The sequence below is a fragment of the Acinetobacter sp. NBRC 110496 genome (assembly GCF_000876115.1).
In the GTDB taxonomy this organism is placed as follows: Bacteria; Pseudomonadota; Gammaproteobacteria; order Pseudomonadales; family Moraxellaceae; genus Acinetobacter.
In genome coordinates this window covers 57,672-111,757 of sequence record NZ_BBTF01000008.1, presented here as the reverse complement: position 1 = coordinate 111,757, position 54,086 = coordinate 57,672, and the positions used below count along the sequence as shown (strand labels likewise).

Below are 54,086 nucleotides of genomic sequence, written 5' to 3'. Positions count from 1 at the left end.
TCTTAAGCTAACATCCTTGCATAAGAGTTATGTTATTGTCCTAGTAATATGTCGAATAATTGATAATGGGTTAGCGTGATTTTTTAGATACTGTTATCTGCTATTGCTTCTATCTATTTGTGCTTCTAATATTGAATAGCTTTGAAAAATATAGAAAAGCAAGATCAAACATCTAGAATTATTCGCGAATGGATATTGGATGATCCTGAAGGTGAGCTAATTAGATGAAATGATCGAATGCCTTAAGCAGCAAAATCTAAAATAATTCTATGTTGTTCGCATGTTTGCTAAATGAGGGCTAAGCGCTCCATTACAATAAATATTTGTACTTTTGCTAGTTTTTTGAACAGATAAGTCAGATGAAAGGCTTTTTCCTTGTATGCGTAAACATTGCTTTATGTTATAAATAATTTTATAGGCATGTTTTTTGCTTATTTAAATAAAAGGAAAGACTATGAAATTATCTGTTGGATTGAAAGTTGCGAACAGTTTATCGTTGACTCCTCAATTGCAACAGGCCATACGTCTTTTACAGCTTTCAAGTTTGGAACTTGAACAAGAAATTCAAATCCAATTAGACAGTAACCCATTGCTAGAAAAAATAGAAGACATGGGCACAACAGAAAGTCTTTCCTCACTAGAAACAAAAGAAACTGGGGACTTAACGACAGAACTTAATGCCGATCATCTTCCGAATGATTTACCCGTAGATACTGAATGGGATGATATTTATACTCATCAATCAACTGCTTTGGCCTCACCAGAATATGAAGAAAGAGAAGACAATCGCCAAGCACAAATGAGTCTGAAAGAGCATATCCTAGATCAAGTCAATCTCTTGCATTTTTCGACAGTTGATAAATTGATTGCATATTGCATTGTCGATTCCTTGGATGATAAAGGATTTTTGGATGCAGAATTAGAGGATATTCTGCTGGCTGTGTCTCGGCTCTTACAAGAAATGGAGAGCGACGAAGAGGTTGAAGAAGATGAAATTATTGTCGTTTTAAAGCATATTCAACGTTTAGATCCGATTGGTGTTGGATCAAGAAGCTTAGCTGAATGCCTGAAAATTCAACTTGAAACAGTGCATGAGAAAGTTCCTTATTTGGCAGAAGCTAAGAATTTATTGAAATATTATGAGTTATTGATTTCAAATGACCTGAATAAGTTATTAAAACAAACGGGTTTATCTAAAGAGCAATTGAAAAGTGCAGTTGATTTACTTAAAACATTAAAGCCATATCCTGGTCTAGAGTTTAATCAGCAAGATTCTGAGTATCAGGTTCCTGATGTTGTTGTTTCAAAGAAAGACTTGCATTGGCAGGTTCAACTCAATCCAGATATTCTGCCTAAATTGCGGATTAATTCGTTTTATTCTGGAATGATCCGTCGTGCAGATCAAAGCGATGATAACGTGTATTTGCGCAATCAAATGCTGGAAGCAAAGAACTTTATCAAGAGTATTGATGAACGCCATAAAACATTGTTAAAAGTGGCAACCTGTATTGTTGAGCATCAGCGTGCTTTTTTAGAGCAGGGACCTGAAGCGATGAAGCCTTTGGTGCTTCGTGATGTAGCAGAAGAAGTTGAGTTACACGAGTCGACTGTCTCACGAGTAACGACCAATAAATATATGCTGACGCCACGTGGTTTGTTTGAATTGAAATATTTCTTTTCAAGTCATGTTGGAACGACAACCGGTGGTGAAGCTTCATCGACTGCGATCCGCGCCATGATCAAGAAACTGGTTTCCAATGAAAATCCACGTAAGCCTTTGTCAGATAATGCAATTGCAGAAATGCTGAAGAATGAAGGCATTGAGGTGGCTCGACGCACTGTGGCGAAATATCGTGAATCGTTACATATTCCTTCATCATCTGAAAGAAAAGTCTTGATCTAAATTTTAAGGTGTGACTATTCTATTGGTTCATTATTACGGAATAATGAATTTTTTTATAGTCACTAGAGGAATCGCTGAAATGATTTAATGGATGTTAAACCACTGATATGCATTAAATTTGCTTGAGCGATTATCTTGTATCCTGAGAAAAAAGGTGAGGGATAGAATTATGCAAATAACGATTCGTGGACACCACTTAACTATTACACCAGCTATTGAAGAAAATATAAAAGAAAAGTTTAGTCAAATGACCAAGCATCTTGATCAGGTCAATAGCATGCAAATCAAACTGGCTAAAGATCATCAAATTGATAAACGTTCACACAAGGGAAGTGCAAACCATATTGCAGAAGCAATTATTCGTTTGCCGGGGGTAGAACTGTTTGCACAGGCGACAGCCGATGATATGTATACTTCGATTAGAAAATTGACAGATAAATTAAAACGTCAGCTTGCAAAACATCGAAAAATTCAATGTTCTTATCAGCATGAACTGGCACTTTTGAGTTAATTTTTCATTTTTAAAGAGGCTTTTAATCGAGCCTCTTTTTTTATTGATAAAAAAAGAAACTGCTTACTGAATTATGTGAAAGAGTTATAGTAAAATAACTCGTTTTACACCAATGGTTGTATAAGAGGTCTTGAAATGAATAGTGAGCAGCTCACGCAAATTTTAAAAGAAGCTTTCCCTGAAGCAGAAGTAGCAGTGAGCGGACAAGCTGGAAAATTTGACCTTCGTATTGTTGATGATCAGTTTGAAGGTAAACGTACCGTTGCTCGTCAACAAGCGGTTTATGCACCTCTAAATTCTTATATCGCGAGTGGCGCAGTTCACGCTGTTACCATTCGTGCAATGACAAAAGACGAATGGCGTAAAGCAAGCCTTTTCGGAGCTTAAATATTAATGGATAAGTTTTTAATTACGGGCGGTGTTAAGCTCGAGGGTGAAGTACGCATTTCTGGTGCAAAAAATGCAGCTCTACCTTTACTTGCAGCAATGATTTTGGCTGACTCTCCGATTACGCTGACCAATGTTCCAAATCTAAAAGATGTAAACACATTAGTGAAATTGATTGCTGGTCTTGGTGTGACGATAAGTTATGAAGGTGAAACGGTTTGTGCTGATGTTTCTACCTTAGATAATCAGTTTGCGCCTTATGAACTGGTGAAGACCATGCGTGCATCTATTTTGGTGCTTGGTCCATTATTGGCGCGTTATGGTAATGCCAAAGTTTCATTGCCAGGTGGTTGTGCGATTGGCTCACGTCCGGTGGATCAACACTTAAAAGCATTAGAAGCTTTGGGTGCACAGATTGAAGTTGAAAATGGTTATGTGCATGCTTCAGTAGATGGTCGTTTAAAGGGTGGCGAAGTTGTTTTTGATATGGTCACTGTTGGCGGTACTGAAAACATCCTGATGGCTGCGGCACTAGCGGATGGTGTAACCACGATTCGTAATGCAGCACGTGAACCAGAGATCACCGATCTTGCGCAAATGTTGATTAAAATGGGTGCCAAGATTGAAGGGATTGATACGGATACTCTGGTTGTTACTGGTGTTGAAAGCTTACATGGCTGTGAATATGCGGTGGTTGCCGATCGTATTGAAACAGGTTCATATTTAGCTGCCGCTGCTATTACTGGTGGACGAGTGAAGACCACGCATACGGACCCAGCATTGCTAGAAGCAGTCTTGGATAAGTTTGAAGAAATGGGTGCAGAAGTGACCCGTGGGGATGACTGGATTGAATTGGATATGCAAGGTAAGCGTCCAAAAGCAGTGAGCTTTAGAACATTGCCACATCCTGAATTTCCAACTGATATGCAAGCGCAAATCATGGCAGTCAATGCGATTGGTCGTGGTTTTGCAACAATTTCAGAAACAATCTTTGAAAATCGTTTTATGCATGTCCCAGAACTTTCACGTATGGGTGCAAATATTCAAGTGGAAGGTCATGATGCGGTCGTAACTGGCGTTGAAAAGCTTCAGGCAGCACCTGTGATGGCCACTGATTTACGTGCATCATTCTCATTGGTTCTCGCGGCATTAGTAGCAGAAGGTGAAACTCTGGTTGATCGTATCTACCATATTGACCGTGGCTATGAACAGATTGAAGAAAAATTGCAAAGTTTAGGTGCTCAGATTAAGCGAGTAAAAGGATGAATGACTTAAGAAACGATGATCCAAATTTTGACGTAATGGGCAATTTTGATCATGGTTTAACTTTAGCACTCAGTAAAGGTCGTATCTTAAAGGAAACATTACCCTTACTTGAAAATGCAGGTATCAACCTACTGGAAGATCCTGATAAATCACGTAAATTAATTTTTCCGACCACACATAAGAAAGTACGTATCTTGATTTTACGTGCTTCTGATGTGCCGACTTACGTCGAAAATGGTGCAGCAGATTTTGGTGTGGCAGGTAAAGATGTGTTGATGGAACATGGCGCACAACATGTTTATGAATTGCTTGACCTAAAAATTGCCAATTGTAAGTTGATGACAGCGGGTAAAGTTGGAATGGAGCGTCCGAAAGGTCGTTTAAAAATTGCAACCAAGTACGTGAATCTAACGCGCCAATACTATGCAAGCTTAGGCGAGCAAGTGGATGTGATTAAGCTTTATGGTTCAATGGAGCTTGCCCCTTTGGTTGGGTTAGGTGATTACATTGTCGATGTGGTCGATACAGGTAATACTTTACGTGCCAATGGTTTAGAGCCATTAGAAGAAATTTGCAAAGTTTCTTCACGCCTGATTGTGAATAAAGCCAGCTTTAAGCGTAAGCAAGCCGTGTTAAATCCGATTTTAACTCAGCTTGAAGAGGCTGTGAAATCACGTTCAGCATGATTTTGTATGATGATTAAAAAACCGTTCTTCTGAGCGGTTTTTTTATCGCTTGAGTTTATGGAGAGGTGGAAATACCAGCCTTTAAGATTTGGGTTTATATTGGAAGGGTTGATGGTTTGGAGACGAGTAATAACCATGAAAAATCCCTTACAACCTAAACAAGAATCTATTTTAAACTACAAGCACAATCTATTCCTTGCATCGAATGGTCGCCGCATATTGAATCGGTTGATGAAGTGATCACTCGTTCCGCTGAAACTATTGCTAAACGGGCGATTGCATGTCTGATCATGATTCAGATTGCGTGTGATTTAAATCATCAGCAATTTGATGAGGAAGCTAAAAACTTTATCGTTGATTTACTACATAAATTTGAAGTATTTGATCAACTTACCTCTAAAGAACGGAATATTTTAAATCAAGAGGCTTCTCAACAAGAGATTGTGAACATGATTTGGAAATATGAGGCTTACTGGGTGTTACTTTGGGCATTAGGCATTGTTAAAGAACTACATTATCCAGATACAATTGCCGATTGTGATTTTGCAGTGCAAGTGGTCTCTGTGTGTGGCTCATTTGATGAGTTTATGCAGCAAATTGAATTAAGAAGTATCGATGAAATTTTAGATCAGGCGGATCTGATCTATCGCTATGATTGTGCATGTGTAGATGCCCGCTTAAAACAACAGAACGCGCCTGAAAATTTAAATGCTTCGGTTGTTGTCGAGCGCCATGGCGCTTTAAATTGGCTGATACAACGCGATGGAGACTGGGATCATCCTGATTAAATACATAAAAATTAAAATATTTCAGCCTAAAAATGATTTTTCCTATTAAAGCAGTTAGAAATGCTGGTGTTATCTTGTCCACAAATTGGATGAAAAAGAGTAAACTTAGCGCTCTCTTATTCGCCTTGTGGGTAAATTGATGCGACGTTTATCGACTCAGGATCAGAACTTTAAACAGATTTTTGCTGAACTCTTAGCATTTGAAACTGTGAATGATCCTCAATTAGTACAAACTGTGGACCAGATCATTGCTGATGTTCGTCAGCATGGTGATAAACATGTACTTAAATTAACGCAGCAGTTCGATCGACATCCAGCGCATCAATTCTCTGATTTAGAACTGACCCAAGCCCAACTGAAAACTGCATTTGAAGGCTTAAGCACTGAAATTCGTGAAGCTTTGGAATTAGCTGCAAAACGCATTCGATCTTTCCACCAAGCACAAAAGCAAGAGGGCTGGACATATGTGGATGAACTCGGTAATACCTTAGGTCAGAAAGTTACACCGCTTGATCGCGTGGGGATTTATGTGCCTGGTGGCTTAGCGTCATATCCGTCATCGGTGTTAATGAATGCTTTGCCAGCACATGTAGCGGGTGTTCCTGAAATCATTATGGTGGTTCCAGCCCCGAATGGTGAATTGAATCCATTGGTGTTAGCTGCTGCCTATTTGGCAGGGGTAAGCCGTGTATTTACTATTGGTGGAGCACAAGCCGTTGCAGCATTGGCTTATGGAACAGAAACCATTCCTGCGGTCGATAAAATCACAGGACCAGGGAACCGCTTTGTAGCAGCTGCGAAGCGTTCTGTTTTTGGACAGGTCGGGATTGATATGATTGCAGGGCCTTCGGAAATTTTAGTCTATGCCGAAGGTGAAAATAATGCTGAATGGTTAGCCATGGATGTCTTGTCTCAAGCAGAGCATGACACCGTTGCGCAAGCCATTTTCATTACCCCAGATGAAACGCTGTTAAATGCAGTTGAAGCTGCAATTGAAAAGCATTTAAGTGAATTGCCAAAAGCAGAAATTGCCAAAACGTCGATTCAAAATCGTGGTGCCTTGGTATTGGTCAAAGATCGTGCAGAAGCAATTGAGCTGATTAACCAAGTGGCTCCAGAACATCTGGAACTTTGCCTTGATGAAGCTGAATTAATGAGCCAAGCGATTCGTCATGCGGGTGCAATCTTCATGGGACGTTATTCACCAGAAGCGATTGGGGACTATTGTGCAGGTCCAAACCATGTCTTGCCGACATCGGGTACTGCACGTTTTTCTTCACCGCTCGGTGTTTATGATTTCCAGAAGCGTTCAAGCCTGATTATGTGCTCTGAAGAGGGCGTGAAGAGCTTGGCAAAGGCAGCGGATGTTCTTGCGGTACAAGAAAATCTTGATGCTCATGCACGTTCAGCCCGTTATCGTTACCAATAACTGATTCAAAGATTGATAGGGGCTGGTTAGCCCCTTTTTTAGGATACATGAGAGTAGAACAATGACGTTTACAACAGAACAAATGCGTTTTTGGAGTCCGGAAGTTCGTGAATTAGAGCCTTATGTGCCGGGTGAGCAACCTAAAATTCAGAACTTGCTCAAACTGAATACCAACGAAAATCCATATCCACCATCGCCAAAAGTTGTGGCAGCGGTTGAAGCGGTTTTGGCTCATCAAGCAGATGCGCTACGTCTTTATCCAGATCCTGATGCAACGGCACTCAAGCAGGCGATCGCAGCACAGCAACAGGTGGATATCAGCCAAGTCTTTGTGGGCAATGGTTCTGATGAGGTGTTGGCACATATTTTTAAAGCCTTTTTTATTCAAAAAGAGCCGATTCTTTATCCAGATATTACTTATAGTTTTTATCCTGTTTATAGCCAGTTTTTTGCAATGCAAACCAAGCAGATTCCATTGAATGACAAGTTCGAAATTGATGTATCGGATTATGCACAGGAAAATGGTGGGATCATCATTACTAATCCGAATGCGCCAACCAGTATTGCATTAGGATTAGCGCAGATTGAGCAGGTGCTTAAAGCTAATCCTGATCGCGTGGTAGTGATTGATGAAGCCTACGTCGATTTTGGTGCAGAATCAGCAGTACAATTGGTCAATCGATACGAAAACTTGGTGGTTTGTCAAACGACATCGAAATCTCGTTCATTGGCTGGTTTACGGGTTGGTTTTGCGATTGCGCAAGCACATTTGATTGCTGCACTTGAAGCAGTGAAGAATAGTTTTAACTCTTACCCAATGGATCGTTTCGCGATTGCAGCAGCTGTCGCATCATTTGAGGACCAAGCTTATTTTGAAGCGCAATGTCAAAAAGTAATTGCGAGTCGAGAACAATTGGTAAGTAGTCTTGCAGATTTAGGCTTCAAGGTTTTGCCATCCAAAGCCAATTTTATCTTTGCGACGCATCCACAACATGATGCGGCACAACTTGCCCAACAACTGCGTGAACAGGGCATAATTGTTCGTTACTTCAACAAACCACGCATCAATCAATTCTTACGTATTACGATTGGCACCGATGAACAAAACCAACGTTTGGTGGATACACTGAAAACAAAAATTCTGTAAATCTGTATTGAGCCTTATTGTTCAGAACTCTGCCATGTATTGAGTAAATCAAGCATGGCAGAAATTTTATCAAAGCATTCTTGATATTCGGCTTCTGCATCAGAGGCGATGGTAATCCCACCACCAGCCCACATCGATAATTGATTTTGGTATTGCTGAATACTGCGAATCAAAATATTCCAACAACCCGTTCCATCAAAATTAAAATAACCCAAACTACCACAATAGGCACCACGTGGTGCGCCTTCAAGTTCTTCGATAATCTGCATCGCCCGGATTTTGGGTGCACCTGTAATCGAGCCACCCGGAAGTGCCGATAACAACATTTGCATCGGGTTAATCTCGGGTTTTAAAGTCGCGGTAATTTCACTGACCATGTGATGGACTTGATTAAAACTCTCAATTTCAAAGAGTTTGGTGGTATTGACCGATCCTGTTTCTGCATAGACACTCAAATCATTACGTAGAAGATCTACAATCATGACATTTTCAGCTTGGTCTTTTTTAGAATGGCTGAGTTTATCTTTGGAGATTTTGTCTTGCTCAGGATCAGCAAAACGGGGCATGGTTCCCTTAATTGGGCGTGTTTTTATTTTTCGATTCGTTTGAAACTCAATAAACAGTTCAGGCGAGCAGCTGAGTAATTCGAAATCATTTATTTTGAGATAACCTTCATAAGGTGCATGGGTCAGATCCCATAAATCTTGTGCACGGCTTAAAAGTGAGCCTTGTGTCTGAGCGACAAACTCTTGGGTTAAGTTAATTTGATAGCAATCTCCTGCCTTAATGTACTCTTGAACTTGATCAAATGCACTGCGATATTGTTGTTTGGTCCAGCGCGGCTGACATAGTTTATTTAAAGAAAGCAGGGGCAGTTGTTTGGAGGTGTTTATCAAATTAATAAGGTATTGGTAGATGCTTTTAGCCTGATTTTCATCACTGTAAAAATACCAAGCCTCATTTTCGTATTTTAGAAAGCTAGAATATTGACCTAAGAAAAAACTTGGCTGTGAATGCATATCAATGTTGACAAACTGGTCTGCGCTATAGTCATAACTAAAGAAACCAATATAGCCACCCTGAAATCCAGAAGTATTCCCAGAAGATGAGGTGTGGTGAAATTTAGAAAATTCTGAAAGGGACGTAGTTATTGAGGTGGTTTGATATTGATTGATCTGTGTTTGTTGAAATTGTTGAAGCCTAGCGTGCTGAAAAACTAAAAACTCTTTGGGTAAAAATGCAATAACAGGCATATTTTGGTCATGTAAGTAAACCAATCCGGTTAAATCATATAGTCGGGACAGAAGATCAAATGCAGAAGTGAGTTGCGTGTTAAGCTTTTGTTGAAAATAAGACATAAAAACGGAAATACTTGCATATACATTTGGAAAGAAGAATTGTACTACATTCAAAAAAATGTGACTGGCTTTTATCAAGTCATTCGGTGCAAAGTGAATGGTGTTTCAATAGAGTTAGGGTATTGTATTTATACTTGGATTAAAGTTGATGGGCTGTGGATTGAACCCGAGCGTAGTAACCCATTTTGTTAACAGTTTTGTGCTCAAGATCAGAACTGGATGACTGAAGTTATAAGACACATCATGTTTGTTGTTAATGTGGATCATGTATAAATTATCAATTTATACATGTGCTTATAGATTAAAAAAAGAAAATTGCCGAATTGAGCGTTTTATATGCCGTTTATCGGGTAGTAGTTAAAAAGCAATTAACAGGAGTTGAACATAAAATAACAAACGGGTAATTTAGTAATTGCTAAGCGAACTACTCAAGGATTGGAAGTTCTAGTTGTCATTTAATAATAAAACGACCGTGGACAGTTTAGAGTAGTGTAAGTCAAAAAATAAATGCTCTTGGGAGAGTGCTCAATGAAAATGTTTGCTAAACTAGCTTTAGTTTCTTCAATGGCGATTAGCGCAAATGCAATGGCTATGCAGTCAATGGATGATGCTGCACTAAGCGCTGCAACTGGTCAAGATGGTATTAACATTGGTCTAGGTGTTACATCTGTAACGATCGATAAATTATTAATTCATGATAATGATGGTTATGCGAACAACGGTGCAGCAGCAGGTACTATTGGTTCTGGTGGTACAGGTACAGCGGGTGCGATTGTTGTAAACAACGTGGCAATTACACCAAATATGGATGCATTATTGCCTTCTCATAATTTGGCTGATTTAAAAATTGATACAGATGCGGGCACTACAGCAACAGGTGGTGCGTTCCTTAATGTGGCAGCGAAAGTATCTGGTTTGAATATCAATGTTGGTAAAATTGAAGTGGCGGCTTCAGGCACAGCAGGTACAACTAATATTCAACGTGGTACGACTGGTACGGCAAATGAAATCTTATCTGGTTTGACTTTAAAAACCGGTACGATGGATGCAAATATTCAGTTAGGTGCTGCTCCTCAAGGTGCAATGATCATGTTGAATACGACCATGACTGGCGGTTTGGAAATTACTAACCTCGGTATCAAAGATAAATCAACAATTGGTCAAACTACTTTATCTGGTGTTGCAAGTACACTTGCTGGTGAAATCCACTTAGACAGCATTAAGGTTGCTGATAATGGTGGTACTGACATGACTGTTAAAGCGAATGTTAGTGTTGTTGGTGAAAGTACTGCTGGTGCTAAAGACGGATACTTAAGAATCGTTAGCCAATCTCCAGCAAATGGCTCAGATATTTATATCAAAGGTGTTCATTTAGGTAGTGCTAATGCAGGTTCAATTGGTGATGTAGAAATTCAAGGTTTGAAAACTACATATTCTGGTGGTAACGGTGCAGCAATTACGATTTCTGGTCACTAATCAGTTCTCAAACAAAAAAAGCGCTTTTGCGCTTTTTTTGTTTTTAATACCTTAGTTTTTTTCAAAAATACAGGAAAATATATCCAATAAAGACTGTATCGACCTAACTGCCACAGTTGTTATTTTATGCCTATAGTTCAATCATTTTTGCCTGAGAATATCATGCTTATCTCGTGTTTAAAAAGAGAGAAGAAAAGAATTCTTTGTTATAGAATTGTTTGCTTGAAACGTTAAACTGTTTAATCGTAGAGCTAATTATAAAAAAAATAACATTTCGTCAAAAAAAACCAAAAAAAAGATGTATTTTTTTAGAAAAAAAGGTATCTTCAATTTGCAGGGATGTAGTGTCAGTAGACACTGAAAATAAAATGAATAAGGCAAGTGTTGCCATTGTTAGAAAAAGAGACTTATGTTAGAGATCGCTTTAGGCTCGGCATTGATGTATTACTTTACAACGCAAGCCTTTGAAATAGAAAAAAAACCAGAGGGGACTGTGTATTACACAGAAACCTTGGACTCTCGTTATCCTTCTTTCACTCGTAATCACCGTGAATCGGTTGTCATTAAACCAGCAATAGAAGAGCAATTTCGTGGGATTGTACGCCAAGCCTATGATTATAGCTGTGGATCTGCTGCATTGACGACCTTATTAAATGGCTATGGTGGTTTGCGACTGACTGAACAACAAACCATGAGTGGTCTGCTGCAATATGGGGAATATCAACGAATTATTGAGCGCCGTAGTTTCTCCTTGTTAGATATGAAACGTTTTGTCTCAGCTTTAGGAATTAATAGTGGTGGATATCGGGGGGAGTTTTCTGATCTTATTTCATTAAAACAGCCAGCGATTGTTCCTATTACTTATGCTGGATTTAAACATTTTGTAGTATATAAAGCATATAAAGATGGAAGGGTTTATGTGGCTGATCCTGCCTTAGGCAATATCAGCTTTGATGAAACTCGATTTAAAGAAATATGGGATAACAATACTTTATTTATTGTAGATATTCCTCAGCAATACCAAAAGAGTTTATTGGCTTTACAAGATGCGGATATGCGTCATGTTGAGGATGCCACAGTAAACCGATATGCACTTGCTGAGATTCAATTTCCTACACAGAAATTTGAACGAATTGCGGATAAAGCTTCAACCATGCGTCGAGTGTTGGATTCTGATCCAAAATCTGCAACTTATAATCAGCCGATAACCACCTATATGCGCTTATATTACAAGCGGAAGTAAGTTTAGAAAAATCAGTAAAATTAATGTAATAGGATGTAAAAGTAAAATGAATGGTACATGGATGAATATGAGTGTGTTGGCCTTAAGTTTAAGTGCAATCACATCAACACTTTATGCAGCAGAGCAACAGCCCTCTGTGGATGCTCAAGTTGAGCAGTCTGAATCAGCAACAGAGGCTAAAAATACTGCTGCTGAAAACTCAACAGCTCAAGTGGGGGCAACGGCTGCTGTTACGGGGAATAGTCAAGCAGATCAGGCAGCGAATGCATTACAGAAAAAAGAAAGTGATGCAACCCAAGAAACAAATTTACAAGAAGTCTTTACCTCAAATGAACGTCAGTACTCGTTAATTAAAAAAGGTGTTTTTTCATCTTATTATGACTTGGATTATACCTATTATCGCGATAGCCGCCTTGATCTGGCAATGAATGATAGTAATAGTTCATTATCAAGATTACGGGTAGAAGAAGATGCCAACCATACCTTGACCAATACCTTTACGGTTCAATATGGTTTATTAGACAATGTTACTTTATCTGCATCATTGCCTTTTGTTGCAAAAAAAGACTTATTAAAAGATCAGACAACCGCAGGTCTTGGGGATATTAATTTTGGTGCGCGTTGGGAACCATTTCCATTAAAGCAAGGCCGCTTGCCATTGGTCTTATTTGGTAGCCTTTCGACCAAAACGGGGGATAGTCCTTACGATGTTGGAATGGATGAACTATCTACAGGTAAGGGATATTACTCAGTTGGTGCTGGGGCAAGTACACGTAAATATATTGACCCAGTTGTATTATTTGCTTCAGTTTCAACAAGTTATGGTTTTAAAGAGTCTGGTTTAAATCAACAGCGCGGTGCTAACATAAATACTGGTAGTCCTCGTATTCTCGAAAGTTTTGATCCTGGGCTTAGTGGTGGATTTTCTTTCGGATTTGCATACTCCTTTAACTATGACGTGTCTTTAACTATGTCATATCAACAAAGCTTTAATACTGGTGCAAAGTTCTATTTCAGTGAGGGAGAAAGCTATAAATCAGCAGACCAAAGTAGTGCCATGTTGTCATTTGCTTTGGGGGTACGTGTTTCACCTGAAACTATTGTCAATGGTACGGTTGGTATTGGTTTAACTGAAGATGCACCAGATGTATCACTGGGCTTGTCTTTCCCGCTTGATATTATCGGTTTTGGTAAAAAAGTCCGTTAAGGAGATATAATAATGGTGAAAAGCCTTAGATTATGTCCATTAACGATAGCAATTTTTTTTGCGGGACTATCAAGTGCGACACATGCACAACTTGGACAAGATTTATCCGTAGATTTACGTTCTTTGGCATTGGGGAATGCCGTAACTGCTGACCCACCTGGTATTAGTGCTGTTCACTTTAACCCAGCAGCACTTGCCAAGCTGGATGGACTACAAACAGATGTACAAGGGATTCTCGCTAATTTTGCAATTAAGCGGGATTATTCAGCGCCAGCAGGTTATAACGTTTTTGGTTATTCTGATGATCCACTTGTTTGTAATGACGGACCTGAAGTTGATTCAAATATTTGTACCAATTTTAAAGGTACTGTAAGTGGTGATGTCGAATATGCCAGTATTTATGTGCCTATTCTAAAGAAAATTGTTGATTTAGGTCCTAACTCTCCTTTGGTTGCTCCAACCGCTGGTATTTCTTATAAGCCGCCAGGCTCAAAAGTGACGTATGCGACAGCTGTATATGCCCCGCTTGTCGCTGGATTCGGAGCAGAAGATGGTAACCCGAGTAACTATATGGGACAACAGGTTGCATTAGAACGGATTACTTATTTATCACCATCTTTTGGTTATCAGGTGAATGATAATCTATATCTAGGCGCATCTTTCGGGATGTCTTACCAAGCTATTGCGCTGAAAACAGATTTACGTTTCCCTAATGAATTAATTGGCGTTCTTCGTATGGTTGATGAAGTCGTTTGTGGGCCATTTAAACAAAACGGGGACATTATTACCGATCTTTTACTGTTCGGTATGTGTAATGCGAAGGAGGGAATGAACCCATTCAATAAAGTTGGTGCTTTAGATGTCTCTTTAGAGCAGTCTCTAAGTCCAAGTTATAACTTGGGTTTACTGTGGGAACCAACGGATGATTTTAGTTTTGGTATGGTTTATCAAAGTGAAGCTAAAATGCGTCTGCATGGCAAATATCTCATCAATGTCGCGAATGCGCCACGAGAGTTAATTGCAGGTCTCAACTCATCTGCAACAGGACAAATTCTCGCTGCAATTTTAGGTTTTCCTGGTTATGCACCTGCTGTTGAGTCTGGCTTATTAGCAATGGATTTTAAGTATCCACAGCATTTCAAAGCAGGGATCAAATATAAAATATTACCTGACTTACAAATGAACTTTGATTTGGGTTGGACTGACTTCTCGGCTTGGGATAAATTCAAATTTGAATTTGATCGGCAGATTTCCTTATTAAAAGTTGCCAAATTACTTTCTGCCGATGTGACAGATCGTTCATTGTCCTTGCCATTAAAATTCCAATCTTCTTGGCGTTGGGGAATTGGGTTTGAGTACTCGGCAACAGACCGTCTGAAATTACGGATGGGCTATGAGCCACGTACGAGCTCTATTCCAGATGATAAGCGAAATACGATGGTGCCAATTAACAATGCGCAATTGTTTGGTTTAGGTGTCGGTTATCGTTTCGATCAAGATACTGACTTGGATTTATCAATTGGTTTCTTGCGTAGTCGTGATGATATTCCGGCAAATACCAGTAGTTTATCCAATAAAACAGGGGTAGATAATCTCTTGCTAAACCCGTATGCGGGCTTAAATGTGAAAACAAATACCAAAGTCACTTTACTTGGGATTAATTACAGAACAAGATGGTAATGAAAAAGAAAAGTACTCAACATCAGACACTTGCAATTTCATTATTTTGCTTAATGATGGCAAGTGTCTCAGGCGTTTATGCAGATGGCTTCTATACGATTATTGGACCCGATGGTCGTCCAATGGTAGTGCCGATGAAAATTGGGAAAAAAGAATTAGAGCCAAATAAGCAGAAGCAGGAACTTCGTACTGAAAAAGCCCCAGCGTCAGTTATCGATCATTCAAATACAGTAAAGCCTGCCGTTGAACCGGTTCAACAGAAGAAAATTGAATCTTCTCAGTCATCTGATCTAGGACAGAATCCATCCAAGATAACTAAAAAGATTGACGTTACGGAGCCAGTGATCACAATAGCTGAGCCTAAAATAGAATCAAGCCTTCCAGCTAAAGTGATCAACAAGGATTCAGAAAAAGTTGTTTCGAAAACTGTCGAAAAATCAAAAGCCACCCAGACATCTTCAAATACTTTGACGATAGAAAAGCCAATAATCGACAAAAAATCAGCGATTATAGAAAAAGCTGCTTTGACTCATAGCGCTTCTAATGAGGTACTTTCATCTACTGGATTTAGTCAGGTAGATGGTGTTAAGTATGTCAATAGTGAATATTTAGAAAACCAAGAGTTTAATTTAGATGGTAAAAAGCGTTTCTATACCATGCCTGATGGTACTGGCCGTTTGGAAACCATTGAAAGGAAGAAAGGCGTGAGTCGTTCGGTCTTGGATAAATTGCTCAATCGTTCACAACAATCAACAGCACCAATTGCATTGGCAGGAACTTATGTGCGTTTATCCAGTGAAGATTTAAAATCTGCATTTGAGAATGACCGCTGTTTTATTGATGGCTATAAAAAATCGATTAAAACACTTAAGCCGAATAAAGATGTAGGGCTTTGGCCACGTAAACCACTGAAAGAAAAATTTGAATATGAGTTGGTCAAAATCGACCCCGCTATTCAATATATGCAGATAGACTCATATTCTTCAAACAGTGAAAAACCAGTCTATTATTGGCCACTCGTTGTATTTTTGGACGAAAAAGGCTGTATTGAAGAAGGCGTAAGTGGATTTAAGAGTACGAAAACGGTTGCGACGGTATTACAACATTCTGCGATTCAAGGTGTGATAAAAGTACCTCAGGGTGCTCATTACATGATGATGACACCGTTAGCATCTGCAGTTGATGTCTCTGAGCCTGAACTCTCAAATCAAGGACAGTTAAAAATTTCTGTTTTACAGTAAGCATGGATAGGATTAATCAATGATGAACAAAAAGATATTATTACCATTTGCTTTTTCAGCATTGGCTATTTTTTTACATGGATGCGGTAGCGAAAGTACGAAAATTAATGAAGATCCAACAAAAGGCACGATAGGCGTTACCTCAAATACCAGTTGCAGTATTAGTGCAACAGACTGCTTGCAATTTGTATTGGATTACCCAGTAGCAGGTCTAAATTTTGATTGTAGCAGTGATAAAGTCAATCATTTTGCGACGAAACTGGATAGCAACATCGTTACTGGGGCTTGTAAATTAGGTGATACCGTTAGTTTTTATTTACAGGGAGCAGAAAGCTCAAGAAAAATCAGTTTGGGCACGATTCAATTAGATAAAATCACTAAAACAAAAGTGGCTGGGGTACCCGCACGAATTCGGATTGTTGATCTTGCGATGGGACTGACAGGCCAAACACCTGCTAGTTTAAGTATGAGCGACGATACCATAAGAGTAGCGATGGCTTTGGTGAAAATTTTCCAGAGTCAAAGTATTGCTGATGATACTAATACGATTGGTGACGTACAACCGATTGAATTCACGCCTGAAAAGAAAAATACACTTTCTAGTATAAGTGGCGATATTGGTGCTACAGAATTAAAGAACGGTGCTTATGCGGGGATTCTCAAACCATGGCTGAATGTCAGTAAAATCAGTGATGAACAAGCATTTGCAGTGGTTACTCAATTACTGAATTTAAGTAATATGGGAGTTTGGTATGCCGAATTACCTATTTTTAAAGCAGGAAGTAATGGAGCGGTTGTTGAGGTTCCTAATGAGGGAAGTGGTGTATTTCCTGATGGGCTGTTTGGATGTAATAGAGACCTGTATACAGACTGTCTTAATACTAAAGATGGTAAAGGTGCAAATTTATTACACTCGATGGGGCGGTTTGAGCTATTGACTGATCGTCAGGGATATATCATTGGTTCTGGCCAACAGTGGCGTGGTAGCCCAGTGATTAACAATAATATTGTATCTCCACCGATAGTGTTGCTTGGTACGACTAAACCTGACAAGCTGCAAATCAAAGCGCAAAATCAATGGTTTAACTTGATTAATCAGGAAATTAACCCAAATCAGCCGTTACGCTTCACATTAAACAGTAATGCAGCTGAAGATGTGTTAATGACGCAAGGGAAATTGATTAACGGTACCAATATTGCGAGTACCGAAGCGGTCTACCGACAGTTGATGAAATTTAAATCTACAGATCCATTTAATAATGCAAAAGATCTAGGCGCGTGGCAGCAAAATGTTGCAGGTGTGAATTATAAAGGGGTAACGGATGTATTTAAGGTCAACCCAGCCAGCTATTTACCAAAAGATGTCTTTACCACAGAAGCTAATGTTCGGTCTGGACAACGTTATGCTTTCCCTCTCTATGCAACGCTGACCTTTAAATTTCAGGATACGACTATTGCACCAGTGGATTTAGGTATTGTGATTGATGAGCATGGTGATATTCGTACTGACATTAAAAAAGATGCAACAGCAACGGATATGTCTGGAAACTGCGCCAAAGCAGAGCCACAACCAGATGGTAGCTTGCTTGATGAATATGGTGTAACACAGTATCGGATAGGTACGACAGGTGGAGCACTTTATTCAGCCAATGATAAATCGATTACGGTACGGATGATTTTTGCAAATTCAAGATTTGGTGCGATTGATGGGGTATTACTTGGTTTGAATTTTACCTCTTTAAATGGCCAAAATAATATTAGTGGTGCAAAAATCAATGTGCATAATTTATTGAATGGTCAGGCCACAGGAATTAACTTGACCAACTTCTCCAACAATACGGTGTCTTGGCTGAATAATTCTGCTTTATATATGACATCTTATATCAATGCTTATGATAAAGAGGGAACAGATAAGAGCAAATTTGTTGAACCAACAGCTCAAGAACGTGCATTTGCAAAAGGTTATCAAGGAACCGCCAGTATCCGTATTGCAGATCAAAAAATTCCAGCATGTAATGCCATTAAGATTAAGTCTTAATTGAGGCAATAAAAAAGACCGCATCTGCGGTCTTTTTTATTTTAACCCGTATGATCAAGTCGGGTTCCGAGTGTTTCTAAATGGGGTGGAAAGAGTCCGGTCTTGCGGTCAGCAAAATAATGTCGAAGCGTCTGCTCCACACTTGGGAAAGCCAGTTCTGTCCATGGGATTTCATGCTCTTCGAATAGACGGCATTCAATGCTTTCTTCACCTGCACCAAATAAACCTTGTTTTAAATGAGCCTTAAATAATACATAGATCTGTCCAATACGCGGGATATTGTACATACAGTACAATTGTTCGATCTCTACTTCGGCTTCTGCCTCCTCACGGGTTTCACGGGCGGCACCTTGTTCCATGGTTTCAAATAATTCCATATAACCTGCGGGCAAGGTCCAAAGGCCATAGCGAGGTTCAATTGCACGGCGACAAAGTAAAACTTTGTCATCCCAAAGAGCCAATGCGCCGCAAATCACTTTTGGGTTTTCGTAGTGAATGTTGCCACAATGAGTGCAGACAAGTCGTGATTTATGATCACCTAGTGGAATTTTTGCTTCAGTTTGATGTCCACATACAACGCAAAAGCTCATAATTATCATCAGCCGTAGAGATGACTCAGCATAACTGAATTTTGATGACTTCGCATCATGATCTATGATTGCAGTTAAAAATTCGGCTATGATGCTAATTAAGGAATAAGAGAAAAAGAGATGAGTCATATGGAAGAACCATCGTTAATACAGCTTTTACAACAACGGTTGCGTTTTTCCAAACGAATCCAGCAGGCAGATGCCGCTGTTTTGATTGCGATTACCCACGAGCCCCAGCCGAAGGTTTTACTGACACGCCGTTCGATGCAATTATCTCAACATGCGGGTGAGGTCTCTTTTCCTGGTGGGAAAAGAGACCCGAGTGACACCAGTAATATTGTGGTCGCCTTACGTGAGGCACAAGAGGAAACCGCACTGAATCCGTTTGATGTCAAACTATTGGGCGATTTGCCAATCCAGCGTGCCCGCAGTGGTTTGTCTGTTAAACCGATCGTGGGATTAATACCTGCTCAAGTGGATTTAATTGCTCAGCCTACCGAAATTGACCGAATTTTCTTTGCACCTTTACAAGAGCTGATTGATGCTCCACCTTTGCCTTATGAAGTGCGTTTAGCTCGACAGTCGCTTTATTTTCCGAGTATGCAGGTCGAAAGTGAAATTGTCTGGGGATTGACGGCCCGCATGCTAATTTCTTTATTCCAATACGGGTTGGGCTATCAAAAACACTGGCCGTTTTTGGTGAATCCACCACATTTTGGTTTATCTAAGTTTTAATCTTTAAGAGTATTTATCATGCTGTATACCTATCAGGGATTGAGTCCAAAAGCGTTACATGAACCTTGGGATGGTTGGGTTGCACCAACGGCTACTGTGATTGGCCAAGCGGAATTAGGGCGTCAGGTCAGCATCTGGTTTGGTGCTGTGGTTCGTGCTGATAATTGTGTGATTCGTATTGGTAACTTTTCCAATATTCAGGAAAATGCAGTGTTACATACTGACGCAGGCATTGAATTGAATGTGGGTGAATATGTCACGATTGGCCATAAAGTAATGCTGCATGGGTGTAGCATTGGTGATAATTCACTGATTGGTATGAATGCAGTAATTCTGAATCATGCCGTGATTGGGAAAAACTGTATTATTGGCGCTAATGCATTAATTCCTGAAGGAAAAATTATTCCAGATAATTCGGTGGTCATGGGTTCACCTGGTAAAGTGGTGAAAACCTTAGATGAGCAGGGCGCTGCACGATTACGTTTCAGTGCCTTACATTATGCAGAACATTATAAAAAATTATTAGATTTAGAGCCGTTCCAGTTCTAATCATTGCAGTTGAAGAAGCCAAGTTTATACTTGGCTTTTTTATGGCGATAAAAAGACAATAACTCGCCTATCGCGTTTGAGTGGAGTATGATACGCGATGTTTTTTATCTCTTTTTCTCTAAGGTTTTTGCATGAAGTTGCTGGCATTGGAAACTGCAAATGAGCAGTGTTCTGTTTCATTCATCCATGATAATGAAGAACTCTATTTTCAATTGGATGAGCGAACCAAAGCACAAACCCAAACCATTTTGCCTTTAACTGAACAAGCCTTATTGCAAACTGGAACTGAGCTGGCCGATTTAACTGCGATTGCATTTAGCCGGGGTCCTGGTTCATTTAGCGGAGTACGCATTAATGCAGCGGTGGCACAGGCCCTCGCATGGTCTCAGGATTTACCTGTGATTCCTGTTTCTAGTTTACAGGCATTGGCGCAGGCGGCTTATCGTCTTAAGGGCTTAGCGCAAGTAACGGCGGTACTCGATGCACGTATGCAAGAAGTTTATATTGCGAATTTTAGTCTGGATGCACAGGGCATCATGCAGGCTATTGATGATGAGAAATTGTTGAATTATGAACAGGCTAGTGCCTATTGTAAATTTATAGCCATTGGCTCGGGTTCAGAATTAATTCAGCCCACCGAAATAAACTTAGAAGAGATTTCTGATCATCAATCCACAAATGTGAGTATCAAGGCAACGGCACAAGATATTGCTGCAATTGCTCGAGTTTATGCTGCACAACAAAAATGGGTGGATGCTGAACAGGCATTGCCAGTGTATTTACGTGATGATGCTTGGAAAAAAATTCCCGAACAAGGTAAATCGAATTAAGGTTAATTATGGATCTTTTATTGCTATTTAAAGCAGCAATTATGGGATTGGTGGAAGGGATTACCGAATTCCTCCCCATTTCGAGTACAGGGCACCTGATTTTAACAGGCCAGTTACTAGATTTCTGGACGGTTGAAAAACGAGATATGTTCGCGGTCGCAGTACAGATTGGTGCGATTGCTGCCGTAATTTATGAATATTGGGGTAAATTGTGGGGTGCACTCATTGGTGCGCTGACGGGGCAGGAACAAGGACGCCGTTTAAGTCTTAACTTGATTATTGCTTCAATCCCGATTGTGATTATTGGGCTGACCTTCGGTGATGTGGTCAAGGCTTATTTATTTAATGCGATTACAGTTGCGATTGCCTTGATTGTGGGTGGCTTTATTATTTTATGGGCGGAACGCCGTCCACATCAGATTGTTACGCAAGAAGTTGATGATCTGAGTTTTAAACAAGCTACTTTAATTGGTTTGATCCAGTGCTTGGCTTTATTTCCAGGAACGTCTCGTTCTGGTTCGACCATTATTGGCTCATTATTCTTAGGCGTATCACGTAAAGCAGCTGCAGAGTTTTCCTTCTTTTTAGGAATTCCAGTACTGATGGGTGCAGGCTTACTGGATATGTACAAGATGCGTCATGAGTTGCATAGCAATGACATGCTGGTATTAGGCGTTGGAATTATCGTTGCTTTTATTTCAGCATTGATAGTGATCCGTGCGTTGATCCGTTATGTGTCTAAACACGACTTCACTGCATTTGCTTATTATCGCATTATCTTTGGTTTATTTATTCTCGTGACATGGTGGACAGGTTGGGTGCATTGGTAATGCAGATGGGGTGTTGGTATGCAGCGGAATATGAACAGCCGTTTCAACAACTACAGAACCGTTTAGCTGCACTGAATGTGCAGCTCAATGGACAAGTGGTTGAAAAAATCAATGCCCGTTTTTTACGCTTGAATCCTGACATGGCACTGGTTCTTGACGAGGATGGTCTCAGCCTTGCCGCCAATGGGATGAAAATGCAGCCGGATTGGCGTGCAGAAATTGCTCGTCTGAAAAGAGCCAGCCTAAAATCTGAAATGATTGCACGCGCATGCCAGTTGGGGGAAAAACCAACGTTGATTGATGCGACTGCCGGTTTAGGTCATGACAGTTTACTCATGGCTTATTTAGGTGCTGATGTTCGTTTGGTTGAACGTCATCCAATCTTGTTTGTGCTATTGGAATATAGCAAAGCAAGTGCTGAACAAGATCCTTTTTTGCAAAGCTTTATGCAGCGGATAACGTTGATTTATGCGGACTCCAACACGTATTTACAGCAACTGGTTCAGCATGGTGAGCAAGTGGATGTGGTGTATTTAGATCCAATGTTCCCACAGCGTGATCAGAATCAGCAGGCTGCCAAGAAACAGGCACAAGTCAAAAAACAAATGCAATTATTGCATATGTTGTTGCCTGAAGATGGGGAAATGGATTTAGGTGATCAATTGCTACATTTAGCAACACAGATTGCGAAGCGTGTCATAGTGAAACGTCCACGTCACGCAGTCTATTTGGCAGATCAAATTCCAGATCATCAATGGTTAGGTGATGCCTGTCGTTTCGATGCTTACTTTCCAAAAGATTAAATTTAAATCGGAATTGAATGATTGTTTGGCTTGCGTCAATGCTCGGTAAAAATTTGTGATATAGTGCAAAAGCATGATTGCTAAAAAATTCTTGTCGAGCTTACACTACAGTCACGCATTGCGTCTTTTAGGAAAAGTACTGCGCATTCAATCATTAGAATGGCATATTTTCAGTTTAGGCTTGAAAAGAGAAACTCCCGAAGAATTTTATGATAGACCTCAAACCCTCCATTAATATCTGGCATGATTTTAAAAGTAACCAAATTGCTGGCATGTGGTTGTTTCTGGGGTCACGTCGTTCCTTGCAGGTCGTCCATCCCTCGATTACCCAACTCATTATCTGGGGTATTTTAGGTGGCTGTACTAACTCGCTTTATAGCTGGCTGGTTGCTGGACAGATGGGGGAGTTTAATACACAAGGCCTGATTGGCTATGCCCTTTGGCCATTTATTGCCTTGATTGTCGGTATTTTCCTGTCGCAACGCATGAATCAGCCACGCTTAATGCTAGTGCCAGCATTGTTATGGCTGGTACTGGATACCAATATTCTGCTGTTGCAATGCATCATTCAATATCTTGGCTCAAACGGCTATCTCAATTTTATTCCTGACAGTATTTATAACGGTTTTTTACCGCCTTTATTTGTTGGGCTGTTTGTTTGGCAAAGTCTTGCAGTCATTTGGGTGTTTTCTCGCGCTTTAAACTGGCCATGGTGGGAACGTGCTTTGGTCTTTGTCGCCACCATTGCCACCATGGTGGTTTGGCAACTTTCAGTGAAAGATCAGCCAATCTGGAAAGTTGAAGAAACGCCACCAAGCTTTGCCGAAAATGCATTTTATGCACAAAGTCATTTGCTTGATAAAGCATTGAATCAGATTCAATATGGCGATATTGCCAAAAGTCACTGGTACTTTATGGGAGTCGCGGGCGATAGTTATGTGGATGTATTTAAGTCTGAAATCGAACGTATAAGAGAACAGTTCGATACGCGTTTTGGCACCTTTGGACGTTCTATTATGCTGATTAATAATCCAGCAACACGTTTGGACGTACCGATTGCATCTAAAACCAGTATGGAGTTGGCTTTACGCCGTATTGGTCAACAAATGAATCGCGACAGTGATGTCTTGTTTCTTTACATGACTTCACATGGTGAGCGGAATCATTTTGAAATTGAAAATGCACCTTTGGATTTAGATCAAGTTGATCCTAAATGGTTGAGGGAAACACTGGATAAGTCGGGTATTCGCTGGCGTGTGATTGTGATTTCAGCCTGTTATTCAGGGAGTTTTATTCCTGCATTACAGTCACCAGATACTTTAATTATTACGGCCTCTGCGGCGGATAAAACCTCTTTTGGCTGTAACAACGAAGCGGATTATACTTATTTCGGTCGAGCATTTTTTGACTTGGCAATGCGCGAACAATATTCAATGAAAACCGCATTTGAGCAGGCCAAACAAACAGTGACCAAATGGGAGGTTGCGCAGGGGGTGGAACCTTCTGAGCCGCAGTGGGCAATTGGGAAAAATATGGAGTTAATGCTGCCACAGCTTGAACCCTATTTATTTCCAGCCCAGAATATTGCATCAACAGATATAACGAGAACACAGGGTGATGAACATGCAGCTACTGCAAAAAAACCGTTGTTTTGAGGGCGAGCAACGCATTTATCAACTTGAGTCTCGGCATCTTAAGGGAACAACTAAAGTCGGGGTATATTTACCACCTGCTGCTTTAGCAGGGAAGCCTTGTTCCGCTTTGTTTTATCTTGCGGGGCTGACCTGTACCGAAGACACTTTTGCCATCAAGGCACATGCACAACGGATGGCTGCTCGACTCAGCCTGATTTTGATTACGCCAGATACATCTCCACGCGGTGACGATGTTGCACAAGGTGATCATTGGGATATTGGGCAGGGGGCTGGTTTTTATCTCAATGCAACGCAACAGCCTTGGGCAGCGCATTATCAAATGGAATCTTATCTGGTTGATGAACTTTATGCACTGGCCTTGCAACAATTACCTGTAATTGAAAATCAAGTTGGTATTTTTGGACACTCGATGGGTGGGCATGGTGCATTGACTTTGGCTTTTAAATATCCAGAGCAATTTAAATCAGTTTCGGCCTTTGCCCCAATCTGTGCGCCCAGCATTTGCCCTTGGGGGGAAAAGGCATTTACACAATATTTAGGTGTGGATCAACAACAATGGCTTGCCCATGATGCGACGGCTTTGGTGCAGCAAAAAGGCAGTGTGTTCGATGAAATCTTAATTGATCAAGGTTTGGATGATCAGTTTTATGCGCAATTAAACCCTGAAAAATTTAAGCAAGCCTGTCTGGATGCAGGCCAACATCTGACTTTACGCCAACACAAAGGCTATGATCACGGCTATTATTTCATTCAAAGTTTTATCGATGATCATTTACAGTTTCATGCGATTCAGTTAGAGAAAAATTAAGAACCAAAAGGTTCTTAATTTTTTAGAGATTATAATTTTACTAACTCGACGCGTCTATTTTTTGCTTTACCTTCCTCAGTATCATTGCTGGAAACGGGTTTGCTATCGCCAAAGCCTTGCGCCTTTAAACGAGATGGATCAATCCCAGCATCGGTCAATGCTTTGACGACCGTTTGTGCTCTTGCCTGAGAGAGTTTTAAGTTATGTGCGGATTCACCTGAGTTATCGGTATAGCCATTAATTTCAAGCTTGAGGGCGTCATCACTTTTCAACAAGTTCAGTATTTGCGTGATTTGTTCATCTGAGTTTGCTAACAGTGTGGCTTTGTCTGTTTCGAAGTTGATGTGTATATCCACTTTATTATATTGATCCAAGGCTGTTTTTAACTGACTTGCGGATAGGGGGCGTGCCGTTATGTCTATGGGGCGGGTTTCTAAGACCAATAGACCTGCTGAATTTCCGCTTTGAGTGATTTGAAACCAGATATCTCGATCATTCTGATGAATCACATAGCTTTGTGTTGGATTATTATAAATATCACCTAAGCCCTCTACATATGATACCCCATATTTCTCTGAAAGTTGGGTGGCGAGTTCTGCCGGGATTTTACGGTCAGTGATTTTCTTCCCACCTAAGCGGGTAATAACGGCCTCTAAATTACGCTGTAACTCTAACAAGGAGGCCTGTTTGTTATTCTCTTCAGCATCGATTCGTCCATTAAAAAGCTTACCTTCAACTTTCTCTAGTCGATCTCCGACCCAGAACTCCATTTGAGCAAAGTTTTCAGTGGATTGATGAGCAAAATAATAGCCTTTAGGCAGTTGAATAAATGGAAAATCTCCAAGTTCAATATTTGAAATCGGAATTTGATTGATGTTGAAGCTATCTGCTTTGGTCTGTGCTTTTGCTGATGGATGTTCTGTTGTCGCGGCACTTGTCTCGGCTGCCTCAGTTTTTTCTTGTTTTTTACTACAACCGATGATGGTTAGGCTGATGATTGTCGTTATTAAAATCACGGATGAAATTTTATTGTTCATATGTTTTCCCTAGTTAAGGCATACATGATATCCAAAACAAAATACGATTTTTAATTAACATAATTTAAGCTGACAGATCGAATTAGAAAATGATCTGCCAGCTGATTGAACACTTTTTCGGCGTTTAACTATGCTGCCATTCCGCTACAAATTCCTGTTGCGCCATACGATTTAAATGGTCAATCACGACCTGTTCCAGACGCGCTACATCTTCTTGTTGATTTTCAATCAGTACTGTTAAGTGTTGTTCCTGTGGCGTGAGCGTAACTGTCGCGGTTGGCATAAAAATTTTTGAATCTGTTTCAGTTTCCAAGACTTCAAACTTATGTTTCCAATGATTGACTAGACGTTTACTGATCCGTTTTCCTTCAGTCGTAGTGATATTGGTACTGCTATTCATATTGCGCTTCTATCCTAAAATTTCATTGAATAACATAGCAAAGCTAACAGGAGATAAAAACTGTCTAGATGCAACGTGGTGTTGCAAGGTTGCAATAATGACTTTGTAACAGACCTAAGCGGACTAAGTTTGCTATAATGTATCCATCATTTTTCTCAGAGTTTGCCAGGTCATCCATGTCCAAGCCTTATTTAATTGCACCTTCGATTTTATCTGCTGATTTTGCACGTTTAGGTGAAGATGTAGAAAAAGTGCTAGCTGCAGGTGCAGACGTTGTACATTTTGATGTGATGGATAACCACTATGTACCTAACCTGACTTTTGGTGCAGGGGTATGTAAGGCCCTGAAAAACTATGGTATCAAAGCGCCGATTGATGTGCATCTGATGGTATCTCCTGTTGATCGTATGATTGGCGATTTCTTGGATGCTGGTGCAGACATTATTACCTTCCATCCTGAAGCAACCGATCATATTGACCGTTCTTTGCAGTTGATTCAGGCTGGTGGTGCCAAGGCCGGTTTGGTTTTCAATCCAGCAACGCCGTTGCACTATCTTGATTATGTGCTGGATAAAGTCGATCAAATTTTATTGATGAGTGTTAACCCTGGTTTTGGCGGGCAAAAATTCATTCCAATGACGTTGGAAAAATTACGCCAAGCACGTCAGATTATTGATGCCAGTGGTCGCGATATCCGTTTAGAAGTCGATGGTGGTGTCGGGCCAGCCAATATTCGTGAAATTGCAGAGGCGGGTGCAGATATGTTTGTCGCAGGCTCAGCGATTTTTGGTCAACCTGACTATAAGACTGTAATTGATAAAATGCGTGCAGAACTGGCTCAAGTTGGTGCAACAGAAGTTTAGTATTTTCATTCTATTATTCACATAAGCTTGTGGATAACTTTGTTTATAACTCGGTGGATAACCGTGTTGATAAGCAGGTGGATAAGATGTTGTCAAAATAAACAAAATGATTTCAGTTGTTTATATTCACAGCAAAACAATCAAAAAAGGACAGTTTTCTGTCCTTTTTTTGTGCATTAACTTATTCATTTTGCTTTATTTTTACTCGTGCTTATTCGTAGGTCAGTTCGTTTGATAAAGCAGCAGTTTAGGGTGGGATGTCGCTGCAATTATCGAAATTCAAATACAAAGATGATTGTGCATCACTGTAAAAAAACTTATCCTAGCTAGGCTAAATTCTTTTTTGATCATTGAAACAAGGAACATGAAGTGCAACTTCTTAAGCGATACAAACGTCTGTGGTTTGTATTCCTGATGATATTTTTCATCGGGGGAAGTGGCGTGGCTGTGGCTGCTGTTCAAGCGATTCAATCCGATCAAAACAGCTCAGTTTCAATTCCAAGCATGGCTTGTCATGATCAGCAAATGATGGATCAACATCATCATATGCAATCGAAAACAGATTCATTGCGTTCAGCACAGTGTCATGATGGGAAACTGCATAGCGATCAACATTGTCAGGACTGCAATAGTATCTCGCATTGTCAAAGCGTTAATCTGGCTTTGGATCCGCAGGGCCCAAGTTTAGGGGCTACACCTTTTTTAGAGCTGAATACCCGTACCAATACGGATTATCAAGCTCGACATCTTGCTGGCTACTGGCAAGAGATTCTACGCCCTCCTAAAGCCTAATCTGTCTTTACAGGCTCTTTCTGTCCATGAAAAGAGCAATTTGAAAAGTTAACAGATTAGGAAATTATCATGTCTTCAAAACTATACGCTGGCGTTGTTGCTAGCTTAAGTCTATTGTTTGCGCCTTATAGTCTGGCTGCAATTAAAGAATATCATCTGAACATTAATCAAGGGATGGTGAATGTCACGGGTAAGCCCGTCAAACGCATTACCGTAAACGGTAAATTTATCGCCCCGCTATTAGAGTTTGAAGAGGGTGATGAAGCGGTAATTCATGTGCATAACCAGCTTAAAAATCAAGATACTTCTTTGCATTGGCATGGACTGCTACTCCCAGGTTTGATGGATGGTGTGCCTGGTTTTAATGGCTTCCAAGGAATTAAGCCAAATGGCAGTTTTGAATATCGTTTTAAAGTACGTCAAAACGGCACCTATTGGTATCACGCACATAGCAAAGGACAGGAACAAGACGGTTTGTATGGCGCGTTGGTGATTTATCCAAAAGGCAAGCAACCTGTTGCTGCACATGAACAAGCAGAGCGTGACTACGTGGTGATGTTGTCGGATTTCCATGAAACGGAAAGTGACAAGATCATGGCGAATTTGAAAAAGTCTGCTGAATACTATCAAAACCATCGAGAAACACTGGGTGATGTCTGGAAACAGGTTAAAACGCAAGGTTTAAAAGCTACATGGCAAGACCGTTCCGCATGGAATCAGATGCGTATGGCCAAAACTGACATAGGAGATGTAGACGGCTATACCTTCTTGGTCAATGGTCAGACCCCACAGCAAAACTGGACCGGTGCTTTTAAAGCAGGAGAAAAAGTACGCCTGCGTTTTATTAACGCATCGGCAATGTCCTTCTTTGATGTACGTATTCCCAACTTAAAAATGACCGTGGTCAGTGCCGATGGTCAGCCAGTGAAACCTGTTCCTGTGGATGAATTCCGTATTGGAACAGCCGAAACTTATGATGTATTGGTTGAGCCGAAACAGGTCCATTATCAAATCGAAGCGGAGTCGATTGATCGTACGGGCTTTGCTATTGCGTCATTGCACAATGACATGACACCCAACACCCAAGCAGTTCAAATCCCTAAAGCGCGACCACGTGCCTTGTTGACCATGGAAGATATGGGCATGGATCACGGTGCACATGGTCAGATGGATATGAGCAAAATGAATCATGGTTCAGATCAGCCAATGAATATGGCTAAGATGGATCATAGCCAGCACCAGACGCCACAAGACCAAGCGAAAACCGCAACAACTTCGCAGCCAACGATGGATCATAGCGCACATGCTCAAATGGATATGAGCAATATGGATCATAGCCAGCATCAAGCAGCTACAACTAAGGACACATCAAATACGGATACCGTACAGGGCTGGGCCAATGCGGCAACGCCTACGGGGCATAAAGCCTTAAGTTATGCAGATTTGCAATCCTTAAATCCGCAGCCTGAAAGCTATAGTCGCCCAGCAGAACGTGAAGTGGTGATTCGTTTGGGCGGTACCATGGAGCGTTATATCTGGACCATTGATGGTAAGAAGTTTAGTGATCCTGACTTTAAGCCTTTAACCGTGCGTTATGGTGAACGTATCCGTCTTAAATTTGTCAATGACAGTATGATGGCGCATCCGATGCATTTACACGGCATGTTTATGCAGTTGGAAAATGGTCAGGCACCACAGGATATGCCAAATAAACATACCTTGATTGTGCCGCCAGGCAAGACCGTTACGGCTTTACTGACAGCGGATGAAATTGGAGAGTGGGCGATTCATTGCCACCTGTTGTATCACATGAGTGCGGGCATGATGAGTAAGTTGATTGTCGCCAATGTAGATGGAAGCACAACTGCACCAGCAACCCCTGTTCAATCTTCTCAAGGAGCGAGCCATGCACATCACTAAGCAATCTTCTAAGATGAAACGATATACACAATTATTGGCGATGGGCGGATTGGTCTCTTCTTTAAGTGCATTCACTTTTGCACATGAAGGACATGATCAAATGATGCAAATGGATATGTCGGCGCAGCAGAATATACCCATGAGCGCTACCTCTGCGATGGATCATTCGCAACATCAAAGTCCAAGTATTTCTCCGCAGACGCAAAATGAAGATGAACATGCGGGCCATTATAAGGAGCACGGTGGGCAGATCTATCAAGCGACACAGTTAGATACCCAATGGCTGTTGAATGAAGATGGGCAAGGCACACTCAAATCCAAGTTAAAAACTTGGGTGGGAACTGACGAAAATAAATTATTCATTATTGCTGATTATGCCAAAGCCGAGTCAGAAAAATCGGAGCAAAGTCTGGCTGCGTTATATAGTCGAAACATTGCAGATTTCTGGGATGTGCAAGCTGGGGTGAATTACCGTTATAACCCTGACCGTGAAGTGGATAAGGAACAATTTGAGGGTGTGGTCGGTTTGCACGGCATGGCTCAGTATTTCTTTGAAACCGATGCGCATCTGTATATCGGACAAGATCAACAATGGCGCTTTGTGTTGGAAACAGAACGAGATCTGTTGTTGACGCAAAAATTGATTATGCAGCCTTATCTGGAAATGGAATGGGTACTGCGTGATGAATCCAAGTATGCGGCTAAAACAGGTCTTGCCGATGCAGAAATTGGAATAAAAACCCGCTATGAAATCGTCAAGAATCGCGTCATGCCTTTTATCGATGTTGGCTATGCTTATAATAACGGGCGTAAGCAGACCAATTGGCAAACGGCCAGTGACTCTAAAACGGGTTGGATCTATGGCGCCGGTCTGTCGCTAAAGTTCTGATATTTTGTTTAAAATGTCATTTTTTCGAGATACTGTTGGTTTATACTAACAGTATCTTTTTTGAGTCATTCATGGTGCATAAATGGCTTTAGAACAACAACACAATCCAATAATAGATAAAGCAAACCCGTCGACCAATTTACGAGAAAAAGTTACAGGTGTGTCGGCCTCTCAGCTTGAACTTCTCCCTACTGATGGGAGTATGCATGTCAGTTTTTACTATATTCCACATATGAGCAGTGCTGTAGAAGTGCTGCGCGTTAGAAAAGCATTACTGCCTTTTTCAGATCAATTGATTGAACACTGTATTGATTTAGAAGCACGTCATTTAGCGCTTTATCATCAAGATGCCATTCCTGAGGTAACAGCAGCACTGCAAGGTTTGAATCTGGGGGCAGAATTACAGCAAACCATGCCGCATTATGAACCGATGGAACTGGCGACCTCTAAACAACATGTAGTTCAGAATAAATATGAGCAGCAAGATGAAAATGTCCTCAGTCTGATGCAGCAGTTTTTTTCAGCTGCTATCGAGCGATTTAAGCAATGGATAAGAGCTTTACGCAATAAACAGGACCAATAACATGCCAAGATGGATGTATGGCTTGCTGGTGATTGCACTCGGTTGGATGCTGTGGACAAAATGGATTAAGCCTACACCTGATATCAGTCAGATTAGTACCCAGCAAGGTGTGCAAGTTGTGGCATTAGAAAATTATGAAGGCTCATTTCGGGTATTGTCGAGAGAAGACTATAATTTAGGGCGTGAAGCTGAGTTTTCTCCTATGGATATTGCCGTAGGTTGGGGTGAAATGGCAAATCCTCAGGTCTACAAACAGATTGATATTTCTCAAAGTAACCGTTGGTATCGTTGGTCTATTGATCACGAACCTCCAATCCCACTTCGGCAGATTGCAACCCACAGTGCCAATATGCATTTGGTGCCTGTCAATGCCGCGATTGCCTCACAAATGAAAAAAATTAAACAAGATGATTTGGTCTATTTAAAAGGGGCTCTGATTGAGATTCAGACCCAAGATGGCTGGCGTTGGAAGAGCTCCTTATCTCGAGAGGATACGGGTAATGGCGCATGTGAATTGATGCGGGTCGATCAGATTGTCTGGCAGTGATTCATCTCCATAGAAAGTTTTTTGTTTCAATATCTTAGTCGTTTTAGATACATAACAAATCACATAGTTTTCATGTTTTACAGTACACTGCTGCACCTAGGAGGACGACCTCCCTCGAAAAAATCACGTTGGGACGACCCGACACTCGATAAAGTTGAGCGTAATAAAATGGCATGGGCAATTTTAATTTTGGCAGGTATTTTTGAAGTCATTTGGGCATATTCCATGAAGATGTCTGAAGGGTTTACCAAGTTAACGCCAAGTATTGTGACCATTGTTTTCATGATTTTAAGTGTGGTATTACTTTCGATGTCGATGCGGACACTCCCGCTTGGCACGGCATATACCATTTGGACAGGTATTGGTGCGATTGGTTCATTTATTGTGGGAATCATGGTCTTGAATGAGCCAATGACAGCAATGCGGATGGTCGCGGCGGTATTGATCGTATCGGGTCTAATGTTAATGAAACTGTCATCAAATTAATGAGCTAAGGAGCGTGTGATGCAACTGGTGTATATGTACATGGATTCTCCTGTAGGTGCATTAAAACTGGTTGCACATGATCAGGCGCTGGTCGCCGTGATGTGGGACAATGAAGACCATAAACGGGTACGGCTTTCTGAACTGATAGAAGATCGTCAGCATCCAATGCTGCATAAGGTTAAACAACAATTAGAACAGTATTTTGCAGGGCAACGCCAGCAATTTGATTTGCCTTTGGACTTTCAAGGTACCGCATTTCAGCAACAGGTTTGGCAGGCGTTATTGACCATTCCTTATGGGGAAACACGCAGTTATAAAGAGATTGCCGTGCAGTTAGGTAATGAAAAAGCCGTGCGTGCAGTCGGGGCAGCCAATGGTAAGAATCCGATTTCGATTATTGCGCCCTGTCATCGGGTGATTGGGTCGAGTGGCGCATTAGTTGGTTTTGCAGGTGGTTTGGATAAGAAGCAGATTTTACTGAGTTTAGAGCAAAACAAAGCTTAAATAATTTTAATTCCAAAGTCTGCATAGCCTCATAAATCTGTAATGGATCAGATGTATTTTGTGTAGGCATTCTTTTACTTTTCAAAGATGAAAAGTAACAAAAATCTTTTGTTGGACAGAGGGTACATCCATGTAGCCCCTGTCCAACGGGCGGCATCCATGCCGCCTCACGATAGCGATTGCTGCATGAATATCTTGTTAGAATCAGACAATGAAAGTACTTTTAATTTATAAATTATCCATGTCGTTAATACTCGATTTTAATCGCCTTTTGGAATAAGCTTAAGCCTTTCATAACAAGTTGAATGGAAGTTTAAAAATGGCTGTTGGTGACGTAACAATGCCACTTATGCATGTGGTGCAGGGTGTAAAAATTGGCTCAACTGAGGCGTATGTACGTTATCCAAATCGACGAGATTTAGTCATTTTTGAATTTGCCGAAGGCTCAAACGTTGCAGGGGTATTTACCCAAAGCGCCTTTGCTGCTGCACCTGTTCAATTGAGTAAAAAGCATTTGGCCGAGAACACACCACGTTACCTGATCATCAACACGGGTAATGCTAATGCCGCAACAGGAACCGTCGGTTATCAAAATGCACAAGCCACTTGTGCCAAGTTGGCTGAATTAGCTGGTGTTCAAGCCAATCAGATTTTACCCTTTTCAACTGGTGTGATTGGTGAGCAACTCCCAATTGAACGCTTATTGCAAGGCATTCAACCTGCATTAAATGATTTAAATGCCGATCGTTGGGCGGACGCTGCATCAGGCATCATGACCACAGATACCACACCAAAAGGTGCATCTGAGCAGTTTGAACTGGATGGTGTGAGCTATACCATGACGGGTATCAGCAAAGGCGCAGGCATGATTCGTCCAAACATGGCGACCATGCTGAGTTTTGTGGCAACCGATGCCCCGATTCGTGCTGAACTGGTACAGCGTTTATTGCAAACTACGGTTGAGCATTCCTTTAACCGCATTACCATTGATGGTGATACTTCGACCAATGACTCTTGTATCTTTGTGGCAACGGGTCTGGCTGGTGGTGCTGAAATCCAGAGCCAAGACGATGCACGTTATCAACAAGTGCTCGATGTGCTTGCACGTATCATGAATCGTTTGGCGCAATTGATTGTGCGTGATGGTGAGGGTGCGACCAAGTTCATTACCGTTCAGGTGGAAGGCGGAGCCAATACCCAAGAATGTTGTGATGTTGCCTATAGCGTTGCTGAGTCACCGTTAATTAAAACTGCTTTATTTGCTTCAGATCCAAACTGGGGTCGTATTGTGATGGCGATTGGTAAAGCGGGTGTACCGAACTTAGATACCAGCAAGGTTCAAGTCTGGCTGGGTGATGTACAGATTTGCCTAGATGGTGGTGCAAACCCAGACTATACCGAAGCAGCCGGTGCAGCTGTCATGGCTGAGAAGGAAATTAGCATTCGTATTGACCTCGGTCGTGGTACAGCAAAAGACAAAGTCTATACCTGTGACTTTTCTTATGACTATGTCAAAATTAATGCCGATTATCGCTCATAAATTTGCGTTATAATAAAGCCTCCACAGTGGGGCTTTTTTTATAAGCTAGTTTGTGGATGAGGTGATTTTTCCCAAATGATCACGCCATTACCCACGTTAAAAGTTTGCAGTGATGCAAGCACGCAGGATAGAGAAGACGTTTTATGAATGATGCGAATTTAATTGCGAACGAAGCCAAAAATATTGTGCAGGCGCATTTAGATCGTTTGGGCGAGCCAAAGGACAATCGCCTTAGCCCAGAAGTGAAACAAGAAAAGTTTGCCCAAATTGCAGCCGAGTTGAAAAAACGTAATGCAGTACTTGTGGCTCACTATTACTGTGATCCTGAAGTGCAAGAGCTTGCCGAACTGACAGGTGGTTGTGTTTCTGATTCATTGGAAATGGCGCGTTTTGGTCGTGATCATCCTGCGACTACCTTGGTGGTTGCTGGGGTGAAGTTTATGGGGGAAACCTCTAAAATTTTATCACCAGAAAAAACCGTATTGATGCCAACTTTAGAAGCAACCTGTTCACTCGATTTGGGTTGCCCTGTGGATGAGTTCACAGCATTCTGCGATCAACATCCTGATCATACTGTGGTGGTGTATGCCAATACCTCAGCGGCTGTGAAAGCGCGTGCCGATTGGGTGGTGACTTCAAGTTGTGCGGTTGAGATTATTGAGCATTTAGATAGTTTGGGTGAAAAAATTATTTGGGCACCAGATCAGCATTTAGGTCGTTATATTCAAAAGAAAACAGGTGCTGAAATGTTGTTGTGGGATGGCGCATGTATCGTGCATGAAGAATTCCGTGCGCGTGGTATTGCGCAAATGAAAGCGCTTTACCCTGATGCGGCGGTATTGGTTCATCCTGAGTCACCTGAATCGGTGGTGGATATTGCAGATGCAGTGGGGAGTACTTCACAACTGATCAAAGCTGCACAGACCTTGCCGCATAAACAAATGATTGTGGCAACAGATCGGGGCATTTTCTATAAAATGCAGCAAGCAGCGCCAGATAAGGAATTATTTGAAGCACCAACTGCAGGTGAGGGGGCAACTTGTCGTTCATGTGCACATTGCCCGTGGATGGCAATGAATGAACTGGATGGCATTTTGCATGTATTACAGCATGCTGATCAAGAAATACACGTCGATCCAGCCTTAGCTGAACGCGCGAAATTACCCTTAGATCGAATGTTGAACTTTAGTGCTTCTTTGAAACGCTAAAATGTCTGAAAATGCTTGTTAAATATACATTTGATAAGGATTTATTAGTTTTTTGAAAAATAGGTGTTGACGTTCTAAGGCGTCACGCCTAGAATGCACACCGTACCGCACGATGTGCGATACAGTAAAAGCTGAAAAGAAATCGGAGCATAGCACAGCCTGGTAGTGCACCTGGTTTGGGACCAGGGGGTCGTAGGTTCGAATCCTACTGCTCCGACCATTTAAAATATGTTGAAAAACATAGTTTTAAATATCGGCGAAGTATCGTGATAGTATTATCATCGTTATGCGCCTGTAGCTCAGTTGGATAGAGCATCCGCCTTCTAAGCGGATGGTCACAGGTTCGAATCCTGTCAGGCGCGCCATTTTGGCAGCTTGGTATATAGAATCAAAGTTTGATGGTGGATGTAGCTCAGTTGGTAGAGCCCTGGATTGTGATTCCAGTTGTCGCGGGTTCGAATCCCGTCATTCACCCCAATTTCGGAGCATAGCACAGCCTGGTAGTGCACCTGGTTTGGGACCAGGGGGTCGTAGGTTCGAATCCTACTGCTCCGACCATCATCTTAAAAGATGAGATAAAATACCGCTAAGTTAGCGGTTTTTTTACGTCTGGATTTTTGAATTTAATAGCTTAAATTGAGTCCGTAGCCATAGGTCGAGGCGTACCAATTCACGATAAATGTAGAGATTAAAAATATAAGAACTAAGATCATGATGAATTTATAGCTAGCTTTTCTTGCCGCTATAAGGTAACCAGCCAACATGCTTAAGATGAACCAAAACCAAGTATAGATCATTAAAAAGTTCTTAAATGAACCGCTACAACCTTCTATACATGGCCTTTTATGCTTTACTAAGTTAACAAAAGCTTCATGTGAAAATTGCATCAAAACAATGGTAATAATTAGACCTAAGATAGGGTATAGAATCTTTTTTATCATTTGACCTCAATTAATTAATAGCTTAAATTCAGTCCGTAACCATAACCAGTTGAATACCAAGAAAGAAAAACTAATAAAAAAATAATTAAAATAATAAAGGAAGAAATTGTTTTATAACCAACTTTTCTTAATGAGAATAAGTATCCGATGATTCCTCCTGAAAAGAGGCTTGTCCAAGTAAATGTTCTTGCAATTATTAGAAAATCAGTACTACATCCTTCTCGGCATCTCGATTGACCTGTATAAATTAAACTAAAAAACTGAGGTACAATAAAAATGATTATTGCAACTAAAAAAATTCCAGCTAACACCCATAAAATATGTTTCATTACTTTACCTCGAAAAACAATATTCTCTTTGCCTTTCCATAATCAGAATATGTATATCCCATAAAGTCAAAACTGTTAAATCCAAGAGTAAAACGTAAAAAGGTTGTCCAGTTATCTGTTAATTTTGATTTATTCCATAAATCGATATGTCCACCGCTCGCTGCATCTGCACTTTCATCATCGCGTTCCCAATACTCTCCGAAAAATATTATTCCTGTTTTACCTTTGATTTTTGATTGCCAATCTCTCCCTGTTATGACGATAGCAGGGCCAATTCCACAAACAGGTCTTGTTTGAAGCCAGATCGCCATCTCATTCGCTCTTGTTGCTGTCGCTTTATTGTTTAATACAATACGACCAAGCGTAGGTGCTTTCCCTTCAGGTTTAAGATTGTTCTGAGAAAAAGTAGTCATCTTCACGCCTACTTTATGCAAAGTCACACTCATTCGAATTGCACATTGATTTTCAAACCCTTTAGGGGCTTGTCCATTAATGTTATATGGTGGAGTCTTGTCACCATAGTAATTATCCCATAGTTCTTTAAAGGTAATCGGGACGATTCCCACCATACTACAAGCCGCAACAGAGCCACGTTTGGGATTTGTTTTAACCGTCCCCGATTGATTAACTGGCATCACCACCACGCTTGGTGAGTGCTTCTTCACCTAAATAGAGCTTATAAGAAGCATGTCTCTCAGTTTCAATCCGTGGCAGTTTCCCATCAGCGCCAATTGTGCCTTGAAAGATTTTACCCTCAGCTGTTTCAATCAAGTAGGGCATACCTTCGGCAAAACTAAACTCAGCTGCAACTTGCTCATCAAAAACTTGAGGGCTGCTGGTATTGAGAAAATTGCTGACAGCGGATGAACTATTCGCGCCTGCACCAATTCCGTTATCTCTCACCACAAGGCTTTGATTCGGGAAAAAGGTTGCACCGCAAGTGGCTTTGTCACCTGCCATTATAATTGTTCTGGTGCCTGAAATTAAAAAACCTCTGTCTGAGGATTGAGCCGTAGCCATCACTTTGCATCTGGGGCAGTAGTGCTTCATGCCTTCTACATGTGCTGGAATACCTTCAATGGGAAAGGTGTGGTCGGCCTCTTGTATAATGCCGCCATGGTCTGTATGGCAGCCTTTGGTGATGAGTGCTTTCATTATTTTATCCAGTAAATAATATTCAGCCATTCAAAGTAAAGCGAAATGCAAATATTGACCTGATCTATTAAATAAATAAGTATAAAATGATTGTTTAAGTGGAATTTTTATGGGGATCTTTATCAAGATACTATGGTATTTCTAGGGGGAAGCTAAAGAATGGTTGAATTTGGTCGTTTTACCTTTGTTGGTGGTTTAATTCTAATTTATAATTAAAAAGGAATATAAATACTTGAAAGAGTATTTTGGGGTTTTTTAATATTATTAAATAAAGGTAGCAAGAGGAAATGTTTTTATACTTTGTATTTTTAATTATTATTCTTGCTATTCTCACTTATTTGAAATCACCATATTTTAAAGGAAGAATGGGTGAGCTGATGGTTTCAGTTCATGTAGATAAGGGGTTAGGGATGGAGTACATGTTATTAAACAATGTGACGATTCCTGATGGTGAGCAAGGCACAACTCAAATTGATCATATTTTAATAAGTCCTTATGGGGTTTTTATTATAGAAACGAAGAATTATACGGGTTGGATTTTTGGTCATGTTCGACAGAAGCAATGGACGCAAAAAATCTATAAGAAAAGCTATAAGTTTCAAAATCCTTTACATCAAAACTATAAACATAGCAAAGTACTAGAGAGGGTGCTAAATGACGTATTAGATCCACAATATTTGCATTCGGTTATTGTTTTTACGCCTCGTTGTGAATTTAAAACAGAAATGCCTGAAAATGTGTTTCGAGGTAAGGCTTGGCTGAAATATGTGAAAAGTTTCAATGAGGAGGTGATCAGCCCCATGAAACAGAAAAGGATTCGTTATCGTATTGAAAAAGAAGTATTGGAACCATCTTGGAAAACAGATCGTCAACATGTTGAGTATCTGAAACAGAAAAAATTAGAGAAAGAATCCACCCAGTAGTTTTGCAATTGATTCTCTTTTTACAACAGCGCGACTGCTGGATTTGGCTATTGCGCTTTTATTGCGATGCAGTTAAGTTGATCTTAATGAAATAAATTGGTTAGACAACTACAACAGTATTTAAATGTTGTATTCGGCATAATGCTTCCACTTTTTAAAAAGAAAAAACAGAGTATAGAGATGACAGAAACAGCTTTTGATTTTGTAATTATAGGTGGTGGTTCGGCAGGCTCGGTATTGGCTGGGCGATTATCTGAGAACCCAAATATTTCGGTATGTTTATTAGAAGCTGGTGGTGATGGAAATAGCTGGTTGGTAAATACACCTTCAGCAGCTGTGATCAGTATTCCAACTAAAATTAATAACTGGGCTTTAGAAACCATTCCACAAAAAGGTTTAAATGGGCGTAAAGGTTATCAACCTCGTGGAAAATGCTTGGGGGGTAGTTCTGCGATCAATGCGATGGTCTACATCCGTGGTCATCATAGCGACTACGACCATTGGGCTGCTTTAGGCAATACAGGATGGTCTTATCAGGATGTATTGCCATACTTTATAAAATCAGAGCATAACGAGCGCATTCGTAATGAATATCATGGTCAACACGGGCCATTGAATGTCAGTGAATTACATTCTGACAATCTATATCAAAAGACCTTTGTTGAAGCTGCGAAGCAGGTCAATTATCCACTCAATGATGACTTTAATGGTGCAGAACAAGAAGGGCTAGGGGTTTATCAGGTCACACAAAAAAATGGCGAACGTTGGAGCGCAGCGCGCGGTTACCTGTTTCCTTATTTAGGTAAACGCCCGAATTTACAGGTCATTACTCAAGCTAAAGTGGCCCGTATCGTGATTGAAAATGGTCGTGCAGTCGGGGTGGAATATAAACACAACGGACAAAGCACGGTTGTTCGTGCCAATAAAGAAGTTCTGTTGTCTGCTGGGGCATTCCAATCGCCACAAGTCTTAATGTTGTCGGGGATTGGTCCACGTCAAGAACTGGAAAAACACGGTATTCCTGTAATTAAAGATTTAGCAGGTGTTGGTGAAAATCTGCACGATCATCCTGACTTTATTTTTGCTTATAAGACCAAGCAAATGGAAGGAACCTTTGGGGTGTCAGTTGGGGGCAGTATTGATTTGGTCAAACAGATCGGGCGTTATCGTAAAGAACGTCGTGGTTTGATTACGACCAATTTTGCTGAATGTGGTGGATTCCTAAAAAGTCGCCCTGAGTTGGATAAACCTAACTTACAACTGCATTTTGTGATTGCAGTGGTGGATAACCATGCGCGAACCATGCATATGGGACATGGAATTTCATGCCATGTCTGCTTGCTGAATCCGCGTGCGCGTGGTTCGGTCAAACTCAGTGGCAAAAATGTTGATGATCCACTATTAATCGACTTTAAATTCCTTGAGGATGAGCAAGATCTGCAAGATATGGTTGATGGTTTTAAAGTCACCCAAAAGTTAATGAACGCACCCGCTTTAAGTGAAAAAATTAAAGAAGATATGTTTACAGCGAATGTGCAGACTGATGATGAAATTCGTGAGATTTTGCGCCAACGCGTCGACACGGTCTATCACCCCGTTGGCAGTTGTAAAATGGGTGTGGATGAGATGGCGGTGGTCGATCCTGAGCTAAAAGTGTATGGCATTGCAGGACTGCGTGTGATTGATGCCTCAATTATGCCAACCGTGGTCAATGGCAATACTAATGCACCGACCATTATGATTGCTGAAAAAGCGGTGGATTTGATTCGTCAAACTTGGAAGTAAGTTCTAAGTTATTGTGGAGCTAAGGTATTCGCCTTAGCTCTTTTCATTTTCAGTACTGTTACGTGGCGTTTCCAGCATACGTGGAAAAGTAAAATTATAATCTTGCAGTGCATAGCGGAACAATTGAGCAGGGCGCTTACCGACAATTTTTTGCTGTCCTGTTTCCTCAACTGCACCTGCTTCCTGCATACGCCGTCTGAATGATTTCTTTTCTAATGTATGGCCTAAAATAATTTCATAAATCGTCTGTAATTCAGTCAGGGTAAATAACTCGGGCATCAAGCTAGCTGGAAGAGCGGTGTAACGGGTTTTATTGGCAAGCCGATCATAAGCGAGTTGGAGTAGTTGTTGATGATCAAAGGCTAGATCCAGCTGTAATGCCTGATCGATTGCAAGCCATTGACTATGCTCAGTGGTGTGACTTGTTTGAGTTTCAAATTGGTCAAAATCAATCAGGGCAAAATATAAAGCGGTGATGGACCAACCGCGTGGGTCACGATGTTGATTGCCAATGGTTTCGACTTGTTCTAGATAAGGGGAGTGAATCCCTGTTTTTTCAAGTAGTTTACGGTGTGCTGTTGCGATTAAATCGGGATCGGTTTTTAAATCGATAAAACCACCCGGTAGCGCCCATTTGCCTTTTTCGGGAAAGTTGGAGCGTTGAATCATTAAGACTTGTAATTGACCTTTTGCTACAGAAAAAATGGCCATATCGACTGTAAACAGAGGCGTGTCATAGTCTGTTTTTTGATAGTGGGCAAGGTATTCCTGTTCGGAGGTATGGATAGTTTCCTTACTCATAGAAATATTAAGAAATTGGAATAAAGTAATATCATAGCGGAGTCTTATTGGGTTCTCATCATATTTTAGGATAAGCCACTATGTCTTGCACTGTACTAAAACTTTAATCGCTTGAGTTTGTTCAGGCTCGACCTGAGAGGCGTTTAAAGCTTCGCAAGTGTTTTGGCAAAAGTAGGCAAAACCTGAGGTACGGCAAAGATTGATAATCTTTGCCGTACCATAAGGCGAAAGTTATGCTTAAGTGCTTAACTATTCATTTCATTGATCTTGCACTATGCAAAGCTTTAGTCGCTTTGGCTTGTTCTGGTTGCGGATGACTTTTCCGAGTATCTAATTAATGGATGTGTTTAATCTTAAAGAGTTTTGCTTAGATCAATCTCTCCCGAATTTGATCAAGTGAGCATTCTCTTAACAATTGACCATTTTCAAATACTGTTTGCAGTGCCCCCATCTTCTCCTGTTCAAAGCTTTGTTGATCAAAGAGCTCAAAACCATTTTCAGTTTGTTCAACCCGTAACAAACCTTTGGCTGACTTTTTAACACCTGAATCTGTTACAGGGTCTTTAAATAGTTCACGACCGACACCGTTAACCTGACCCCAAGTGGCTTTGACTGCAAAACCAAAGCTATCACGAGTCAAATAGTTATAAGTATAGCTGCCGATTCCAAAGACCAGATTATTGGAAGCAAAGCCTTTGGCCTCCAAACCTTTTAAGATATTTTGGGCACGTTCTAGGGTAATCGAGTCACCATAAATCAAGCCAACCCGTTCATTTAGGACCTTATAGCCTTGCGCTGTTTCGGTACCGCCAAAAATTTCCCATAAACATTGCACAGCACCTTTATAAGCGGGACTATCTATTTCAGCCTCAGGATCACCGCAGATAATTTTTACTGGATCACCTGAATCTGGACGAAACACCACTTTGGCGAGTCCGAGGGCATTGGGTTGGCGTTTTAAAATCTCCGCTTTTAATTCCACACTAAACTCGGTAATCACACGCCAGAAATCCCAAGTATCTGAAACGATACTGACCACGCCCGCAGGATAGAGTTCACAGATCAAACGTCTAAAGGTCTCGATTTCACTTTCTTCACTGCCCATACACATTACACTGTGTTCTGTTGCAGGTACTGAAACGCCCACCACGCCAGTTGCATTGTAATATTCTTCGGCATAATCAATGGAAGCAACTGAATCTGTCCCAATAAAACTGGTTAAGTGACCCACACCCGATTGAGCAGCATCATAGATCCCGCTCATCCCTCGGCTACTAAAATCATGGCCTTGAACAGCAACAAAGTCTAAAGCTGCACCTGTTTTTTCTGCATATTGGGTCAACAAGCGTTTGTATTCATAGGCAATGCTGGCAGTGGTACAGCTTTTCCAGAGCTCGGCACTGAGCACGGTTTCAATATAGTTGGTTAGCCAAAAGAAATTCGGGTCAGTATTGATAATGGTCAATACCGGCACTTTGATATTGACGCGGCTACCTTCTGGCAAGGCTTTAATTTTTAATGGTAAATAGCCAAGATCGTGCAAGGCCTCGATGTGCTCGACAGGTACTGCACCTTCACCTAAAGCGTTGTCCATACGGCGTTTATAGGCTGCGACCACTTTGGCTTTAGGTTGATTGAAGAAGCCTTCATTCCAGGTTTCAATCAAAAAGTGTTTGATAAAGCCTTGTAGGCCAAAGAACACAATCTTGTCATCAAAATCCGGCAGCATTTTGGCTAAACGTGATGAACGCGGGGTAAAGTTGGCATAGACGTATTCAGTTCCCACTGGATACTGGCGACGGTGGTCGGCTTTATAGAAATCAATTGCATTGAGTGGGTTAATTTTAATACTCATTTTTATTGGCCTCGTGCTTTAAATCTTAATTTTGAACATTGATGATGTTGAGTTTGCTTGCTTCTGTTTGAGGCAGGCTATTGCTGCTAAAGACCTGATCGACCAAGCCATCAAATACCGCGAGACCTTTGCTAAAAATGCCATGCGTGACATATAAAATAATGTTTTGGCAGTTTAGGCTGCGCAGTTGTTTGGCAATGCCAATAAAGGTTGCACCACCATCGCAAATATCATCGGTGATTACGGCAGTTTTTCCTGTCAAATCAGGACTATCCACCGCCGTTGTTCTAATTTTGCCAGTGCTTGGATCGCGTTTCTTTTCACAGTGAACCACTTCTATGGCCTGTTGGCGTTGCGGATTGATACCGTTTGCAATCGCTTGGGTGCGTTGTATTGCGCCGGCATCGGGGCAGATCAATACCGTATTGTCGGCACTTAAAATCTGCATCAATGCTGGGCTTTGCTGGATAATCTCAATCGGTTCGATATTGATTACCTGTTGGAAGCGGGTATTTTTGCGCAACAGCTCCAGCGTCACTGGGCTATGGCAATCCCACACCACAATTTTCTGACGTTGTCCTGCAAATTTTTCACTATTACTATTTAATAACTTGGTCATTAAATCCAATGAGAAGGCCTGACCTTGTGCACAGATACGGTCTTGACGTGCATAGGGAAAATAAGGGATTTCCACCGAAAGGCGAGTGCCTTGTTGCAGTAACACATTTTCCAGTAATAGATAATCCATCACATCTGAACTGTTATGCAGTGAAGCTTTGATCTGAGTGTCAGCTGTTAATTGGTTTAATAATTCAGGTTGTAGTTGAATATGACGTTCACCACCTGAAAACTGCAAAAACTCGATGGGAACATTCGCTTGAGCTGTCATAAGTTGAATCGTCATTTTTAGTTTCTCTTTTATAGTGGCTTAAAGCCAGTAAATATATATTGGCATAATGACACTATTAAATGCAAGTGTTAAATTTGAGCGTTTTAATAAAAATAGGGCAAAAATTCAGAAAAATAGACTCATCTATTTGAAGTTAAAACAGAATAATTTTTAATCTTTTTTTCAATCAATCGGATTATCCTAAACGACCTCATGTGCTGACTTTATTGCTGCGATATATTGAGGTTTAGGTCATAGTTTTTGACAATTATCCTTGTCAGGATTAAGTCATGTGTTGTTTGCTTGATACTGCAACAGGTCAAAGTACTGAAGGTGAACAATGGAAATAAAACAAAAAAGGAAAGCATCCTATGAAATCTCTGATTTGTCATAACGCTGAGCTGAAACTGGAAGACAGTGTTCAATTGGTTTCTGCAAAGGGGCAAGTCCTGCTTGAAGTGGTGCGTTGCGGTATCTGTGGTTCTGATTTACATATGCAACATCACTGTGACCATATGCATGATCTGGCAGCACGCGTCGGCTTTAATGGGGTGGCAAAGTCCTCAGATAAACTGGTTTTTGGGCATGAGTTCTGTGGCAAGGTCTTGGATTATGGTCCTAAAACACGTCGAAAATTGAAAGCGGATACCTTGGTTTGTGCCATGCCCTTGTTAAATGTTGATCCACAAGGCTATGTTCCTACGGGCTTGTCACCGAGTGCTTCAGGTGGTTATGCAGAGCAGGTTTTGGTGCAATCCAGTCTGATGTTTGAAGTGCCGAATGGTCTAGATGCGGACAGTGCAGCGCTGACTGAGCCAATGGCTGTTGCGCTGCATGCAGTACGTCGTAGTCGAATCAAGAAAAATGAGCCAGCCATCGTGATTGGTTGTGGTCCAGTTGGTTTGGGCGTGATTATTATGCTCAAGGCCGCAGGCGTTAAAACGGTGGTTGCCAGTGATTTTTCACCGAACCGCCGTCGCTTGGCTGAGCAATGTGGTGCAGATATCTTGATTGACCCTAAACAGCAATCGCCATTTAGCAGCTGGAAAGAACTGGGTTTATTGGGCAATGTCTCTGAGGCAATTAATATGGGAATGGGACTTTTTGATAAGGTTCAAACCTACTCATTACCGTGGGTCAATGCCATGCGCGTGGGCGATAAGCTTGGCATATTGCCAAAGCGCCCAGTAATTTTTGAGTGCGTGGGCGTGGCTGGGATTATGCAGCAAATCTTGGAGGGTGCACCGCTGTTCTCACGTATCGTCGGAGTGGGCGTGTGTATGCAAAGTGACAAGATCGAACCTGCCTTGGCGATTAATAAAGAGTTGGAAATCCAATATGTGTTGGGTTATACACCGCTTGAGTTCCGTGACACGCTACATATGATTGCGGAAGGTAAAGTCGATTGTTCGCCGTTGATTACGGGTGTAGTCGGCTTGAAAGGGGTGAGTAATGCTTTCGAGGCGCTGCGTGATCCAGAACAACATGCCAAGATTCTGATTGATCCAAAACGTGCAGGCGCAACGATTGAACTGATCAAGCCTTAATATCCAAGATTTTAAAAAGCCGCTTTCAATGAAGCGGCTTTTTTATATCAGATCATACGATCGAGTTTGGATTAGAAGCTTTTGGTCAGTGACAAAGTCACGGTTGAATCAATCGGATTGGAGATTTTGGCGTTAGGATTGCCATTGCTGTATTGCTGATAAAAACCGTCTTTGTCCCATGCCTTGCTATAGGTCAAACTGCTGGAAAGGTTATAAGGTAGCTCTTTGTTGACGGCCAAGCTGGCATCTTGGAAGTTGGCGGCAGAAAAGTTTTTAATGCGCTGGTTGCCATAATGCGCATTGACTGACCAACCTTGTGTGATTGGTTGATGCCAATTGACATCGAGATAACCTGAGCCACGTGAGTGTTTATTGCTGCCGATGCCTAAAGTATCCGAATTATTGCCAAAATAATCTTGGGTATAAGTGATGGCATATTTTACGCTGAGCGGGCCGTAGCTGATTTCAGGAATAATTTCTCCATAATCAAAGCGGCTATTGCCTGTTTCAGCCGTGGTTTTCGCGCCGGGATAATAGTAATAGGCAACTTTGGTACCGACGGTGACATCGCCAAAACTGCGGCTATAGCCGGTATACACATCCCACTCGACCGAGGCATCCCGAATAAAATGATCGCTTACGGTCGATGCCCAAGTGCCTGCATAGAGGCCGCTACTATGGTTGTAGTCCAATCCCCCTTGCAAGGCAGGTTTACCCCAAGTTTGTTGAAAACCACGTGAAACGTATTGGCTGGCTGCAGTGATATTAGCAGAGTAAGGTGAGGTAGGTTCAGTGGCATGGGTGCTTTGAAAAGAAAAAGCGAAGGGGGCAATTAAAAATAAGGTTTTTTTCATCATTTCTCCCTGAATGAAGTGAAACCCGAAGCTGAGCTTCGGGTATCCCCTGAGGAATTTCTTCCTTATAGTATTGGACGTAACGGCGCTTGACGTACAGGTGCTGTACCTGCTTTGTAATAGCCCGCCTCAGAACGAGGGAGTTTTTGACCACGGATTTGATCGGCAATTTTTTCTGCGATCATAATGGTGGTGGCATTCAAGTTACCCGTAATGATCAATGGCATGATGGAAGCATCGACCACACGTAAGCCTTGTACGCCATGCACGCGACCTTGTCCATCGACCACCGCCATATCATCTTCGCCCATCTTGCAGCTACATGAAGGATGGAATGCTGTTTCCGCATGGCTACGTACGAACTCATCCAGTTCTGCATCGGTCTGGATGTGTTTACCCGGACTGATTTCTTCACCACGATACGGATCAAGCGCAGGCTGCGCCATGATTTCACGGGTGATACGGATCGCATCACGGAATTCACGCCAGTCTTGTTCTGTAGACATGTAGTTAAACAAGATACTTGGATGTTCAAACGGATCTTTTGATTTGAGCTTGATGCGACCACGTGAAGGCGAGCGCATTGAACCAACATGGGCTTGGAAGCCATGCTCTTTTACTGCATTACTGCCGTTGTAGTTAATCGCTACAGGCAAGAAGTGGTACTGGATATTTGGCCAGTCAAATTCTTCCGAACTACGGATAAAGCCACCCGCTTCGAACTGGTTGCTTGCACCCACACCTGTGCCATTGAATAACCATTCAGCACCAATCGCAGGCTGGTTATACCATTGCAACGCAGGGTAAAGTGACACAGGCTGCTTGCATTGATATTGCAAGTACATTTCCAAGTGATCTTGCAGGTTCTCACCCACACCCGGCAAATCATGCACCACATCAATATCCATCGATTTCAGGAAGGTACTTTCACCCACGCCTGAACGTTGTAAAATTTGTGGTGAGGCAATTGCACCTGCACAGAGCAACACTTCACGCTTGGCTTGCGCCTGTTTCATATTGGCTTGGTCTGCGCCAATAATATATTCCACACCCACCGCCTGTTTTTGATTAAACAGGATTTTATTGGTGGTGGCATGCGTGACGATGGTTAAATTCGGACGACCTTTGGCCATATCCAAATAACCACGCGCGGTACTTGAACGACGACCTTTAGGGGTCACGGTACGATCCATTGGACCGAAACCTTCTTGTTGATAACCATTTAAGTCATCGGTACGTGGATAACCGGCCTGTACACCTGCCTCAACCATGGCATGGAACAGCACGTTATTGCCATTTTTAGGGGTTGCCACCGATACAGGGCCTTGGTCACCATGATAGTCATTGCCACCAATATCACGGGTTTCCGCTTTTTTGTAATAGGGTAAGCAGTCGGCGTAGCTCCAGTCTTCCAGACCTTTCATGCTTGCCCACTGATCCAGATCCATGGCATTCCCACGGATATAGCACATGCCGTTAATCAGTGAAGAACCACCGAGGCCCTTACCACGACCACATTCCATACGGCGATTGTTCATGTGAGGTTCAGGATCGGTTTCATAGGCCCAGTTATAGCGACGACCTTGTAAAGGAAAAGCCAAAGCGGCTGGCATTTGAGTACGGAAATCTAAACGGTAGTCTGGGCCACCGGCTTCCAAGAGTAAAACAGTCACGTCTTTGTCTTCAGTCAGACGTGTTGCGAGCACATTTCCGGCAGATCCTGCGCCAATGATAATGTAGTCATATGCTTGAGTATTCATCGTTATCCCTTTTCTATTCTTGAGGATGCCGAGGCAATCATGGGATTGCTCGGCATAGAGGATTAATTTTGAGGGTGACAGCTGAGCGCATTAGAAAATGCTGTGATACTCACCTAACTCAACTTGAACGGATTTGATACGGGTGTAATGACCCAAAGTGGTTAAGCCATTTTCACGGCCAACACCAGATTGCTTGTAGCCGCCCACTGGCATTTCAGCAGGTGATTCACCCCAGGTATTGATCCAGCAGATACCGGCTTCAAGTTGATGAATCATACGATGCGCTTTGCTAATGTCTTGAGTCACCACACCTGCAGCTAAGCCAAAGGTGGTGTCATTGGCACGACGGATCACTTCTTCCTCAGTTTCATAGCTGAGAATACTCATCACAGGGCCGAAGATTTCTTCTTGCACAATCGCCATATTATCTTGGCAGTTGCTGAATACCGTCGGGAGCACATAAGCACCTTTGGCGAGATCACCTTCTGTGGCACGACCACCACCAATCAATAGTTTTGCACCTTGCTGTTTGCCTGACTCAATGAAAGACAACACTTTTTCCATATGCGGGAAGCTGGTGAGTGGACCGAAATTGGTTTGCTCCGCCATCGGATCGCCCATACGAATCCGTTTTACCCGTTCTACAATCGCAGCTTCAAAATCAGCAAGCAGGGCTTTTGGTACAAACACGCGGGTACCATTGGTGCAGACTTGACCCGAGCTAAAGAAGTTGGCCATGACAGCAATATCCGCAGCACGGTCAAGGTTGGCATCATCACAGATAATCAGGGGTGATTTACCACCCAGCTCCATGGTGACTTCTTTCAAGGTCGAACCCGCAGCACTGGCCATGACTTTCTTGCCAGTTTCAACACCACCAGTGAACGAGATTTTTTCAATCACAGGATGTTCAGTTAGCCATTGACCGATATCACGCCCCGCCCCTTGAACGACGTTGAAGACGCCGTCTGGAACGCCCGCTTCAGTATAGATTTCAGCCAGTTTGAATGCGGTCAGCGGCGTGGTTTCGCTTGGTTTGAAAATCATGGCATTACCCGCAGCAAGGGCAGGGGCCGATTTCCACATTGCGATTTGAATTGGGTAGTTCCACGCACCGATTCCAGCGACCACGCCAAGCGGTTCGCGACGGGTATAGAAGAAGCTGGATTCGCGTAGCGGCACTTGCTCGCCTTGAATGGCCGTGGCAAGACCTGCGTAGTATTCGATGACATCGGCACCTGTCACGATATCCACGGTTGAGGTTTCGCTGTAGGCCTTCCCGGTATCGAGGGTTTCGAGTCGGGCAAGTTCATCATTACGTTCACGTAAGATATCCACTGCACGGCGCAGGATGCGAGAACGCTCCATGGCGGTCATGGCTGCCCAGACTTTCTGACCTTGTTGTGCGCTTTGAACAGCTGCTTCAATGTCTTGTTTTGAGGCTTGTTGAAGTGTTGCGATCACTTCACCGTTGGCAGGGTTAATGCTGTTAAATGTTTGACCACTGGTTGCTGCGACATAACGTCCGTGGATATATAACTGGTGAACTTGTGCATCACTCATTCTGTTTCTCCTGCAAAGGTTTGTTCGCAAATTGCAATTGCGTTTTTACATAATCGTAAGCAATGGAACGTGCCAACTGGCTGTCAAACTCATCATGACTGCTCAAACTGCCACGTAACCATAATCCGTCAATCAAAGCCGCCAATCCGCGAGCGGCAATGCTGGCCTGTTGTTTATCCTCAACCAACATCAGAAAATAATGTTTCAGATTGGAGTACAGGCGTTGATCATTAATTCGTTGTAAACGTCCAAGTTCGGGCAAGTGCATACTGGCCGACCAAAAGTCTAACCAGACCCGCATGGCTTGTTTGTTGACCTGACTGATATCGAAGTTGGAATCAATAATGGCCTTGATCTGGCTTTCAGGATGCGCATCTGCTTCAGCTTTGTATTGGTCGGTTTTTTGACGCAAAACGTTGAGCATTTCCTGCATACAGGTATTGATTAAGCCCTGTTTGTCACCAAAATAGTGACTCACGATACCGGTCGATAGTTCGGCCTTTTTTGCAATTTGTGCAATGGTGGTATTGGATAACCCCACTTCAGAAATTACATAAAATGCGGCGTTAATAATCTCTTCACGTCGCACATGCTCTGGTTTAACTCTACGCTTTGTCATGCTTATCCATTTAAAGCCCTGCCAAGGTGCTTTTTATTCAACATTTCTCAATGTAGAGCATCATAACATTTTTTTATCATACTTTTTATTGATTGAACGTTCAATCAATAAAAAGTATAATCTGTAAAAATCAATGAATTTTTGATTGAAAAGATCAGCGTTAAAGTAATAAATCAAAGATTCTTATGGATAAGAAGCTAAGTGTTAAATCGCACTTATCACATTATTTTTTAAGAAAAATGCACCAATTGCAAGGAGCAAGAACATGGTGTCAAACAGTCATGAAGGATCCTCATCCCAACCCGTACGTTTAAATTTGTTTGTTTTTTGGAGCTCTGCAATCAGTATTGGCATTTTTGGCCTATTGTTTGTGTTGTTTCCACAGCGCAGCCAATTCTGGTTAACCTATATCCAAGGGCAGGCCAATCAATTGTTTGGTTGGTACTACATGCTGGTGATTGTGGTTTGTTTAGGTTTTGTTGCTTGGCTGGCTTTTTCACGGGTTGGGCAGATTCCTTTAGGCAAAGATGACGATAAACCTGAGTTTGGGTATCTGGCTTGGGTCTCGATGCTGTTTTCAGCAGGGATCGGGATTGCACTGTTGTATTACGGTGTAGCTGAACCCGTTGACCATTTTATTCGACCACCAGAAGGTCAGGGCGGCACCATACAAGCTGCACGTGATGCGATGATGTATAGCTTTTTACATTGGGGCATTCATGGTTGGGTGTTGTATGCCTTGCTGGGTGTGACACTCGGTTATTTTGCCTTCCGTCGAGATTTACCCTTGGCCTTGCGGTCCGCACTGTATCCGATCTTTGGTGAACGGATTCATGGTTTGATTGGAGATTTTGTCGATGGCTTCGGGATTTTAGCCACGGTCATTTCTCTGGTCACTAACTTGGGCATCGGGGCCTTGGTACTGGTTTCGGGTCTACATTATCTTCTCCCTGAGATTCCGAATAACCAAGCCACACTGATTACCGTGGTATTGCTGATGATGTCGGTGGCGACCATGACCACCGTGGTCGGGATTGAAAAGGGCTTGGCGTGGTTATCGCGGATCAATCTACGTTTACTCTATGCGCTCTTGCTATTCGTGTTCCTGACAGGCCCAACCAATCATCTACTCAATGGTTTAGTGCAGAACATGGGCGATTACCTCGATCATTTTCTGGCAAAAAGCTTTGACATGTATCTCTACAACAGCAAGGCAGGTGAGTGGTTAGGTTCGTGGACGGTGTTTTATTGGGCATGGTGGATTGCATGGGCACCATTCGTGGGCATGTTCATTGCGCGGATTTCCAAAGGCCGTACCATTCGCGAGGTGGTGTTGGGTGTCTGCCTGATTCCACTGGGTTTTACCTTGGCTTGGATTTCGATTTTTGGCAATACTGCAATCTATTTTATTCTGGAACAGAAGCAAAAAATCCTTGGTGACTTGGTCCTGACCGACCCTGCTTTGTCCTTATTTAAGCTTCTCGAATTTTTACCGTTCAATCCCTATATTGCCGGGATTGTTGTTGTGATTTGTTTCGTATTGTTTTTGACCCCTGTGGGTTCTGGTACACTCATGATCGCAAATCTGTCCTCGAAAGGGGGTAGCAATGAAAGTGATTCGCCGATTTGGTTAAGAATTTTCTGGTCTGTGGTGATTACCATTGTCAGTATTGGTCTGCTGTTGGCAGGGAGTTTCCACTCCATGCAAAGTGCCGTGGTGCTGTGTGGTTTACCATTTTCCGTTATTATTTTGCTGTATATGTTTGGCCTCGCCAAAGCACTAAAACAGGATCAATTTCGTCCTACACCACCGCAAGTGATAACGCAGGTAACTCAGTCATCACAAGCTATAACTGAAAAATCAGAAACATTGTAATTCGGGTAAATGACTTTTATTTTTCATTTTTTATTCAGACATGTCTTTTCATTGATGCAAAGATGGAAAGACGTAGATGAATATTTTCTTTTTGTTCTCTAACTCCCTGAGGATTGTATGGCAACAGATAATCCAAGAGCGGTTGATGATTCTACATTAGCGAATAAAGACCAGTTAAATCGTGTGGTCTTTTATGTTTCAGCTCTACTTATTTTAACATTTGCACTGGTTACGATTTTTTTTAATGACTTTGCCAACCACTTACTCAATGTGGTGCTGGCTTGGGTCAGTGATAAATTCAGCTGGTATTACTTATTGGCAGCAACGCTGTATCTGATCTTCGTGATCTTTATTGCCTGCTCGCGTTATGGTGATATCAAGCTCGGGCCGAAGCACTCTAAACCTGAGTTTAGCTTGCTGAGTTGGTCGGCGATGCTGTTCGCAGCGGGGATCGGCACGGACTTGATGTTCTTCTCGGTGGCTGAGCCGCTATCTCATTATATGAATCCACCTGTGGGTGAGGGGCAGACCTTTGAAGCTGCTCGTCAGGGCATGGTCTGGACCCTGTTCCACTACGGCTTAACCGGTTGGGGCATGTATGCACTGGTCGGGATGGCCTTGGGCTATTTCAGTTATCGTTATAACTTGCCGCTGACCATTCGCTCTGCCTTATACCCAATCTTTGGTAATAAAATTGACGGGCCGATTGGGCATACCGTTGATACCGCTGCGGTAATTGGTACCATCTTTGGTATCGCAACCACCTGTGGTATCGCCGTCGTTCAGATCAACTATGGTCTGCATGTGTTGTTTGATGTACCTGAGAACCTGTGGATTCAGATTGCCCTGATTGGTCTTGCTGTAATTGTCACGATTATTTCGGTGACTGCAGGGGTCAATAAAGGCATCAAGGTGCTGTCTGAAATCAATATCTATGCCGCGATTGGCCTGATGTTGTTCGTCCTGTTCCTCGGCAATACCGAATTCCTGCTCAATGCCTTGGTGCAAAACTTTGGTGACTATATCAGCCGTTTCCCGAGTCTGGCGCTGGAAAGTTTTGCCTTTGACCGCCCGAAAGACTGGATGAACAGTTGGACCTTGTTCTTCTGGGCATGGTGGGTGGCGTGGTCGCCATTTGTGGGGCTGTTCTTGGCACGTATTTCACGTGGTCGTACCATTCGTGAGTTCGTCTGTGGCACCCTGATCATTCCTTTATTATTTACGATTACGTGGTTGTCTATTTTCGGAAATAGCGCTTTA

At 41.8% G+C, this 54,086-nt stretch carries 49 protein-coding genes, 4 tRNA genes and 1 pseudogene (1 of these 54 only partly in view); 40 read left to right on the top strand and 14 right to left on the bottom strand.

What is annotated here, in order from left to right:
- Positions 1-454 precede the first annotated feature (454 nt).
- The 8 genes and pseudogenes from Aba26S_RS06615 (at position 455) to hisC (ending at position 8,117) form a co-directional block, all read left to right on the top strand.
- Positions 455-1,903 (top strand): RNA polymerase factor sigma-54, encoded by a 1,449-nt coding sequence (locus Aba26S_RS06615; RefSeq protein WP_043970868.1) that lies wholly within the window; start codon positions 455-457, stop codon positions 1,901-1,903.
- A gap of 169 nt (positions 1,904-2,072) precedes the next feature.
- Positions 2,073-2,414 (top strand): ribosome hibernation-promoting factor, HPF/YfiA family, encoded by a 342-nt coding sequence (gene hpf, locus Aba26S_RS06610; RefSeq protein ID WP_004655596.1) that lies wholly within the window; start codon positions 2,073-2,075, stop codon positions 2,412-2,414.
- Between the two features lie 135 nt (positions 2,415-2,549).
- On the top strand, positions 2,550-2,801 hold the full coding sequence (gene ibaG / locus Aba26S_RS06605) for a BolA family iron metabolism protein IbaG (RefSeq protein WP_005151378.1): 252 nt from the start codon (positions 2,550-2,552) through the stop codon (positions 2,799-2,801).
- 6 nt (positions 2,802-2,807) lie between these two features.
- A complete protein-coding gene (gene murA / locus Aba26S_RS06600) occupies positions 2,808-4,067 on the top strand; it encodes a UDP-N-acetylglucosamine 1-carboxyvinyltransferase (protein ID WP_005239569.1) in 1,260 nt (419 codons plus the stop codon).
- On the top strand, positions 4,064-4,753 hold the full coding sequence (gene hisG, locus Aba26S_RS06595; RefSeq protein WP_005239568.1) for an ATP phosphoribosyltransferase: 690 nt from the start codon (positions 4,064-4,066) through the stop codon (positions 4,751-4,753). The genes murA and hisG overlap by 4 nt, the downstream gene beginning before the upstream one ends.
- A 135-nt stretch (positions 4,754-4,888) precedes the next feature.
- Positions 4,889-5,541 (top strand): annotated as a pseudogene (locus Aba26S_RS06590) (DUF4272 domain-containing protein).
- A gap of 139 nt (positions 5,542-5,680) precedes the next feature.
- Positions 5,681-6,970, top strand: coding sequence for a histidinol dehydrogenase (hisD, locus tag Aba26S_RS06585; RefSeq protein ID WP_043970870.1), 1,290 nt, complete (start codon positions 5,681-5,683; stop codon positions 6,968-6,970).
- 61 nt (positions 6,971-7,031) lie between these two features.
- Positions 7,032-8,117, top strand: a complete 1,086-nt coding sequence (gene hisC, locus Aba26S_RS06580; protein ID WP_043970864.1) for a histidinol-phosphate transaminase — start codon at positions 7,032-7,034, stop codon at positions 8,115-8,117.
- A gap of 14 nt (positions 8,118-8,131) precedes the next feature.
- Here the strand turns inward: hisC and Aba26S_RS06575 are convergent, their stop codons facing one another.
- Complete coding sequence (locus Aba26S_RS06575) at positions 8,132-9,475, bottom strand: anthranilate synthase component I family protein (RefSeq protein ID WP_043970862.1); 1,344 nt, start codon at positions 9,473-9,475, stop codon at positions 8,132-8,134.
- A 528-nt stretch (positions 9,476-10,003) separates the two neighbouring features.
- On the opposite strand from Aba26S_RS06575, the gene Aba26S_RS06570 reads away from it, so the two are divergent.
- The 6 genes from Aba26S_RS06570 to Aba26S_RS06545 all read left to right on the top strand — a co-directional run bounded on the left by Aba26S_RS06570 (position 10,004) and on the right by Aba26S_RS06545 (position 18,360).
- On the top strand, positions 10,004-10,951 hold the full coding sequence (locus tag Aba26S_RS06570; protein WP_005239556.1) for a DUF6160 family protein: 948 nt from the start codon (positions 10,004-10,006) through the stop codon (positions 10,949-10,951).
- Positions 10,952-11,360: 409 nt separating this feature from the next.
- Positions 11,361-12,194 carry a C39 family peptidase gene (locus Aba26S_RS06565; RefSeq protein ID WP_005239555.1) on the top strand — a complete coding sequence of 278 codons (834 nt, stop codon included), beginning with the start codon at positions 11,361-11,363 and terminating at the stop codon, positions 12,192-12,194.
- 46 nt (positions 12,195-12,240) lie between these two features.
- Positions 12,241-13,401: a hypothetical protein gene (locus Aba26S_RS06560; RefSeq protein WP_043970860.1), complete on the top strand. Its 1,161-nt coding sequence runs from the start codon at positions 12,241-12,243 to the stop codon at positions 13,399-13,401.
- Between the two features lie 15 nt (positions 13,402-13,416).
- Positions 13,417-15,081 carry an OmpP1/FadL family transporter gene (locus tag Aba26S_RS06555; RefSeq protein ID WP_010590100.1) on the top strand — a complete coding sequence of 555 codons (1,665 nt, stop codon included), beginning with the start codon at positions 13,417-13,419 and terminating at the stop codon, positions 15,079-15,081.
- The gene (filE, locus tag Aba26S_RS06550; RefSeq protein WP_043970858.1) at positions 15,081-16,322 is read left to right on the top strand and encodes a putative pilus assembly protein FilE; all 1,242 of its coding nucleotides are present in this window, start codon (positions 15,081-15,083) and stop codon (positions 16,320-16,322) included. Before Aba26S_RS06555 ends, filE begins: the two co-directional genes overlap by 1 nt.
- 19 nt (positions 16,323-16,341) lie before the next feature.
- Positions 16,342-18,360: a hypothetical protein gene (locus tag Aba26S_RS06545; protein WP_043970856.1), complete on the top strand. Its 2,019-nt coding sequence runs from the start codon at positions 16,342-16,344 to the stop codon at positions 18,358-18,360.
- Between the two features lie 41 nt (positions 18,361-18,401).
- Here Aba26S_RS06545 and Aba26S_RS06540 read toward each other — a convergent pair whose 3' ends face one another.
- Positions 18,402-18,950 carry an NUDIX hydrolase gene (locus Aba26S_RS06540; protein WP_010590103.1) on the bottom strand — a complete coding sequence of 183 codons (549 nt, stop codon included), beginning with the start codon at positions 18,948-18,950 and terminating at the stop codon, positions 18,402-18,404.
- Between the two features lie 120 nt (positions 18,951-19,070).
- On the opposite strand from Aba26S_RS06540, the gene Aba26S_RS06535 reads away from it, so the two are divergent.
- The 7 genes from Aba26S_RS06535 (at position 19,071) to fghA (ending at position 25,160) form a co-directional block, all read left to right on the top strand.
- Positions 19,071-19,685: a CoA pyrophosphatase gene (locus tag Aba26S_RS06535; RefSeq protein WP_010590104.1), complete on the top strand. Its 615-nt coding sequence runs from the start codon at positions 19,071-19,073 to the stop codon at positions 19,683-19,685.
- 21 nt (positions 19,686-19,706) lie between these two features.
- A complete protein-coding gene (locus Aba26S_RS06530) occupies positions 19,707-20,234 on the top strand; it encodes a gamma carbonic anhydrase family protein (protein ID WP_171248925.1) in 528 nt (175 codons plus the stop codon).
- A 131-nt stretch (positions 20,235-20,365) separates the two neighbouring features.
- Entirely contained in the window at positions 20,366-21,064 is a 699-nt protein-coding gene (tsaB, locus tag Aba26S_RS06525) for a tRNA (adenosine(37)-N6)-threonylcarbamoyltransferase complex dimerization subunit type 1 TsaB (protein ID WP_005239545.1), read from the top strand.
- Between the two features lie 8 nt (positions 21,065-21,072).
- Complete coding sequence (locus Aba26S_RS06520; protein ID WP_005239543.1) at positions 21,073-21,894, top strand: undecaprenyl-diphosphate phosphatase; 822 nt, start codon at positions 21,073-21,075, stop codon at positions 21,892-21,894.
- Positions 21,894-22,697 (top strand): class I SAM-dependent methyltransferase, encoded by an 804-nt coding sequence (locus Aba26S_RS06515; RefSeq protein WP_043970852.1) that lies wholly within the window; start codon positions 21,894-21,896, stop codon positions 22,695-22,697. The genes Aba26S_RS06520 and Aba26S_RS06515 overlap by 1 nt, the downstream gene beginning before the upstream one ends.
- A gap of 209 nt (positions 22,698-22,906) precedes the next feature.
- Entirely contained in the window at positions 22,907-24,352 is a 1,446-nt protein-coding gene (locus Aba26S_RS06510) for a C13 family peptidase (RefSeq protein WP_005239541.1), read from the top strand.
- Positions 24,321-25,160, top strand: coding sequence for an S-formylglutathione hydrolase (gene fghA, locus Aba26S_RS06505; RefSeq protein ID WP_043970850.1), 840 nt, complete (start codon positions 24,321-24,323; stop codon positions 25,158-25,160). The genes Aba26S_RS06510 and fghA overlap by 32 nt, the downstream gene beginning before the upstream one ends.
- 29 nt (positions 25,161-25,189) lie before the next feature.
- On the opposite strand, the gene Aba26S_RS06500 is transcribed toward fghA, so the two are convergent.
- Both Aba26S_RS06500 and Aba26S_RS06495 read right to left on the bottom strand, forming a co-directional pair.
- A complete protein-coding gene (locus Aba26S_RS06500) occupies positions 25,190-26,197 on the bottom strand; it encodes an OmpA family protein (protein ID WP_043970847.1) in 1,008 nt (335 codons plus the stop codon).
- Between the two features lie 124 nt (positions 26,198-26,321).
- Positions 26,322-26,597: a DUF2218 domain-containing protein gene (locus tag Aba26S_RS06495; protein WP_005239538.1), complete on the bottom strand. Its 276-nt coding sequence runs from the start codon at positions 26,595-26,597 to the stop codon at positions 26,322-26,324.
- A 176-nt stretch (positions 26,598-26,773) separates the two neighbouring features.
- Here Aba26S_RS06495 and rpe point away from each other — a divergent pair, with 176 nt between their 5' ends.
- The 14 genes from rpe (at position 26,774) to Aba26S_RS06425 (ending at position 36,487) form a co-directional block, all read left to right on the top strand.
- Entirely contained in the window at positions 26,774-27,460 is a 687-nt protein-coding gene (rpe, locus tag Aba26S_RS06490; RefSeq protein ID WP_043970845.1) for a ribulose-phosphate 3-epimerase, read from the top strand.
- A gap of 369 nt (positions 27,461-27,829) precedes the next feature.
- Positions 27,830-28,252, top strand: coding sequence for a hypothetical protein (locus tag Aba26S_RS06485; protein WP_043970843.1), 423 nt, complete (start codon positions 27,830-27,832; stop codon positions 28,250-28,252).
- Between the two features lie 69 nt (positions 28,253-28,321).
- Positions 28,322-30,172, top strand: coding sequence for a copper resistance system multicopper oxidase (locus Aba26S_RS06480; RefSeq protein WP_043970841.1), 1,851 nt, complete (start codon positions 28,322-28,324; stop codon positions 30,170-30,172).
- The gene (locus tag Aba26S_RS06475) at positions 30,159-31,061 is read left to right on the top strand and encodes a copper resistance protein B (RefSeq protein WP_043970839.1); all 903 of its coding nucleotides are present in this window, start codon (positions 30,159-30,161) and stop codon (positions 31,059-31,061) included. Before Aba26S_RS06480 ends, Aba26S_RS06475 begins: the two co-directional genes overlap by 14 nt.
- An 82-nt stretch (positions 31,062-31,143) precedes the next feature.
- Positions 31,144-31,644, top strand: a complete 501-nt coding sequence (locus tag Aba26S_RS06470) for a hypothetical protein (protein WP_043970838.1) — start codon at positions 31,144-31,146, stop codon at positions 31,642-31,644.
- 1 nt (position 31,645) lies between these two features.
- Positions 31,646-32,191, top strand: a complete 546-nt coding sequence (locus Aba26S_RS06465; RefSeq protein WP_043970837.1) for a hypothetical protein — start codon at positions 31,646-31,648, stop codon at positions 32,189-32,191.
- Positions 32,192-32,359: 168 nt separating this feature from the next.
- Positions 32,360-32,677 (top strand): multidrug efflux SMR transporter, encoded by a 318-nt coding sequence (locus Aba26S_RS06460; protein ID WP_005272952.1) that lies wholly within the window; start codon positions 32,360-32,362, stop codon positions 32,675-32,677.
- Positions 32,678-32,695: 18 nt separating this feature from the next.
- Positions 32,696-33,181, top strand: coding sequence for a methylated-DNA--[protein]-cysteine S-methyltransferase (locus Aba26S_RS06455; RefSeq protein ID WP_005239530.1), 486 nt, complete (start codon positions 32,696-32,698; stop codon positions 33,179-33,181).
- Between the two features lie 319 nt (positions 33,182-33,500).
- On the top strand, positions 33,501-34,721 hold the full coding sequence (argJ, locus tag Aba26S_RS06450; protein WP_043970836.1) for a bifunctional glutamate N-acetyltransferase/amino-acid acetyltransferase ArgJ: 1,221 nt from the start codon (positions 33,501-33,503) through the stop codon (positions 34,719-34,721).
- A 143-nt stretch (positions 34,722-34,864) separates the two neighbouring features.
- Positions 34,865-35,929 (top strand): quinolinate synthase NadA, encoded by a 1,065-nt coding sequence (gene nadA / locus Aba26S_RS06445; RefSeq protein ID WP_005239526.1) that lies wholly within the window; start codon positions 34,865-34,867, stop codon positions 35,927-35,929.
- Positions 35,930-36,072: 143 nt separating this feature from the next.
- Positions 36,073-36,149 (top strand) — tRNA-Pro (locus tag Aba26S_RS06440).
- Between the two features lie 68 nt (positions 36,150-36,217).
- Positions 36,218-36,294, top strand: a tRNA-Arg gene (locus tag Aba26S_RS06435).
- Between the two features lie 36 nt (positions 36,295-36,330).
- A tRNA-His gene (locus Aba26S_RS06430) sits at positions 36,331-36,406 on the top strand.
- A gap of 4 nt (positions 36,407-36,410) precedes the next feature.
- Positions 36,411-36,487, top strand: a tRNA-Pro gene (locus tag Aba26S_RS06425).
- Positions 36,488-36,884: 397 nt separating this feature from the next.
- Here the strand turns inward: Aba26S_RS06425 and Aba26S_RS06420 are convergent.
- The 3 genes from Aba26S_RS06420 to Aba26S_RS06410 are packed head-to-tail and all read right to left on the bottom strand — an operon-like array spanning position 36,885 to position 38,354.
- Positions 36,885-37,199: a hypothetical protein gene (locus Aba26S_RS06420; RefSeq protein ID WP_081408433.1), complete on the bottom strand. Its 315-nt coding sequence runs from the start codon at positions 37,197-37,199 to the stop codon at positions 36,885-36,887.
- Positions 37,199-37,834 (bottom strand): T6SS effector amidase Tae4 family protein, encoded by a 636-nt coding sequence (locus Aba26S_RS06415; protein WP_043970835.1) that lies wholly within the window; start codon positions 37,832-37,834, stop codon positions 37,199-37,201. Before Aba26S_RS06415 ends, Aba26S_RS06420 begins: the two co-directional genes overlap by 1 nt.
- Positions 37,824-38,354, bottom strand: coding sequence for a PAAR domain-containing protein (locus Aba26S_RS06410; protein WP_043970834.1), 531 nt, complete (start codon positions 38,352-38,354; stop codon positions 37,824-37,826). The genes Aba26S_RS06415 and Aba26S_RS06410 overlap by 11 nt, the downstream gene beginning before the upstream one ends.
- Before the next feature lie 287 nt (positions 38,355-38,641).
- Here Aba26S_RS06410 and Aba26S_RS06405 point away from each other — a divergent pair, with 287 nt between their 5' ends.
- Both Aba26S_RS06405 and Aba26S_RS06400 read left to right on the top strand, forming a co-directional pair.
- Entirely contained in the window at positions 38,642-39,277 is a 636-nt protein-coding gene (locus Aba26S_RS06405) for a nuclease-related domain-containing protein (protein ID WP_043970833.1), read from the top strand.
- A 180-nt stretch (positions 39,278-39,457) separates the two neighbouring features.
- Positions 39,458-41,062, top strand: coding sequence for a GMC family oxidoreductase (locus tag Aba26S_RS06400; protein WP_043970832.1), 1,605 nt, complete (start codon positions 39,458-39,460; stop codon positions 41,060-41,062).
- Positions 41,063-41,095: 33 nt separating this feature from the next.
- On the opposite strand, the gene Aba26S_RS06395 is transcribed toward Aba26S_RS06400, so the two are convergent.
- From Aba26S_RS06395 to prs, 3 genes are all read right to left on the bottom strand, one after another.
- Positions 41,096-41,863 carry an NUDIX domain-containing protein gene (locus Aba26S_RS06395; RefSeq protein ID WP_043970831.1) on the bottom strand — a complete coding sequence of 256 codons (768 nt, stop codon included), beginning with the start codon at positions 41,861-41,863 and terminating at the stop codon, positions 41,096-41,098.
- A 367-nt stretch (positions 41,864-42,230) separates the two neighbouring features.
- The gene (locus tag Aba26S_RS06390; RefSeq protein ID WP_043970830.1) at positions 42,231-43,718 is read right to left on the bottom strand and encodes a nicotinate phosphoribosyltransferase; all 1,488 of its coding nucleotides are present in this window, start codon (positions 43,716-43,718) and stop codon (positions 42,231-42,233) included.
- 25 nt (positions 43,719-43,743) lie between these two features.
- Complete coding sequence (gene prs, locus Aba26S_RS06385) at positions 43,744-44,622, bottom strand: ribose-phosphate diphosphokinase (RefSeq protein ID WP_043970829.1); 879 nt, start codon at positions 44,620-44,622, stop codon at positions 43,744-43,746.
- Positions 44,623-44,978: 356 nt separating this feature from the next.
- Between prs and Aba26S_RS06380 the strand changes: the two genes are divergently transcribed.
- The gene (locus Aba26S_RS06380; RefSeq protein ID WP_043970828.1) at positions 44,979-46,154 is read left to right on the top strand and encodes a zinc-binding dehydrogenase; all 1,176 of its coding nucleotides are present in this window, start codon (positions 44,979-44,981) and stop codon (positions 46,152-46,154) included.
- 71 nt (positions 46,155-46,225) lie between these two features.
- On the opposite strand, the gene Aba26S_RS06375 is transcribed toward Aba26S_RS06380, so the two are convergent.
- The 4 genes from Aba26S_RS06375 to betI all read right to left on the bottom strand — a co-directional run bounded on the left by Aba26S_RS06375 (position 46,226) and on the right by betI (position 50,950).
- Positions 46,226-47,008: a TorF family putative porin gene (locus Aba26S_RS06375; protein WP_043970827.1), complete on the bottom strand. Its 783-nt coding sequence runs from the start codon at positions 47,006-47,008 to the stop codon at positions 46,226-46,228.
- Positions 47,009-47,073: 65 nt separating this feature from the next.
- Positions 47,074-48,768 carry a choline dehydrogenase gene (betA, locus tag Aba26S_RS06370; protein WP_005239517.1) on the bottom strand — a complete coding sequence of 565 codons (1,695 nt, stop codon included), beginning with the start codon at positions 48,766-48,768 and terminating at the stop codon, positions 47,074-47,076.
- A gap of 90 nt (positions 48,769-48,858) precedes the next feature.
- The gene (gene betB / locus Aba26S_RS06365) at positions 48,859-50,331 is read right to left on the bottom strand and encodes a betaine-aldehyde dehydrogenase (RefSeq protein ID WP_043970826.1); all 1,473 of its coding nucleotides are present in this window, start codon (positions 50,329-50,331) and stop codon (positions 48,859-48,861) included.
- The gene (gene betI, locus Aba26S_RS06360; protein WP_005239515.1) at positions 50,324-50,950 is read right to left on the bottom strand and encodes a transcriptional regulator BetI; all 627 of its coding nucleotides are present in this window, start codon (positions 50,948-50,950) and stop codon (positions 50,324-50,326) included. Before betI ends, betB begins: the two co-directional genes overlap by 8 nt.
- A 265-nt stretch (positions 50,951-51,215) precedes the next feature.
- Between betI and Aba26S_RS06355 the strand changes: the two genes are divergently transcribed.
- The gene (locus Aba26S_RS06355) at positions 51,216-52,826 is read left to right on the top strand and encodes a BCCT family transporter (protein WP_043970825.1); all 1,611 of its coding nucleotides are present in this window, start codon (positions 51,216-51,218) and stop codon (positions 52,824-52,826) included.
- A 117-nt stretch (positions 52,827-52,943) separates the two neighbouring features.
- On the top strand, positions 52,944-54,086 hold the 5' portion of the coding sequence (locus tag Aba26S_RS06350) for a choline transporter (RefSeq protein ID WP_005272995.1). 918 nt of this gene lie beyond the right edge of the window; the window shows 1,143 of its 2,061 coding nt (coding positions 1-1,143); the start codon lies at positions 52,944-52,946; its stop codon lies off the right edge, out of view.

Coding starts and splice junctions, on each gene's coding strand:
- filE (WP_043970858.1), top strand. CDS start 15,081: ATGAAAAAGAAAAGTACTCAACATCAGACACTTGCAATTTCATTATTT.
- Aba26S_RS06540 (WP_010590103.1), bottom strand. CDS start 18,950: ATGAGCTTTTGCGTTGTATGTGGACATCAAACTGAAGCAAAAATTCCA.
- Aba26S_RS06615 (WP_043970868.1), top strand. CDS start 455: ATGAAATTATCTGTTGGATTGAAAGTTGCGAACAGTTTATCGTTGACT.
- Aba26S_RS06375 (WP_043970827.1), bottom strand. CDS start 47,008: ATGAAAAAAACCTTATTTTTAATTGCCCCCTTCGCTTTTTCTTTTCAA.
- Aba26S_RS06415 (WP_043970835.1), bottom strand. CDS start 37,834: ATGCCAGTTAATCAATCGGGGACGGTTAAAACAAATCCCAAACGTGGC.
- Aba26S_RS06410 (WP_043970834.1), bottom strand. CDS start 38,354: ATGAAAGCACTCATCACCAAAGGCTGCCATACAGACCATGGCGGCATT.
- rpe (WP_043970845.1), top strand. CDS start 26,774: ATGTCCAAGCCTTATTTAATTGCACCTTCGATTTTATCTGCTGATTTT.
- Aba26S_RS06535 (WP_010590104.1), top strand. CDS start 19,071: ATGAGTCATATGGAAGAACCATCGTTAATACAGCTTTTACAACAACGG.
- betA (WP_005239517.1), bottom strand. CDS start 48,768: ATGAATACTCAAGCATATGACTACATTATCATTGGCGCAGGATCTGCC.
- Aba26S_RS06570 (WP_005239556.1), top strand. CDS start 10,004: ATGAAAATGTTTGCTAAACTAGCTTTAGTTTCTTCAATGGCGATTAGC.
- hisC (WP_043970864.1), top strand. CDS start 7,032: ATGACGTTTACAACAGAACAAATGCGTTTTTGGAGTCCGGAAGTTCGT.
- argJ (WP_043970836.1), top strand. CDS start 33,501: ATGGCTGTTGGTGACGTAACAATGCCACTTATGCATGTGGTGCAGGGT.
- Aba26S_RS06495 (WP_005239538.1), bottom strand. CDS start 26,597: ATGAATAGCAGTACCAATATCACTACGACTGAAGGAAAACGGATCAGT.
- Aba26S_RS06390 (WP_043970830.1), bottom strand. CDS start 43,718: ATGAGTATTAAAATTAACCCACTCAATGCAATTGATTTCTATAAAGCC.
- hisG (WP_005239568.1), top strand. CDS start 4,064: ATGAATGACTTAAGAAACGATGATCCAAATTTTGACGTAATGGGCAAT.
- Aba26S_RS06475 (WP_043970839.1), top strand. CDS start 30,159: ATGCACATCACTAAGCAATCTTCTAAGATGAAACGATATACACAATTA.
- Aba26S_RS06395 (WP_043970831.1), bottom strand. CDS start 41,863: ATGAGTAAGGAAACTATCCATACCTCCGAACAGGAATACCTTGCCCAC.
- Aba26S_RS06380 (WP_043970828.1), top strand. CDS start 44,979: ATGAAATCTCTGATTTGTCATAACGCTGAGCTGAAACTGGAAGACAGT.
- Aba26S_RS06405 (WP_043970833.1), top strand. CDS start 38,642: ATGTTTTTATACTTTGTATTTTTAATTATTATTCTTGCTATTCTCACT.
- Aba26S_RS06465 (WP_043970837.1), top strand. CDS start 31,646: ATGCCAAGATGGATGTATGGCTTGCTGGTGATTGCACTCGGTTGGATG.
- Aba26S_RS06520 (WP_005239543.1), top strand. CDS start 21,073: ATGGATCTTTTATTGCTATTTAAAGCAGCAATTATGGGATTGGTGGAA.
- Aba26S_RS06575 (WP_043970862.1), bottom strand. CDS start 9,475: ATGTCTTATTTTCAACAAAAGCTTAACACGCAACTCACTTCTGCATTT.
- Aba26S_RS06515 (WP_043970852.1), top strand. CDS start 21,894: ATGCAGATGGGGTGTTGGTATGCAGCGGAATATGAACAGCCGTTTCAA.
- Aba26S_RS06400 (WP_043970832.1), top strand. CDS start 39,458: ATGACAGAAACAGCTTTTGATTTTGTAATTATAGGTGGTGGTTCGGCA.
- Aba26S_RS06565 (WP_005239555.1), top strand. CDS start 11,361: ATGTTAGAGATCGCTTTAGGCTCGGCATTGATGTATTACTTTACAACG.
- Aba26S_RS06480 (WP_043970841.1), top strand. CDS start 28,322: ATGTCTTCAAAACTATACGCTGGCGTTGTTGCTAGCTTAAGTCTATTG.
- prs (WP_043970829.1), bottom strand. CDS start 44,622: ATGACGATTCAACTTATGACAGCTCAAGCGAATGTTCCCATCGAGTTT.
- nadA (WP_005239526.1), top strand. CDS start 34,865: ATGAATGATGCGAATTTAATTGCGAACGAAGCCAAAAATATTGTGCAG.
- Aba26S_RS06470 (WP_043970838.1), top strand. CDS start 31,144: ATGGCTTTAGAACAACAACACAATCCAATAATAGATAAAGCAAACCCG.
- murA (WP_005239569.1), top strand. CDS start 2,808: ATGGATAAGTTTTTAATTACGGGCGGTGTTAAGCTCGAGGGTGAAGTA.
- tsaB (WP_005239545.1), top strand. CDS start 20,366: ATGAAGTTGCTGGCATTGGAAACTGCAAATGAGCAGTGTTCTGTTTCA.
- Aba26S_RS06545 (WP_043970856.1), top strand. CDS start 16,342: ATGATGAACAAAAAGATATTATTACCATTTGCTTTTTCAGCATTGGCT.
- ibaG (WP_005151378.1), top strand. CDS start 2,550: ATGAATAGTGAGCAGCTCACGCAAATTTTAAAAGAAGCTTTCCCTGAA.
- Aba26S_RS06560 (WP_043970860.1), top strand. CDS start 12,241: ATGAATGGTACATGGATGAATATGAGTGTGTTGGCCTTAAGTTTAAGT.
- betB (WP_043970826.1), bottom strand. CDS start 50,331: ATGAGTGATGCACAAGTTCACCAGTTATATATCCACGGACGTTATGTC.
- Aba26S_RS06510 (WP_005239541.1), top strand. CDS start 22,907: ATGATAGACCTCAAACCCTCCATTAATATCTGGCATGATTTTAAAAGT.
- fghA (WP_043970850.1), top strand. CDS start 24,321: ATGCAGCTACTGCAAAAAAACCGTTGTTTTGAGGGCGAGCAACGCATT.
- Aba26S_RS06460 (WP_005272952.1), top strand. CDS start 32,360: ATGGCATGGGCAATTTTAATTTTGGCAGGTATTTTTGAAGTCATTTGG.
- Aba26S_RS06455 (WP_005239530.1), top strand. CDS start 32,696: ATGCAACTGGTGTATATGTACATGGATTCTCCTGTAGGTGCATTAAAA.
- betI (WP_005239515.1), bottom strand. CDS start 50,950: ATGACAAAGCGTAGAGTTAAACCAGAGCATGTGCGACGTGAAGAGATT.
- hisD (WP_043970870.1), top strand. CDS start 5,681: ATGCGACGTTTATCGACTCAGGATCAGAACTTTAAACAGATTTTTGCT.
- Aba26S_RS06420 (WP_081408433.1), bottom strand. CDS start 37,199: ATGAAACATATTTTATGGGTGTTAGCTGGAATTTTTTTAGTTGCAATA.
- Aba26S_RS06355 (WP_043970825.1), top strand. CDS start 51,216: ATGGTGTCAAACAGTCATGAAGGATCCTCATCCCAACCCGTACGTTTA.
- Aba26S_RS06500 (WP_043970847.1), bottom strand. CDS start 26,197: ATGAACAATAAAATTTCATCCGTGATTTTAATAACGACAATCATCAGC.
- hpf (WP_004655596.1), top strand. CDS start 2,073: ATGCAAATAACGATTCGTGGACACCACTTAACTATTACACCAGCTATT.